This window comes from Allobosea massiliensis, assembly GCF_042655245.1.
Taxonomy (GTDB): domain Bacteria; phylum Pseudomonadota; class Alphaproteobacteria; order Rhizobiales; family Beijerinckiaceae; genus Allobosea; species Allobosea massiliensis.
Genome location: NZ_JBHSLU010000164.1, coordinates 1 through 56,582, shown reverse-complemented (window position 1 = coordinate 56,582; position 56,582 = coordinate 1). Strand labels below are relative to the sequence as shown.

Here is a 56,582-nt window from a genome sequence, read left to right as displayed (position 1 = left end):
AGTCGCCGACTTTTCCGGTTCCTTCGCGGGTCATTCCTGCCGCCATGGCCGGGTTATAGCCCGGCTTCACCCGTGCATCGATAACGACCGACGCACCGTTGCGAGCGGCCTCCACGCCTTTCCTGATCGCATCGATCAACGCGTCGGTGGTCGAGACTGGCCCGATCCCGATAAGTCCCTGGGCCCTGGCCATCGCGGCGATGTCGATGTCGGGATCTCCGATACGCTGCCCGATCCACTTGTTCTCCACAGGCCGATCGCGCGTGCGCGCGACGCGTTCCTGATGGATCTCGTCATTGTAGAAGGAGCGATTATTGGCGACGATGGCCAGGAAAGGCAGCTTGTAGTGCGCGGCGGTCCAGAACGCCGAAACGCCCATCATCGTATCGCCGTCGCCCAGAACAGCTACAGGCAACCGGCCCGTGCCGGCGAGCGCGAGCGCTGCGCCGGCCAGCATGCCGGGCCCCGACCCGATGCCGGCGCCGCCATCGGTGCCGAGATAGTCGAGCGGATGGCGGAAATGCCAGCTTTCACCGGCCCAGCCGAGAGGCAGCCGGACAAGCGACACGACTTCATCGCGCAGCACCGTGCCCATAGCCGCTGCGAGCAAGACGATGTCGAGCTCGCGCGATTCGCCGGGGAGGTCGAATGCCGGCAATGCCGCCATGTCGGCCGGTTCGGAACCGGGACCGACGCCGAGTTCGTCGGCGAGCAGATGGAGCGCCGCGTTGGGATCGCTGCTGAAATGCAGGTCGGCGGGCGGCAGCGCCTGGTGGTCCATGCTCCAGCCGTTGTGAAGCTGATGGTCGAGTTGGATGTTGATGATCTTGGTCGCGACCGAACAGCCGCCCTGCTTTAGGGTGCCGGCGAGATCGACCCAGTCGAGCGCCAGGATGACGTCGGCGTCCGCGATCCGCTTCGCGCCGGCCTCGTCGAGGAAATGCCCGGGCTTGGCGCAATGCAGCCTGTGATCGGTGGGGAAGGCTGCGCCCACCTTGATATCCGTGAGTACCGATGCATTCAGCGCCTCCGCAAGGGCCACGCGACGCGCCCAATCGCGGGTGCTGCGCGAAACCCTGCCGATGAGAAGCATGGGTCGCTCTGCGTTCTTCAGAAGCGTCGCGGCGGCTTTGATGTCCTGGGCCGCCGGGATACCGGGGAAGGGGAGGGCGAAGCGTTTGGGATCGGGCAGCTCCGGCATCTGCTCCAGGCGGCGCTCCTGCATCGAGACATCGATGCAGACATAGGTCGGCGCCGCGGGTGCGGCCCGGGTGATGTTGTTCGCCCGCACAAGAGCTTCCAGCGCAGCTGGGACGGATACCGGCTGATCGTCCCACTTGATATAGGGGCGGATCATCGCGGCCTGGTCCTTGGCGGTGTGCAGCCAGTCGATCCAGGGGCGGCGCTCGGCGGCATCGACGGGACCCGTCGCGCCGAGGATCAGCATCGGCACGCGGTCGCACCAGGCGTTGTAGATCGCCATCGTGCCGTGCATGAGCCCGACATTGCTGTGCAGCACCACTCCCATGGGTCGCTCGGTGACCTTGGCGTAGCCGTGCGCCAGCGCGACCGCATGCTCCTCATGCAGGCAGAGCAGCATCTGCGGCTCCTGGTTGCCCAGGTGGTTGACCAGGCTGTCATGCAGCCCGCGGAAGCTCGAGCCGGGATTGAGCGCGAGATAAGGAATGTCCAGCAGCCGCAGCATCGAGGCAATGGCGTCGCTGCCCCAAATGCCATTGTCTTGCGACGCGACCGGCGTGTCGATGCCGTCGATCGGAGTGCTCATCGTGTATCCTTTGTTTGTCTGGTCGGCATCGGGCCGCCCGAGGGCCACAACGCAGCCGTCTCGCATGTCATTGGATGCCGCGCGGCGCCGGTCAGCCGCCGCGGAGGCTCACATGGACGTTCTTCTCCTGGGTGAATGCAAGGAGCTCGCCCAGGCATTCCTCGCGGCCCAGCCCGGACTGTTTCCAGCCGCCGAAGGGCGCACCGATAAAGTGCTTAGAGACCTCGTTCACCCAGACGAACCCGGCCTCGACGGCAAGCGCCGTACGATGGGCCTTGCGCAGGTCGTTCGTCCAGATGGAGCAGGTCAGGCCATATTCGACCTCGTTGACCTGGCTAAGCATCGTCGTCTCGTCATCCCAGGGGAGGACTGCGAGGACAGGTCCAAAAATCTCCTCGCGCGCAATCCGCATCGCCGGCGTGACATCGGCGAAGATGGTTGGCTCGACGTAGAATCCCTTTGCAAGCGCTGGATTACCGGGCGCCGCACCACCGGTCACAAGCCGTGCTCCCTGTTCCTTGGCCGAGGCGATGTATTCCAGGACTCGCTCATGCTGCTGCCGGCTGATGATGGCGCCCATGGTGGTCCGGTCGTCCGTGGGCAGGCCCGGGACATAATGCCCGGCGAGCGAAGGCAGCCTGGACAGCACATCCTCGTAGATGTCCCTGTGGATGAACGCGCGGCTTGTCGATCCACAGGACTGGCCGCACCAAGTGAAGTTCATTCCGCCGATCATGGCCGAAGCCACGGTCGCGGGGGCGGCGTCGGGGAACGCGATCAATGCGTTCTTGCCGCCGAGTTCCAGCAGAACCGGCTTGATGGTGTCGCTGGCCGCCTTCATCACGGCACGACCGGCGCCAACGCTGCCGATGATCGCGATCTTGTCCACACCGGGGTGGGAGGCGAGGGCCGCGCCGGCCTCGCGCCCACCGGGCAGAACGCTGAAGACGCCCCTCGGGAGGATATCCTGTACGAGTTCGGCCAGGCGCAGCGAGGAGAGCGGCGCCTGCTCGGGCGGCTTGACGATGACCGCGTTCCCCGCTGCCAGCGGGGCGGCGATCTTGCCAGCGCAGAACATGAAGGGATGATTGAAGGCGAGGATGCGCGCGACGACGCCCAGGGGCTGACGGAGCGTCATGTTGATGACGTCCGGTCCCATCGGAATGGTTTCGCCCTTCATCTCGGTCACGAGACCCGCGAAATAGTCGAGCTGCGCAGCGGCGATCGTGGCATCGCCCAACATTTCCCGAACCGGGTTGCCGCAATTGGCTGCGTCGAGCGCTGCGAGTTCGCGCGCATTGGCCCGGACGACGGCAGCGACTTCCTTCAGCAGACGGGCCCTTTCAAGCGGGGCAACGCCGCGCCATGAGAGAAAGGCCTGTCGTGCGGCCTTGACCGCGGCATCGACGTCGCTGACACCAGCCTCCGCGACCTCGGCGATCGGCTCGTCGAGGCCCGGATTGGATGTTGCGGCGTAGCGCCCCGATATCGGATGGCGCCATTCACCCCCGTAGTAGAGGCCGCGGCCGACCGGAGCTGGCTTGTCGAGCATAAGAAGACCCCGATGCGTTTCCAGGGCTCTTGCTCTGGCCCTCCAAGCCCAGTTTGGCGCAGCGCCGCCGGCGCTTCCAAGACTTTATGCCTTGGGCACCCAAGCCGATATGATCGGTCGGGCCGCTATCGAGTTCAACTGCTCGCAGCCGCCATTTCCGCCTCGGTCTCGTCCTGCTCCATGCCGTCGAGCAGCGCGATCTCCTCATTAGAGGCGCCAAGCCTGCGCCAGTCGTCGCTCTTGGGGACGATGCCCTGATAGGAACGCAGCTTCGCTTGCGGGATATGCGGCTCGACGAGGCCGAGCGGGGAAGCGCCGGCGGCGTGCTTCCGCGCTGCATCGATCATCACACGGCGGAACTGCACGATCGCGATGTCGCTCGCGCCGAGGCGCTCGCTGGTCCGGTCGGCGATCGGGCCCATCGACTCCCACATCATGATGTCCTGGTTGGGAATTCCGGGCACGCCGGTGAAATCTCCCAGCTTCATCGCCTTGCGGTCCTGCAGGTAGCTGTTCTCCCGCTTGCGCAGCACCGGCTTGTAGGCCTTGTCGAGATCGATGCCGACCTGCGCTACGCAGAACTTCCGCCAGCTTTCCTGATCGATGCAGTCGTCATTGCCCCATGCGATGAAATGGAAATAGCTCGACACGTCGTCCTTCGGCACGATCACCGTCGCGACGTTATAGGAGGAGTTGGGGGGAATCAGCGCGGCGAAAGGCGCAACGAACACGGTGAGCCTCACATAGTCGTGGGTCTGCGCATTGCTGAGCGGCCGGCGAAGCGCGGCATAGCGAAAGCCGTAATTGGTCAGCTGGACCTGAATGCGTGGGTTCTTGTCGGTCGACGGACGCGTCCAATGCGTCGCGGTCGCGCCGGCGGTCGTCACGCGAGCGGGCTTCATGTCGGAGGAATGCAGGCTCGAGGAATGAGCCGAGTCGATCTGCCCTTCCATGATCTGCGCCCAGTTGCAGGGGAGATCGATCTTGACGATCGAGACTTTGGCCTCGGGCGTGGGCGCCCACGGCGGAGCCTCGAAGTCCGGCATTTGGTCCTTGGGGCCCATGTAGACCCAAATGAAGCCCCCCGCCTCTTGGGTCGGATAGGCCTTGTGCTGCACCTTTTCGGCGAAGCCGCTTTCGGCCGGCTCCGACACCATTTCGAGGACCTTGCCGTCCACGTCGAACTTCCAGCCGTGATACAGGCAGCGAAGGCCACACTCCTCGTTGCGGCCGAAGAACAGCGAAGCCTTGCGATGCGGGCAATACTCGCCGAGCACCCCGATCCGTCCGTCGGTATCGCGGAAGGCAACGAGATCCTCGCCGAACAGGCGCACGCGGACAGGCGCGCCGTCGCTTTCGATGAGTTGCTCCGACAGCAGCGCGGGCACCCAATGACGCCGCATGAATTGCCCCATCGGGGCCTCGCCTTCCACGCGGCAGAGCAACTCGTTCTCTTCGTGGGTCAGCATCGCTTTCGCTCCATCATTGACGGCCGGGCTAGTCAGCCGCAAAATACTTAGGTATCTAAGTCTCACATTATTCGGAATTCAAACGCTTGTCGAGACGGCGGCGCGCGGAGGTTTGGATGAGCGATCAGCAGCAGTGGTTGAAGGCCAGGATCGTAGGGAAGGAGGCGGTCGCCGAAGACATCGTCATGTTCGATCTCCGGCCGCTGGATGAGAGCACGATAGAGCCCTATACGCCCGGGGCTCACTTGGCGGTGAAAGTGCCGAACGGCGAGACGCGGAAATACTCGCTCTGCAACGGTCCAGACGAAGCCGAGGGCTATGTCATCGCCGTCAAGAAGGAACATGGCGGCCGGGGCGGGTCCGTCAGTCTGATCGATCAGACCAATGTCGGCGACGAGATCCTGATCTCGGCGCCGCGCAACGATTTCTCGCTGAAGGACGGCCCGTCGAGCTACATTTTCATTGCAGGCGGTATTGGAATCACGCCGATCCGCTCGATGATCCGCCATCTGATGGCGACGCGGGGCAAGCCCTTCAAGCTGTATTATTTCACGCGCACACCGGCGATGATGGCCTTCCGGGAGGAGTTCTCCGGGCCGGAGTTCCGGGGCAAGGTCGTCATCCACCACGACAATGGCGATCCCGACAAGGCGTTTGACCTGTGGCCGGTCCTCGAAGACCCGAAGGGTGCCCATCTTTATTGCTGCGGCCCGCGGGGCCTGATGGAGGCGGTGCGGGACATGACCGGCCACTGGTCCTCGGCTGCCGTCCATTTCGAGGATTTCGGTGCGGCCAAGGCGAAGCCGGAAGACAACACGCCGTTCACCGTCGAGCTGGCCAAGAGTGGCGAGATTTTCGAGATTCCCGTCGACAAGTCGATCCTCGAGGTGTTGCGCGAGGCGGGAAAGACGCTGCCCAGCTCCTGCGAAAGCGGGACTTGCGGCACCTGCAAGACGCGATTGGTTTCAGGCGAGCCGGATCATCGTGATCTTGCTCTCTCCGAGCAGGAGAAGGCGCGAAACATCATGATCTGCGTCTCCCGCGCCAAATCCGGCGCCCTCGTTCTCGATCTCTAGCGGGGCAGCGGTGAGCGAACCTTTGCGACTGGGAGTGGTCGGACTCGGCCGCGCCTTCATGCTGATGCTGCCGACATTCGCACAGCATCCCCTCGTTCGACTGGTGGCTGCGACCGATCCGCGTCCGGAGGCGCGGTCGCGGTTCGTCGAGGAATTCTCGTCTAGCGGGTTTGCCGCGAAGGCCTATGACACTCTCGACGGTTTGCTGGCAGACGAAGCGGTCGAGGCCGTGTATGTGGCCTCCCCTCACCAGTTCCATGTCGCCCATGTCCGTAGCGCCGCTGCGGCCGGCAAGCACATCCTGGTCGAGAAGCCGATGGCGCTTCGGCTGGAAGACTGTCGCGCCATGATCGATGTGGCTGCCGAGGCCGGTGTCCACTTGGCCGTCGGCCATAGCCATTCCTTTGATCTGCCTTATCTGCGCACCGCTGAGCTGATCCGATCGGGCCGTTTCGGCCGCCCGCGCCTGATCGTTGGAAGCAACTATACGGATTTCCTGTACCGGCCGCGGCGGCCCGAGGAACTGGACACGGCCCGAGGCGGCGGCGTCGTCTTCAGCCAGGCGGCGCACCAGCTCGATGTCGTCCGCCTTCTCGCCGGGGCGGAGATCGAGTCGCTGCGGGCGGTCACCGCGCGCCTCGACCCCGCCCGGCCGACGGAAGGCGCCTATCAGGCCTTCCTGCTGTTCGAGAACGGAGCCAGCGCGACGCTGACATATAGCGGGTATGGTCGGTACGACACCGATGAGCAACTCGGCTGGTTCGGCGAGCTCGGGCATCTTCGCGATCCATCGCAGTACGGCGCCGCGCGTCGGGCCCTCGCGCCGGTCTCGACGCCGGAGGAGGAAGCCGCGCTCAAGGAGAAGCGCGCCTATGGTACGCCCGCGACCGTCGCGGGCCGGACGGCACCCGCCGCTCATAATCACTTCGGCCATTTCCTGGTCTCCTGTGACGAGGCCGACCTGCGCCCCATGGCGGATGGGGTCCGTGTCTATGCCAATGATCGCGAATGGCTCGATCCATTGCCGGCGCCAGCTGTGCCGCGCGCGGAGGTGGTCGACGAGCTGCATGCCGCGGTCAGGTTCGGCGTCCCGCTGCTGCACTCCGGCGAATGGGGTATGGCGACGCTGGCAGCCTGCCTCGCGATCCTCGAATCGGCCGCCACCGGACGAGAGGTTCGGCTCGGCAGCCAAAGCACGGCCTCTGCTCGCGGTTGAGGACAACCCGTTGTTCCACGTCGCGTGCGGATAGGGAAATAGGCATGGCTTGGTTTGCGGGCAGGCTGGGCGAGACCTTCGCGATTCTCTCTGTCCTGGCCTTCGCTTATGGCGGGGTCTCGATCGCAAAGGCGAAGCTCTACGGAAAGGGCGATGGCGGCGCCGTGCTTTCGGTGGTGTTCACGACGCTGCTGTCGGGCCTTGTCTGGGCGGTGGCGGGAACCCCGGCCGGCAGCTTGCCGGACACGCCGGGCCTGATGATCGGGCTTGCCTGGTTCGCCGTCTCCGGCCTGCTCGCCACGGCGCTGGCGCGCATCCTGTACTTCATGTCGGTGCGCGATCTGGGTGCAGTGCGCGGATCGGCCGTGAAGCGTGCCATCCCTTTCTTCGCGGCAGTCTTCGGGATCCTTTTTCTGGGTGAGACGCTGAACTCCAATAAGGTTCTCGGCCTGGCACTGATCGCCGTCAGCATCGTGGTTCTGGTTGCGGTCGACTTGGCTTGTCGCAGCGGCAGCGAGGCGGATTCGGTGGCGTCGATCGGCTACGCATGGGGCACTGCATCGGCACTGTGCTATGCCTCGGCCTATGTGGCTCGCAAGTTGGGCCTCGGCTATGTGCCTGATGGCGCGCTCGGCACCTTTGTCGGCTCCATGGCGGCCGTGGCCTATTACGCATTCGCCGTCTCCTTCAATGCCCGCGCAAGAACGGCGACGTTCGCTGACCTGTCCCTGAAGAACAACTGGGCGGTGGTGGCCGCCCTCTGTTTCTCCATCGGCCAGATCTGCAACTTTTATGCGATCCAGCACACCGCCATCTCGACTGTCGGGGCGATCCAGTCGCTCGAGGTTTTCGTCTCGATGGTGATTGCGACGGTCGTGCTTCGGACGGAACGCGCGCCCGGCCGGACCACGATTGCAGCGGCGGTGGCAGCCACCGTCGGCGTATTGCTTGTTGTCGCCTGAGCAGCCCACCTGCCGCCGCGAGAGCATGGTCGCTGAGACACGCCGCCTTAACCCCGCGCTGGCTCGCGCAGGACACGCTCGAAGAAGCCCGACAGGCGTTCTACCCCGGTGAGCGGCAGCACGTCGGCGACATACTGGTCCGGCCGCACGACGACCATGCAACCCTGCTCGCGGTCGATTTGGCGCAGGTCGAAGATATCGCTGCCCGGGCGCCGGTCCGCGCAGTGCACCTTCTCGTAGTCCTTCAAGCCGTATCGGCCTTTGGCCGGCTGGAGGAAAGGCGGAATGCGCGCCAGATCGACTTCGCGATGGGCCTGCTGCAGCACTGCGATAACCTCGATCACGGCGTCCGCATCCCCGAGCGGCGTGTAGCGCCGCACCGGGGAGGCCGGGTCGAGGTCGAGAAAGCCGACGAGCTCCGACAGGCCCGAACCGCCGTCGAACGGATCGCCGGCTCCAGCGAAGGCGACAATGCGCCAGCGCCCATCGGCCGTGATGCGATGCGAGAGTTCCAGGGGCTTGGCATCCGCGAGCCGGACTACCGGCGCGGAATGAAACCGCATGCCGATCGGGTAGCCCGATGCCAACCCCTGACACGTACCGTCGGCGCAGATCGTGGATGGCTCGTAGCGCACGGCGGTCCCGGCGGTGAAGCGCCCCTGCCTGACGAAATAGCGTTGGAACTCGGCTGGATCCCGGGCTCGTTGGGCGTCGGGTCCCGGGCGGGCTGGACGAGCGCTGAACATTGCCGCGAACTCCCGGTCGAAGTCGATCAGTTCCTGGGCGAGCTTCCGGCGTTCCGCGGAATAGGTGAGCAGGAGCTGCGCAGGGCTTCTGCCTCTTAGGACGGCTGCCAGCTTCCACCCCAGATTGAAGGCATCCGCCATCGAGACGTTCATGCCTTGCCCGGCCTTCGGACTATGCGTGTGGCAGGCATCGCCGGCGATGAAGACGCGCGGAGGCCGTCCGGCGTCCTCGCAGCCGTCGTCAAACCGGTCGCACAGGCGCTGGCCGATCTCGTAGACCGACCACCATGCCACTTCCTGGGCATCGATCCGGTAGGGGTGCGCGATTCGGTTCGCGGCAGCGACAAGGTCCTCGACCTCCAGCGACCGCGAAGCGACGCGCTCGTCTTTCGCCAGCTTGTCGAGCTCGACATAGAACCGCACCAGATAGCCGCCCTCCCGCGGTATCACGAGCATGCTGCCCTGGCTGGCCGATTGGATCGCGGCCTTCATGCGGATGTCTGGGAAATCGGTGACGGCGAGTACGTCCATTACGCCCCAGGCGCTGTTGGCCGAGTCACCGCGCAGCTCGAGTCCGATCGTCTTGCGAACGGCGCTTCGCGCCCCGTCGCATCCGACCACGTAACGCGCTTTGATGACCTCCTCTCGCTCCGAGCCAGCCGGTCCGAGCTGCTTCAGTCGAACCGTGACGGGGTGGCTTTCAGCCTCGGTCGTATCGTCGAGCCCGATGAACTCCACCGCGTAGTCCGGCTCCAGCCTGCTCGCAGAGTTGCGCATGGTCTCCAGCAGGAAATCATGTACCCGCGCCTGATTGAGGATGACGTGCGGGAACTCGGAAAGCCCGTCCTCGGTATCTTGGATGCGGCTATGCCGCGTGATGCGCCGGGGATCGGCGGCGTCGGGCTTCCAGAACGTGGTCTCGTTGACCCAATAGCCTTCTTTCGCGGCCCGTTCGGCGAAGCCGAAGGCCTGAAACATTTCCATGGTTCGGCAGGCTACGCCGTCGGCCTGGCCGATTCGAAGAGGGCCCGGCTTCCGCTCTACGATCCGGACGCGGATGTCAGGAAAGGCGGATAGTTGGGCCGCGAGAGTGAGGCCAGCCGGTCCGCAGCCGACGATCAGCACATCGACGTCCGGCGACCCGCTCGGAGCTTGGGTTGCCGGAACCGGTAGAATGGCAGGATCGCCGGGCAGGAAGCCGTTCAAGTGAAACTGCATTGGGGCGCCTCGCAACTTCCCTTGGCCGTCAGGCCCGTCCCCCGGACCGCCTCTGGCGAGTCTGCTCGAGCCAAAGATCCCACGGTCGCTGGACCTGGCCCTCGACCCGGTCAACGCAGGCCCGGCATTCGTCCTCGGTCAGGTACGTCACTTCGCCCAGTTGGGTGGCCTGCAGCTGATACCGGGCATTGATCTCTGCGTAGACGGCCCGGTAGACTGCGTTCTTCACGGTCGGTCCGGCGACGGTCGATCCATGGCCTCGCATCAGGACGATGTCGCTGTTGCGGAAATGCTCGGCTAGCGCACGCCCGAGTTCGGGGCTGCTGATCAGCAGGTCGGTCGCGTCACCGCCTGTCGCCCGGATCTCGAAGACAGGCGCTTCCTTTCCGATGAAGCCGGCCATATGGAAGAGCGCCCTTAGCCTGGTTCCCTTCACGACGCTTAGCGGAACGATCGAATGGGAGTGGCTGTGAACGATGGATTGGACGTCGGGCCTCGCGCGATAGATCTCGCTGTGAATGAACCGCTCCAGGTAGACGCCGCGGCCGTTCGCGTCCACGGGCTGGCCCGAGAGATCGAACTCCACGATGTCCTCCGCCGTCACACGCCCCGGCGCCATATTGCGCGCCAGCAAGAACCGATCCGGCTGCTTGTCGTGGCGCACGCTCACATGGCCGAACGCGTCCACTACGCCCTGGTCGAACAGGATGTGATTGGCTGCGACGAGTTCGTTTATGAGTTCCCGCGCCGGCGGCGTTCCCGGCGCGGCCCCATCCGGAACAGTGACGGCGGTTGCGTTGTCACACATGCGGATTTCGCCTCCTTGCGACGGTTCGAGGACGCCCGTCTCACTGGCCCGGGGCTCCACTATTCAAGTTCGAGGGCGTGAACTGGAAGACATTTTCGGCTTGTCTTCCAGACCGCAAACCGGGCTTTAACCAGCCCGCGACGCCTGGCGGGGACGGTGGGGCCGCTCAGGCGTAGGGCAGGGGCTCGGGCTCGAACCCGAACATTGATGCGAAGCGCCGACTGAACGCAGGCCACGCCTGAGGGTTGATCACTCGCGGCGGCGCTCGGCCGTTTAAAAGTTCGATCCATTGGTCCGCAGCGGAGGCTGACATCTGCTCCAGCGCTTCCTGTGTAATGCCGGCGGTGTGCGGCGTGGCGATCACGTTGTCGAAGGACAGCAGCGGATGGTCTGGCAGTGGCGGCTCCTTGAGGAAGACATCGATGCCTGCTCCGGCGATGCGGCGTTCGCGAAGCGCTGTCTCGAGCGCCGATTCGTCGTGGATGCCGCCGCGCGCGGTATTGATGAAATAGGCGTTCGGCTTCATCGCGGCGAACTGAGCCTCTCCGAACATGCCCAGTGTCTCCTTGGATCGCGGGCAGTGCACCGAGACGAAGTCCGAGCGCTGCAACAGGTCCACCAAGCTTACGCTGCTGCCGTGCCGCCGTACGATTTCCGCGTCATTGAGATAAGGATCGTAGGCCAGCACCGTCATCCCGAAAAGCCCATGGCAGAGTTCGGCCAGCCGCCCGCCGATGGCGCCGAGCCCGACGATGCCCACCGTCTTGCCACGAATGTCGTTGCCTTGCAGAGCGTAACGGTCGACCAACGCTCCGCGCCGACGCAGCACCTTGTCTGCGAGGCCGATGCGCTTCGACAGCGACAGCATCAAGCCCAGCGCATGTTCGGCTACGGCCTCCGTATTGGTGCCGCCCTGGTTGCAGACCAGAATCCCGGCGGCGGTGCAGGCCTCGACGTCGATATAGTCGTAGCCGGCGCCTGTTGAACTCGCCGCGAGCAGGTTCGGGCAACGGGCGATCAGTGCTTCATCGGGGAACCAAGGCTCGCGCAACTCCGTTCGAGCCTGGACCTGATAGCCATGTGCTCTGGACATCACGTCCCAGTTGTCTGCCTCTACACTCGAGTAGCTCAGTTTCCGCAGGTCGACGTCGTCTCTTCCACCCAGGATGTCTTCGGCGATCGGATCGACCCAGCTCTCGAAGAACACCAGACCTGCCTTTTGTCCTGCCCGGACCGCCATTGCTTCTCCCTTCGACGTCTTTTGAGGGCATCCGCACTCGCAGCGCGCGAGGTTACGGTGAGCCCTTCGTTGCCCCATCATGAATGCGGGCTGAAAGTTGCGCAATCTTAAATTAGTTTCCTAAGTAATTATTATAACAAAGCGAGTGAGGAGGATGACACCAGGGGCGGAAGGTGGATGCTTGCCTTGATGGTCGCGGCCTTGGGATGGGTCTCGGCAAACGCGCAGTAGGTTCGCCGAGCTGAACCGTGTCGATATCGCGACGGCGCGGCAGGCCCGCGACCAACTATCCTAAGGGCGGCGCTGGCGCTGGCGCCGATCGGGAACATCGAACTGGGCATCGCTCAGGCGGTGAAGGATAAGCGTCTGTCGAAGCCGCTGACCCCGGACCAGATCAAGGCGTTCACTGCCAATGTGGGGCGGTTCCTCGCATGAGGCTCAGCGGGAGTTGGGCCAGCCTGGGCCTTCTTGTCGTCGCGGCGGCAGCCCTTGAGGCGTTGTCGCGCGGCGGTTGGGTTTCGACCTTTGTTATGCCGCCGCCATCGGAGACCCTGGCCGCGAGGGGTGTCGCTGGGCGCGTCCGCGTCTCAAATCGCGGACTTCACCCGCTCGCAGCGTAACCCGTCCTTCGCCTGGGACGATATCGAACGGCTGAAGAGGACTTGGCAGGGGCCGCTCTTGGTCAAGGGCATCCTGGCCTCGGCCGATGCCGTCCGCGCGCTTGAGGCCGGGGCAGGCGGGGCGGTGGTTTCGAACCACGGCGGCCGGCAGCTCGATGGTGCCCCTGCGACCATAGACGCACTTCCGGACATCGTCGCTGCAATCGGCGGACGGGGCCGCGTCCTCGTCGATGGAGGGTTCCGGCGTGGCTCGGACATTGTCAAAGCCGTAGCCCTGGGCGCCGATGCGGTCCTGCTCGGGCGATCGACCCTTTTCGGCTGGCCGCTGCCGGCCAAGCCGGCGCCACCAGGGTCCTCGCGATCCTGAGTGACGAGATCGACCGGACTCTGGCGCTTGCCGGAGCCGGCAGCCTCGTCGACCTGCAGCGAATGCAGATCGTGCCGTTGCCGCCATCACAGCTTCGCCACGGCGCGCTCGGCCGCGTCGTCTGACGGTGTGAGCGTCGCGATATCAGCGTCTGTTGGCAGGCTCTTCGGGGGCCGGATTGTTCGCCGTGGACGCCAGAATGGCGATCGTGTCCTGCTCGGCGGCGGCGGCGCTCTTGTAGCGCGGTGCCGTCGTGACCAGGGGCCGTTCAGCGTCTGCAGGATAGTAGATCTCGATCGCGAACCGGCCGGAAGCGGCGTCCTCGACAGGCTCAATCCGGATCAGTGGCATGGTCATTCTCCGTTCGGAGTCGCCTCAAGGCAACCTGCCCGGTTCTTGGACCATCGTGGTTGGTAGGTCCAAAACAAAAGCAGCCTTGCTGCCATTCGGGTTTCCGTTCGAGGACCAGGAAAGCGTCGCCCGTATCCGATAGTTCGGCGTAGGGCAGCGCTGCCGACGGAGCCAGATCGATTCCGTCTTTCAGGTCAATCTCAACGGTTTGCCTAAATAATAGCCAGATACGCGCGAGTGATTGCGATGTTAGAGAGAAGCTTGCTTCTCCAAACGTTTACTCGGTTCTCACAATGCGACCGCTTCGTGGTCGAAGCAAAATTTCGCTGCCTAGAGGCTGCCCGCCACGGGCTTTTGGAAAAGTTCAATGCTCTATTTGCCTAATTTAAGAGCAGTTTTTGCGGGGCGCAGCCAGCAGGGTCGCCCCGGCGCCTTGACACTAGAACGCCCCTAAAGTCGTATTCGTATGATGGTATACCGTTTGACAGCGGTGATACTGCCCATCCGAGGAATGTTTCGTGACCCAGCCCTGTGATCTGACCGCGTCCGAGGCGCGCTTTCTAATCGGCGCGAAGCAACTTTCTCCCGTGGAGCTGCTCGACTCCTGTCTGTCCCGCATCGAGGAGGCGAACGGCGCCGTGAACGGCGTCGTCGCTCTTGATGTCGAAGGTGCGACAGAAGCGGCGAAAACAGCCGAGAAGGCAGTTCTGTCGGGGGAGGCACTGGCACCGCTGCACGGCTTGCCGATTGGCGTGAAAGACCTCAACGATACGGCCGGGCTGCGCACGACCTACGGTTCGAAGCTCTATGAGGAGAATGTTCCGGCCGCGGACGAGCATCTGGTCTCCAATCTCCGCCGCCAGGGCGGCATTGTTTTCGCGAAGACCAACACGCCGGAATGGGGAGCGGGCGGTAACACTTTCAACCCGGTCTACGGGGTCAGTGCGAACCCCTTCGATGTAGCGCTGACGTGCGGCGGCTCCTCGGGCGGCTCCGGTATCGCCCTTTCATTGGGAATGATGCCGCTCGCACACGGCTCGGACAATGCGGGCAGCTTGCGCATCCCGGCGTCATATTGCGGCGTGGTCGGCTTCCGCCCGACGGCGGGCATCGTGGCTTCGGAGAAGCGCCTGATCGGCCTGTCGCATCTGCCGGTGCAGGGGCCGATGGCGCGTAACGTGGCAGATGTCCGGCTGATGCTGAATGCGATGTCGACATCGGCCTCCATCGACGCCCTTGCGACCCCGCTGGCCTTGCGAGATGACCGCCCGATCGATCTTTCGACACTGAAGGTCGCCTTCTCGCAGGATCTCGGCTTCGCCCTCTGCGAGCTTGGGCTGCGGAACGTGTTCGACGAAAGAACAGCCGCGTTCGCCTCGATCTTCCGGTCCACGGCCAAAGCACACCCGGATTTTGGCGACACCCGCCATGTCTACGAGGTGCTGCGCGCCGTGAATTACATCGGCATGTTCGCCGATCGGCAGAAGCAGAAGCCCCGGCAGTGGGGGCCGCTGGTCCAGCAGAACCTCGACCACGCATCGCGCTTCAGCCTCGAGGATGCGTCGCTGGCGTTCATAGAGCACAGCCGTATCTATCAGCGCGTGCAGGCGTTCTTCGAGGAGTACGACCTCCTGATCACGCCGACGGTTGGCGCCTATCCGTGGCCGAAGCACGATATGTATCCAGCCTCGATCGAGGGCAGGGCGATTGCCAACTACTTTGACTGGGTGGGTCTGACCTATGGCATCACGCTGATCAACCATCCCTGCATCTCGATCCCCTGCGGCCTGGACGACCGTGGCCTGCCGTTCGGCCTGCAGATCGTCGGGCGCCGGAACTCGGATCTCCATCTGCTGCGCTGCGCCGAGGCGATCGAGACCGTGCTCGCGCGTTCGCCCGTTCTCGCCAGGCCTTTGCCGGATCTCGCCTATCTTCGCGCGGCCCATGCCGATGATCGGATGCGGCCCGTGGCAGCGGTCGGCTGACAGCCGAGCTGGAGGAAGCCTTTAGCCATGCTACGAACCCTCGCCACGCGGGTCCTGGGAGCCGTACCGGTCGTTCTCCTGGTGGCACTCGGTATCTTCGCTCTCGTCAGGCTCGCGCCCGGTGACGCAGCCAGTACCCTCGCCGCCGAGGATGCGAGCGAGGCGGATATTGCTCGCATGCGCGCACAATGGGGGCTCGACCAGCCGGTCCTGGTGCAATTCTTCTACTTCCTGGGCAATCTCGCGCGCCTCGATATGGGCACGTCCTATCGCTACCATGCGCCCGTTGCCGAGCTGATCGGCCAACGGCTGCCCGCCACTCTCGAACTGGCTCTCACCGCCCTGCTGCTGGCTGCCGTGATCGCGGTGCCGCTCGGCGTCGCGACCGCGCTCAAAAAGGGCAGCTGGCTCGATGGTTTGGGCTCGCTTTTGGCCGTCCTCGGCGTAAGCGCTCCATCCTTCTGGGTCGGTATTCTCCTTGTTCTGCTGGTCTCGGGTCACTTCAATCTCCTGCCGTCCAGCGGCCGGATACCACTCGACGTGCCGATCCGGGAGCTGACAGGCTTTATCCTGCTGGACAGTCTCCTTCAGGGGCAGTTCGACCTGTTCCGTCAGGCGCTGTCGTTCATCGTGCTGCCGGCCGCCACGCTGGCTTTCGGCATGATCGGTATCATCGCGCGGATTTCGCGGTCCGCCGTCATCGATGTCGGGCAGGAAGAGTTCGTGCTCACCGCGGTTGCCAAAGGGTTGAAGCGCCGCGAGGTGGTCTCTCGGCATTTGCTGCCGAACGCGACGGTGCCGATCGTCACGATCATCGGCCTGGAACTTGGCACGCTGATCAGCGGCAGCATCGTGGTCGAGGTGGTGTTCTCTTGGCCGGGGCTGGGCTCGCTGCTCTATGCCGCGGTGACCGCCCGCGACATTCCGCTGACGACGGGTATCGTCATCTCCTACACATTCATCTTCATCTTCATGAACATACTGGTCGATCTGATCTACGTCCTCGTGGATCCGCGGCTGCGCGTCGCGAGGACGTGACGATGCAGGCCTGGCGCTTTCTCGAGATCAAATTCGTCATCGGCACCATCTGCCTGGGGGCGATCGTTCTGCTCGCACTCCTGGGCGGCCTTGTCGCTGGACATGATCCCAACGAGCAGAACCTCATGTTTGCGCTCGAGCCGCCATTCGGCATCGAGAGCGGCTATTATCTAGGGACGGACCATCTTGGCCGCGATCTGTTGGCACGGATGACCTCTGGCGCGCGCATTTCCCTGGCGATCGCCGGTTCGGTCGTCCTGCTGTCGGGGGTTGTGGGTGTACTGATCGGAGCGCTGTCGGGCTATCTGGCCGGTGCGCGCGACGCGGTCATCCAGAAGGTCGTCGAGACGTTCTGGGCGTTTCCGCCAATCCTGCTGGCGATCGCGATCCTCGCGTTCTTCGGGCCGAGCCTGGGCAACGTTATCATCGCGCTCACGATCCAGCGCTGGATCCCCTATTGCCGGATCGCCCGCGCACAGGCGCTCATGCTCCGCTCCCGGGAATACATCTCGGCAGCAAAGATCATGGGCGGCGGCACCTGCTGGATCCTGCGTCACCATGTGCTGCCGAACCTCCTCGCTTCCGCGATCATCATCGCCACCTTCACCATGGCCACCGCAATCTTGGCGGAATCGAGCCTGAGCTTCCTGGGTTTGGGCGTGCCTCCGAACGTCCCGACTTGGGGCGGCATGCTCGCGGAGGGCCGCTCCTACATCACGCGCGCATGGTGGTTGGCCGTCCTGCCCGGCCTCGGCATCTTCTTCACCGTGCTTGGCCTCAACCTGCTTGGAGACTGGCTGCGCGATCAGCTCGATCCCAAGTCCGCTCTAAACCTGTCGTGACAAATGCCATGCAAGCGCCCCCTCCACGCATGAACGGTTCAACGTCAACACCGGTGCTGCAGGCCGAGGACCTCTCGCTGTTTCTGCGAACGCATCAGGGCGGACATCTGAAGATCGTCGACGGCGTGACGTTCACGATTGGCAAGGGCGATTTCTACGCCGTCGTCGGAGAAAGCGGCTCGGGCAAGACTGTGCTTGGACGCTCGATCATGAGGCTGTTTCCGCCGGCGATGCTGCGCATGGAGGGGAAGCTGTCCCTGAATGGCGTGGACCTCGTGTCGGCGCCTTCGGCACAGGTCCAGACGATGCGCGGTCGTGTGGTCAGCATGATCTTCCAGGAGCCGATGACCTCGCTCAACCCGTTGATGACGGTCGAGCGGCAGATCGCCGAGGCCCTCGCCGTCGCGGGCGGAGGCAGCAGACGCGAGCGCAGCGAGCGGGTCCTTGACCTGCTTGCGAGCGTCCAGTTCGCAGATCCGAAGAGCGTGCGCTCCATGTATCCCCATGAGCTCAGCGGCGGCATGCGTCAGCGCGCGATGATCGCCATAGCGCTGGCTAACAATCCCGCCCTGCTCATCGCGGACGAGCCGACAACGGCGCTCGACGTTACGATCCAGCAGGAGATCATGCAGCTATTGTTGCGCCTGCGCGATCAGCATGCGCTCTCGATCCTGTTCATCTCCCATGATCTTTCTCTGGTGCGTCGTTACGCGGATCGCATCGGCGTGCTCTATGGCGGCGTTCTGATGGAGAGCGGCCCCGCGGACCAGTTGATCGACCATCCGACACATCCCTATTCGCGCGCGCTCGTCGATTGCATCCCGCGTCGGCGCGAAGGCGGGCGGCGCCAGGCCGGCATCGAGGGCCAAGTGCCGGGGGTGGCCAACTGGTTCGAGGGCTGCCGCTTCGCTCCGCGTTGCCCTCGCGTCCAGGACGATTGCCGCCGCGGCGAGATTGCGTTGCGGACAACCAAGACTGCGCAGGCGGCCAGATGCCTTTATCCACAATGACCCTCGACCATCCGGTGCTGCGTGCCGAGGGTCTCAGCAAGACCTATGCAGGGCGCGGCGGCCTGTTCAGCAGCAAACCCGGCGTGACGGCTCTGACCGACGTCTCTTTCGAGGTCCCGCGGGGCGAGATCCTGGGCATCGTCGGGGAATCCGGCTGCGGAAAATCAACCCTCGCGCGGATCATCGTCGGACTCGAGCAGGCGAGTGGCGGGCGCCTGGCCTCGGAGGACCGGCCCTTGGTGGACGTCGCTGCGGGTATTTCGCTGCCTGCCGCCTCCCGTCAGATCCAGATGGTGTTTCAGGATCCATACTCGTCTCTCAATCCGCGAATGACCGTCGCGGACGTGATCAGTGAAGGGCTGCGTATCGCAGGCGAGCGAAACAAACGGGTACTGGCGGAGCGCGTCCGCGAGATGCTGCAGCTGGTCGGGCTGCCAGGCGAAGCCGGATCACGCTATCCATTCCAGTTCAGCGGTGGACAGAGACAGCGCATCGGCATCGCTCGTGCGCTGATTACCGACCCGCGACTGCTGATCGCAGACGAAGCGGTGTCGGCGCTCGACGTGTCCGTGCAGATGCAGATCCTCAATCTTCTGCTCGACATCCGCGACAGGCTCGGCCTGACGATCCTGTTCATCAGCCACGACATCGGCGTGATCGACTATCTCTGCGACAAGGTCATCGTTCTCGCGCACGGGCGCGTGGTCGAATCCGGCGCAGCGAGCGCCGTCATTTCCAACCCTGAACATGCTTACACGCGAAGGCTGATCCAAGCCGTCCCAAGAATGGCTGGGTGAGCCGACGTACACGGGTCAGCAGCCCATAACGCCCGGAGGAGCCAGGATGTCACATAAGAGCAGCCCCGTTCTCGCAGCGAGCTTGATCGCTGCCGCCCTTGCTATCGCAGCGCCCGCCTCAGCCCAGACTGCGCAACGGCCGGCCAACGAGACGCTCGTCGTCACGACTGCGGATACGCTGGTGACGCGACACCCCTACGCCGAGAGCAGCGCCCAGATGTACTCGATCTGGTGTCAGGTCTACGGCTGCCTCGGCCGGTACGACTATGCGCAGCGCAAGTTTGTGGGCCAGCTGGCGGAACGCTGGGAGCAGCGCGATGACGTCACCTGGCGCTTCCATCTGCGTAAGGATCTCGTCCGGCACGATGGCGGTCCCGGCCCCACCGTTGCCGACGTCCTGCATTCCTACAACCAGGTCATGACCGATCCGCAAAGCCAGGGGCGGTTCTATCTTTCGAGCGTGAAGGAAATCCGGCGCGTCGACGACCATACCTTCGACGTTGTGACGAAAGAGCCGGCGTCGTCGCTGCTGGGGCAGCTGTTCGACAAGTTCACCATCACCAGCGAAGAGATCTTCGAGACGCAGGGAGGCGTCGCCAGCTACAACACGGCGCCGATCGGATGGGGTCCCTATAAGCTCACGAACTTCGCCATCAGTGACCGGATCGCGCTCGAACGGCATGATGCCTATCCTGCCAAGGTCGAAACCTCTCCGCGCAAAGTGCTGTTCCGGCGTATCCCCGAGCCGGATCAGCGCGTCACGGCCCTGCTGAACGGCGAGGTTCAGATCGCGCGGCTGATCCCTCCGCAATTGGTCGGCAGGCTGGAGAACGTGCCTTCCGTCGAGATCCGGCGCGCGCCCTCGAACGAGCCGATGTTCATCGGCTTCAGCGTCAAGACCAAGCCTTGGGACGACCCGCGCGTGCGGAGGGCCGCTGCGATGGCGATCAACAAGGATGTGATCATCCAGCGTATTCTGTTTGGGATGGCGGACCGTCTCGATGGCCCGGTTGGAGCGCGGCAGATCTGCTACACGACTCCGATCGATCAAAAGACGCCGTATGACCTCGCGGGAGCAAGGAAGCTTCTTGCCGAGGCCGGCTATGCGGGTGGTGGGCCCGTCGTCGACTTCTTCACCGCCACCGGCCGCTACATCTCCGATCGACAGATCGCCGAGGCGATCACCCAGATGTTGAACCAGGCCGGTTTCAAGGCAACGCTCCACACGCCGGAGTTCGCCGGGCTCTGGGCCAATGTCAGGGCGGGCAAAGCGCCCATGTACTACATGGGGCGCGGCCTGGCACTCGAACCGTCCGAATGGCTGTCGCAGTATTTCGAGACCGGCGTCACGCCGCGCATCGGCTACGACAATCCTAAGCTGAACGAGCTGTTCGAACGCGACCGTAAGACCTTCGACATGACCGAACGCTGCAAGATCATCCGTGAGATCAGCCAGCTGATCGAGACCGAGGCACCAGGCATCTTCCTGTGGAATCACCAGTACGTCAGCGGCGTCCGCAAGGGGTTGCGCTACGTGCCGGATGCTTCGGGCGAGATCTGGCTGCCCGACGTCCGCCTCTGACGATATCCACTATCCCGTTACAAACGAAGGCGATTCAGCCATGATCAAACCGACCAAGCGCGGCCCGTCGAGGCGCACCATCATGGGTGCGGCCGCGGCCGCACTGATGCCGCTGCCGCTGATCCCGACCGCTGCCTCCGCGCAGGGCAAGGCGATCACGATCACGACGACGGGCATCCTGAACAACGTGAATCCCTACGCCCACTCGAGTATCCATCTCTACTATATCTGGAGCCAGATCTACGGCAGCCTCGGCCGGTACAACTACGCCGCCAAGGCCTATGAGGGCGTGCTGGTAGAGAGCTGGGAAACCGTCGAACCGACACGCTGGCGGTTCAAGCTAAGAAGCGATCTCAAGCGTCACGACGGCGGTCCGGGCCCCACATCAACTGACGTCGTGCACTCCTGGCGGCGCATCCTGAGCGACCCTGCGAGCCAGCAGGCGTTCTTCCTCACCGAGGTCGACAAGTTCGAGCGCGTCGACGACCGGACTTTCGACATCGTCACGAAGCGCCCGGTGGCGCAGCTGCTGTCGATCCTGTTCGACCGCTTCGTGGTGACGAGTGCTGATCTTCACAAGAAGCACGGCGCAAACACCGACAAGGCTGCCGCCTTCGGCTGGGGCCCTTATCAGCTCGACCGTTTCGACATCGATCGCAGCGTGATCGTCGCCCGCAATCCGTCATGGCCGGGCATGCCGGCCTCGGCTCCGGAGACGGTGATCTATCGCCAGATTCTGGAAGCGGAGCAGCGCGTCACGGCTCTCCTCAACAACGAGGCGCAGATCGCGCGCCTCATCCCGCCACAACTGGTTGATCGCCTCAAGTCTAACCCGGCAGTGAAAGAGGTCGAGACGGGCTCGCTCGAGTGGATGTTCCTCGGCATGAACGCCAAGATCAAGCCCTTCGACGATCCGCGAGTGCGCCGGGCGGTGGCGCATGCGATCAATGCCGATCTGATCGTGAAGCGGCTGCTCTTCGGGCTGGCGGATCCTATGCAGGGGGCCATCGGCAAGCATCAGGATTGCTTTGCTCCGAGCGCTGCCCGGCCCGAATATGATCCCAAGAAGGCCAAGGCGCTGCTCGCGGAGGCGGGCTTCCCCGATGGTTTCGACGTCGAGTTCGCGACGGCGAACGGGCGTTATGTCTCGGATCGGCAGGTCGGCGAAGCCTTGGCTCAGATGCTCCGGCAGGTGGGTATCAGGGCCAAGCTCAGCACGCCTGATTACGCCAACTTTACCAATGACATCCGTCAGGGAAAGCTGCCGCTCTACTATACCGGCCGGTCAGCGGCCAACGACCAGCTCGAAGCTCTCGCACAGTATTTCGAGACAGGCGGCTCGCGGCGAACGAACTATTCGGATCCCGAGGCGGACAGGCTGTTCCGTGAAGTTAGAGCGGCGTTCGACACCAAGGTCCAGTGCGATCTCCAGCGGTCCTTGAGTGATAAGCTTTCGCAGGATTCGCCAGTGGTCTTTCTCTGGACGCATCGTTTGGTGAACGGCGTTCGTTCGAACATCAACTGGCCGGCGGATGCTACCGGCGAGCCTTGGCTCACGGACATTACGGTATCCTGAGTTCTGCACCGGCGAGGTCGAGCGACCGGGCCGGTGTAATGCTCCGCGAAGTCGGCGCTCGTGACTTTCGTGCGCTCTGAAACGGTATTGGATTGAGACGATGACGGTACGCGAACAGGTCCTTCACCGCGCACGCGGGTATATCGACGATGGCAGCTTCCTGCGGCAGCTCGCGGATCTGGTGGCCTATCAGACCGAGAGCCATCCTCCCGGTAGAAAGAAGGAACTGGAACGCTACTGCGCCGACGGCCTGGCACCGATCGTCTCGAAACTCGGCTTCTCGGTCGAAATCCTGCCAAATCCGTTGGAGGAACACGGGCCCGTCCTCATCGCGACGCGGCATGAGGGCGATGGCTTGCCAACCATCCTGATCTACGGCCATGGCGACGTCGTCCGGGCCATGCCGGAGCGTTGGCGTGCGGATCTCGATCCATGGAAGCTGAAGGTCGAGGGCGACCGGGTGTATGGCCGCGGTGTCGTCGACAACAAGGGCCAACACCTGCTGGCGATCGAGGCGCTGCGCGCAATCCTGGAAGAAAAGGGATCACTCGGTTTCAACGCCAAGATCTTCGTCGAAACCGGAGAGGAGGCTGGCTCGCCGGGTCTGAAGGCGTTCCTGGAGCGCCATCGCGAACGCTGCGCCGCCGATGTATTCATCGCGCTCGATGGCCCGCGTCAGAGCATGCAGGTTCCCGACATAACGCTCGGCACGCGGGGAGGGCTGGCGGTCGATCTGATCGTCGATCTACGCGAGGGATCGCATCATTCTGGCCACTGGGGTGGCCTGCTGAAGGACCCCGCCGTGATCCTGGCACATGCGATCTCGACGATTGTCTCGCGCGATGGCCGGATCCTCGTTCCAGGATGGACGCCGCAGTCGGTGCCGGAATCTGTCACACGGGCCAGCCGCGCCGTCGTGATCGATGATGCGCCCGGCGCTCTGAAGCCTGACGAGGGCTGGGGGGAACCTGGTCTCTCTCGCACCGAGAAGATCTATGCCTGGAGCAGCGCGATCGTGCTCGCCTCCGTCAGCGGTCAGCCGGAGGCGCCGGTGCCGGCGGTTTCAGGGTTTGCCAAGGCGCGCATTCAGCTCAGGCACACGGTCGATGTCGACGCTGCCGAAGTCGCGCCGGCGTTGAAGCGACATCTGGCGGAGCAGGGCTTCACCGAGGTCGAGGTGCGGCCGGTGGTGGAGCGCGACATGTTTCCCCCCTCGCGTACGGATCCCGATGATCTCTGGGTACGCCGTGTGGCGGAATCGATGGAGACGACCGTCGGGCGCCCGCCGAACCTTATCCCCAACATCGGGGCCTCGGGACCGTCGGAGTTCTTCAAGCAGACGCTTGGCGTGCCGATTCTCTGGATCCCGCAGTCCTATGGAGGCTGTGGTCAGCATGGCCCGGATGAACATGGGCTGATCTCGCTGTTCCAGGACGGGCTAGGGATCATGGCTGGTGTCTTCTGGGACATCGGGGCTGAAACGAGCGCGAAGTCCGCAGGCAAGCCCGGCTAATTGCCGCGAAGCCGTAATCTGTCTACGAGGGGCGGCGTGACCGCTAGGGGGCGGTGCCACGCCGATCCACTCGAAACAGATATTATCGCCATGAATGACGTGCCCTCACTGCGCGTAGTCCAGGATAAGGTCAGCTTGCGAGACCGCACCACGGCAGTGCTTCGAAATGCCATCCTTACGATGCGCTTCAAGCCTGGTGAACGCCTCGTCGAGCGGCAGCTTTGCCTTGAGACCGGCGTAAGCCGGACCTGCATTCGCGAGTCGATGCGTCACCTCGAGGCAGAGGGCCTGGTCCGCCGCGAGCACAATAAAGGCGTCGTCGTTTCAAGCATAACCGCAACTGAGGCGTCCGAGATCTACGAGGTGCGGCGGATTCTCGAAGCCAAGATGCTGGACAAAATGATCCGGCGGCTCGATGCCGACATTGTCGGGCGGCTTGAGGCTGCGCTCCTGCGCGCCGAAGAGTGCATAGGGCGCCCGATCGAGTATGTGAGTGCAATTGGCGATCTCATCGAGGTGCTTTGGAGCGGGTATAACAACGACACCGCTCGCAACCTGCTGCGATCCATTTTTGATCGCATATCCTACATCCGGATTATCCTCAGCGTTTCCACTGGTGTTGACGAGAAGCGCACGACCGTCGCCATCCTCCATGGCGTTCTCGATGCTATCAAACAACGAGACGTCATTGCCGCTCAGGAGCGTTACGACCACTATCTCACGCGTGCACACGATACCGTGGTTAAGATCATCACATCGAATTCCGCCTCAAATGACCGCCTTGTGACCCAGGTGGCGATCGGTTGAACTGCGGAGGTTGTGGGTTTCGCCGCGATCCCGTGCTGTCGGCACGGCCCGAAACCTTGGATGCAGCCGACATTCTGAAACTGTCGATTGGAGCGATGCGGCCGGCGGAGGTGAGAGAGCGCTTTAGGAACGGAGCCAGAGCCGGTCTGGCGGCGAGAGAAACCGAGAAACCGAATATTTTGTTCTCCTGCTGATGCGCGGCCAGATCGGCAAGCCCGGCGCAGGGATCTGCCCCCTGCGCGGCCACAGCAATGTGCAGGGCGACCGGACCGTCGGCATCACGGAGATTCCGACCGAAGCCTTCCTGCAGAGACTGGACAAGGCCTTCGGCCTGACCGCGCCGCGCATGCACGGGCATAATGCCGTCGAGGCCGTGGCCGCCATGGAGGAGGGGACCGCGCGGGCCTTCATCGGTCTCGGTGGCAATCTCGCTGTCGCTATGCCTGATCCGGATGCGTGCTTCGCGGCGTTCCGCAAGCTGGATCTCTCCGTGCAGATCATCACCAAGCTCAACCGTACGGCCCTGCTCACGACGCCGCACAGCTACATCCTGCCCTGCCTGGGCCGGACCGAGCGCGACGAGCAGCATGGCGTGCCCCAGTCGATCACCGTCGAGGACTCGATGTCGATGGTGCATGCCTCCCGTGGTGGCCTGAAGCCGGCTTCCGAGCTGCTGCTGTCCGAGCCCGCCATCATCGCCGGCCTGGCGCGCGCGACCCTGCCCGACAGCGCCATCGACTGGGAGGGAATGGTCGCCGACTACGACCGCATCCGCGACAAGATCGAAGAGGTCTTCCCGGACTTTCACGATTTCAACAACCGTGTCCGCCAACCCGGCGGCTTCAGGCTGACCGTGGCAGCCTCGGACCGTGTCTGGGCGACGCCGGACGGGAAGGCGCATTTCCTGCTGTTTGCCGGCGTCGACGAGGATGACGATCGCGACCAGGACACGCTGGTGCTGACGACGATCCGCAGCCACGACCAATACAACACCACAATCTACGGCATGAATGACCGCTATCGCGGCATCACCGGCCGGCGCGACGTGGTTTTCGTCAATGAGCGGGATCTCGCAGATCTCGGCCTGTCGCATGGCGACCGGGTCGATGTCGTCGCGGGGCCGGACCGTGTGCTCGCGGGCCAGACCGCGGTCGCCTATTCGATCGCTAAGGGATCGGTCGCGGCTTATTATCCGGAGGCCAATCTCCTGCTGGGTCTGCACGATTATGACCGGAGCAGCGGCACACCCAGCTACAAGTCGATCCCGGTGACGTTGCGCGCGGCCTGCTGAGACCGGTCGCGGACCTTCAGAACACGATGCGCTGGGGATTGCAGAAGACGTCGAAGCCATCGGCGCGGGCGGTGGCGACCATGGTGATGCCCGCCTCTTGCGCCGCCTCTATCGCAAGCGAGGTTGGCGCCGAGACCGCCGCGATGACCGGCGCGCCCATCATCGCCGCCTTCTGCACTAGTTCGACGGAGATACGGCTTGTCAGGAGCAACACGCCGAATGCCGTCGTGTTTTTCTGACGTACGAAAGCGCCTGCGAGCTTGTCGAGCGCGTTGTGCCTGCCGACGTCTTCCCGGATCGCGCGGAGGCCGCCGATGGGCTGCCACCATGCCGCTGCATGTACCGCGCGCGTCCGCTGGTTGAGGATCTGGAGTGAACCGAGTTCGTCCATTGCCGTCATCAGATCTTCGGCGGCAACACGGCCATCCACGCAGACGTTCGGCAGCGTCGGCGCGGCAGCCGCCAGACTCTCGACCCCGCATAGCCCACAGCCGGCGGGACCAACCATGGCGCGTCGCCTCGAACGCACAAGTTCAGACCGCTCTTCAACGAGCCAGATCTGCAGATCGATGCCCTTCGCATCCTGCTGCAGCTCGATGCTGCGAATATCCCCCATATCCGCGATCAGCCCCTCGTTCAGGGAAAAGCCGATCGCGAAATCGGTGAGGTCGAGTGGCGTCGCCATCATCACCGCATGGGTCGATCCGTTGTAGCTCAGGGCAACGGCCGTCTCGGTCGCCACCGTCCGCAGGTCATGGCGCAGCACGCCGTTCCGCCAGGAGACGCGGTGGCGGTCTCTGATGGGATCACTGTGGATCATGGGGTTTCGCCATTGGTCTCGCGGTCGTGGGGAAAGGTTCTGCTGACAATACCCGAGCCGGGCCGACTTTCGGCACGAACGCCGCCAAGACGCAGCACAGGACGGCCATCCCCGCCGCGGCTGAGAACGCGTCGATATAGGCCAGGACCGCCGCCTGCTGACCGACGGCCGTCGCCAGCAGTTTCAGTTCGATCGCGGCCGTTTGGGATGTGGCGGCGAAATGCTGCGCGACCCCTCGCCCATACTCAGCAAGCCTGTGGGCGGTGTCTGCTGCCTGCCCCTGCACATGAAGTCCGATCAGGTTGGAGTGGACCTGCTCGCGGACCCGCACAAAGGTCTGCATGAAGGCGGTTCCGGCTTCGCCGCCGAGAAGCCTGCTGGTCTGCATGAAGGCTCCGACGGTCACGGCCTGCTCGGGCTTAACCGTCCTCGCAACGAGCGCGACGAGGCTGGTCAGAGCCAGCGACTGGCCGACGGCCTGCAGAATCTGGGAAGGCAGGAAATCGCCCGTCGCCCAAAGACCGGTCAGACGGGTCAGCATAAGACAGGCGATCGCGATCACTCCTGCTCCTGCCAGCAATGTCCAACGCGGATCGAGTCGCTTGATCAGGATGGCCAGCGGCACGACCAGGAAGATCTGAGGCGCTGCGATCCAGATGAGCACCGCGCCGATGTCCAGCGAGCGATAGTTCTGCAGCGTCTGGAGGTAGGCGGGGATCACGTAGGCCGTGGACAGGATGATGAACCGAAAACCGGCGAGCAGTGTGAACAGCACGAGGAGTCCGGGAACAGCTAGCAGGCTTAGGTTCAGCGCAGGCCGCTTGGCGGTCATCTCCCTGGTTGCAAAGGCGACGAGAGAAAGAGCGCCGACAACAAGCAGGCCGTTGATCAGGCCGCTGCCCAGCCAGTCCAGTCGGTTGCCTTGATCGAGCGCGATGTAGAACGCCCCCAGGCCGAGCCAGGCATAGATCAGCCCGCTGCCATCAAGATTCTTCAGCGGGTCGCGGATGGGCGTGTCCTTGGGCATCCCGATCCAGACGCATAAGCCCATCACAGGCAGCACGAGGCAATACTGCCAGGAAATCCAGCGCCACGACCAATGGTCGAGATAGAATCCTTCCAGCGACGCCGCCACATTCAGCGAGATTTCCAGATTCATCGCGTAGATCGCGATGCCGTAGGGCAGCAGCGGCTTGGGCAGATGGCGCTTGATGAAGATGATCGTCAGCGGAATGAAGGTCCCCGTTCCCAAGCCGGCGAGGAACTGCGCGACGATGTAGCCGTTCAGCGTGTGGGAGACGGGTGCGACCAGGAAGGCGACGAAGGCGACGACGATGCCGCCGAGCAGCAGCCGTCGCCCGCCCAGAATCGACGCGACATAGGCGCATGAGATTCCCGATATGAGCTGGCCGAGGCCGAGCGCCGTCGTGATCCAGGCGCCTTCATCGAAACCGACGCTCAGGCTGCCGCGCAGGTCCGCCAGACCGAAAGTGCTCACGCGCGTTCCCAGCGTCGCGACCATCGAGCCCAGCATGACGCCGCCCAGCCCGATGTAAGGCTGCCACGCCGGAGCAGTGGCGACCGGCGGCACGGCGAGCGGGCGGACGACGTCGGTCGTCATGGCGCTGTTCCTTGGGCGGAGGTTTCCTGGCCGCTCAGCGAGGATGATCTGGTATCAATCGTCGCGACGACGGACATCCCGGGTCGGATCAGGGCTCCGAGATCGGGGTTTGGATCGAGCGTGAGCTTGACCGGAATGCGCTGGACGACCTTGGTGAAATTGCCAGTCGCGTTGTCCGGCGGCAGCAGGGCAAAGACGCTGCCGGTCCCCGGAGACCAGCTCGCGACCCGTCCTGTGAGCACGGTCCCTGGGAAGGCGTCGACCGTGACTGTCGCCCTGTCTCCAACCCGGACATTGGTCATTTGGGTTTCCTTCAGATTGGCGACGACCCAGAGCGTCGACATCGGTATGACGGTGATGATCGGGCTGCCGGTCGAGACGAATTGTCCGGCCCGGACCTGCCGCGCTCCGGTCAGGCCGTCGACCGGCGCGGTGATCCGCGTATAACCGAGATTATCCTCGGCGAGCTTCAATCTGGCTTGGGAGGCGGCCAGCTGAGCTGCCAGCTCGCGCTCCGTCGCATCGAGCGAGGCGAGGACGGCCTCCTGCTGAAACCGCTGAGCGCGTGACAGGGCAAGCGAGCCGGCCGCCTTGGCGGCCGCCGCATCGGCCTGCTCAACCAGTTGCTCGGTCCCGGCAAGGCCCTTGCGCAACAGCTCACGTTGCCGCGCGGCCTCGGCATCGGCTCTCACGACCTCCGCCTCGGCGATCGTGACGGTGGCCTTGGCCTGATCGATCAGCGTGCGCTGGATGGCGCGCTTGTCGGAGACGGACGCCAACGTCGCACGCGCTGCGGCGAGGTCGGCCTCGGCGAGGTTGCGCTGCGCCAGATAGTCGGCGGGGTCGATCTCGGCGATCAGGTCCCCGGCTCTGACGACCTGGTAGTCATCGACGGTCACCGACCTGACGAGGCCGGCGATCTGGGACGAGAGCGGCGTCGTGTCGCCGGATATGAAGGCATTGTCGGTGGCCTGATAACGCGCGGCGCCCCTCCAGCGGTCCCAATGCGCCGCGATGGTCCAGCCGATGGCGACGATCGCGGCGACGATCCCGGCGTGGAACAGCGGATGGGCCAAAGCCGCGATCCCACGACGGCGCCAGGACGGCGGGCTACCGTCCTGCCCCGCAACGTCGGCGGTTTCGGTGTTGGCGACGGTTGAGGTCATCATCGTTCATCCCAGGATTCAAGGACGAGGGTGCGGGCAGGCGTCAGCGCATCGTCGCGCCGGCAGGGGCGATAGCGCGCCGTCTCCGGCGTTCGGCGATCCGGCTTGCGGCCTGCAGCGCGACGGCGGCCGCCCCGAACGCGATCCCGAGCGCGACGACGCCGGGCCAGCCGGCCGCCTGCCAGGCATAGGTCCCCGTCGCCGAACCGAAGGCGCCGCCGAGGAACATCGCTCCCATCAGGATGGTGTTGAGCCGCGCCCGGGCTTCCGGCCGCAGGGCGAAGACGATGTGCTGATTGGAGACCAGAGCCGACTGCACGCCGAAGTCGAGCAGCATGACACCCACGACGAGTCCGACGAGGGACGTCCAGAGCCCGAAGACAAGCCATGACGCCAGGGTCACGATGGCACCGAGCGCGACCACAGGCGCGGCGCCTCTCGAATCCGCAATCCGGCCGGCAAGCGGCGCCGCGAGAATCCCGACCGCGCCGACGATGCCGAACAACCCCGCCACATCGGCGCCCAGACCGAAGGGCGGCGCCTGCAGCCGGAAGGCCAGGACCGTCCAGAAAGCCGTGAAGGCGGCGAAGAGGAGCGCCTGCGTCGCGGCTGCAAGGCGCAACTGCGGAAAGTCACGCCACAGATGCAGCATCGAATGCAGCAGCCGGCCATAGCCGAGCCGGGAATCCGGCCGGCTGTGAGGGAGTTTCAGGATCATCAGGATTCCGGCCCCCAGTGCCATCGGCACGCCGAGCCAGAACATCTCGCGCCAGCCGCCATGCGTCGCGACGAACCCCGCGAGCGTCCGGCTCAGCAGGATGCCGGTCAGGATCCCGGCGAGGATCGTGCCGACCGTGGCGCCGCGCCGTTCCGGTGCGGAAAGATGAGCAGCCAGGGGCACGATCTGCTGGGCGACCGTCGCCGCGAGCCCGACGAGCAGCGAGGCGAATACGAGCCAAGCCGCGCCCGGTGCCAGCGCCGCCAGGACGAGGGCCATGGCCAGCACGCCGAACTGGCCGACGATGAGGCGCCTGCGCTCGACGATGTCTCCTAGCGGCACGAGCAGGAACAGTCCCGCGGCGTATCCGAGCTGCGTCGCGGTGGGGATCAATCCCGTCAGCGCGCCGGGCAGCTCGTCCTCGATCAGCCCGAGCATCGGCTGGTTGTAGTAGATGTTGGCGACCGCGATGCCGGCGGTCGCCGCCATGGCATAGGTCAGCGCCCGGCCGATGTGCTTATGGTTGGGATCGGGTTCGACAGGCGTGTCCATGGGGCATTGCTCCGCTGTCGGGCTGGCGCGCCATGGTCGGCGGTTTTCAACCCAGCCCTGATCTCGCCAACGCTACAGGGCCGTCCGCACGCTTTCTCTAGCGCTTGCGGATGCACGGCTCACACCTGCGTATGATTGCCGGATCGGCCCGCCGCATCGTCTCAATGCGAGGAGGAGGCCGGGATGCGACAGCGCATCAGGGCTCTCCGACAGCAGCGAGGGCACGCCATGAAACCGCTTCGCATCAGCATCATCGGCGGATCGCTCGCAGGCCTTTTCGCCGGCGTCCTGTTGAAGCGGGATGGCCACGACGTCACGGTCCATGAGCGCTCCCGGCACGGGCTGGCAGGCCGCGGCTCGGGGCTCGTCCCGCAGCACGAGGTCTTCCAGATCCTGCGCGCGATCGGCATCGAGCACCTCGCCCATCTCGGTGTCGTCGCAAGGGAGCGGATCTATCTCGACCGGTCTGGCGATATCGTCCAGACGATTGGCGAGCCGCAGACCCAGCTGTCCTGGGATGTCATTTACGAACAGGTCGCCGCGCGCATTGCGCCCACCGACTACCGGCTCGGCAGCCAGCTCGCGACGGTCGAGGAGGACGGCAACGGGCCCGTCACGCTCAGCTTCGCCGACGGCTCGCACGAGAAGGCCGATCTCGTGATTGGCGCAGACGGGATCGGCTCGGTCGTGCGCCAGACGATCGCCCCTGATCAGGCCGCGAACCGCTATGCCGGCTATGTCGCCTGGCGCGGGCTGATCCCGGAAACGGCGCTGTCGGGGCCGTCATCGCTCCTGCTGGAGCGCTTCGCCTTCTATGTCGCGCCCGGCGACCATGCGCTGGGCTATCTGGTTCCAGGCCCGAACGGTGAGATCGCGAGAGGGCAACGCCGGTACAATTGGGTCTGGTACCGGCGGGTGCCGGAAGCGCAGCTGCGCGATCTCTTCACCGATTGCGACGGCCAGAGCCATGCGGTTTCGCTGCCGCGCGGAGGCCTCTCGTTCGAGCGGCGCGAGGCGCTGCGCAAGGATGCCCTGCTGCATCTGCCGCCGCCTTTCGCACTGGCCGTCGCGGCCGAAGATACGCCCTCGATCCAGGGTATCTTCGACTACGAGACGCCGGCCATGGTGGGCGATCGCATGGCCCTGATCGGCGACGCCGCCTTCGTCGTCCGGCCCCATACCGCGATGGGGGTGGGCAAGGCGGCTGGCGACGTCATGGCCGTGCGGAGACATCTGGCCGCCGAAAGCGACCTGCGGACCGCACTCGCACGCTTCGAGAGCGAGCGTCTGCCGGTCGGGCGCGAGATCGCCGCCTTCGGCCAGCGGCTCGGTGCAAACGCACTGTAAATCCGGTCGCCAACATCCATTCAAACAGCAGGAGGGCAAGCTCATGTCGATACGCAATGTCGCAAATCTGATCGTCGAGACGCTGGACCAAGCGGGTGTTGAGCGCATCTACGGGGTCGTCGGCGACAGCCTGAACGGCCTGACCGAGGCCTTGCGGCAGACCGGCAAGATCAAGTGGGTCCATGTCCGCCATGAGGAGGTCGCGGCATTCGCGGCGGCGGGAGAAGCCCAGATCACCGGCACGCTTGCCGTCTGCGCCGGCTCATGCGGGCCGGGCAATTTGCATCTGATCAACGGCCTCTACGACGCCCAGCGCAGTCGCACCCCGGTGCTCGCCATCGCGGCCCAGATCCCCTCGGCGGAAATCGGCGGCGGCTACTTCCAGGAGACCCATCCGCAGAACCTCTTCCGCGATTGCAGCGTCTATTGCGAGCTGGTCTCGGACCCGAGCCAGATGCCCTATGTGCTGGAAAACGCCATCCGGGCGGCCGTCGGCGAGCGCGGCGTCGCCGTCATCGTCATTCCCGGCGATGTGGCGCTGAAGCCTGCGCCCGAGCGCGCCGCCACACCGGTTGCCGGGCTCCTTCCGCCCGCTCCGGTCGTGATCCCCGCCGATGCGCAGATCGCGGCGCTGGCCGATCTGCTCAATGGCGCCGAGCGCGTCACGCTGTTCTGCGGCCGTGGCTGTGCTGGCGCGCATGCACAACTGATGACGCTCGCCGAGACGCTGAAAAGCCCGATCGTCCATGCGCTCGGCGGCAAGGAGCATGTCGAATACGACAATCCCTACGATGTCGGCATGACCGGCTTCATCGGCTTCGCCTCCGGCTATGAGGCGATGCATGCCTGCGATCTTCTGCTGATGCTGGGCACGGATTTTCCCTACAAGCAGTTCCTGCCCGAAGGCATCAAGATCGCCCAGGTCGATATCCGCGCGTCCCAGCTCGGGCGGCGCTGCAAGCTCGATCTCGGCATCGTCGGCGATGTCGCCGCGACGATCGATGCATTGCTCCCGCATCTCTCAACGAAGCAGGATCGGCTGCATCTCGACACCAGCCTCGTCCGCTATGAAAAATCCCGCGACGGGCTCGATGCGCTCGCCCGCGGCACGCCCGGCCGCAAGCCGATCCACCCGCAATATCTGGCAAAGGTGGTCAGCGACGTCGCGGCCGAGGATGCCGCATTCACCTTCGACGTCGGTACGCCGACGATCTGGGCGGCGCGCTATCTGAAGATGAACGGCAAGCGCCGGCTGGTCGGCTCGCTGGTGCATGGCTCCATGGCCAATGCCATGCCGCAGGCCATCGGCATCCAGGCGGCGCAGCCCGATCGGCAGGTGGTCTCGCTGTCCGGCGATGGCGGCTTCACCATGCTGATGGGGGACCTGATCACGCTCAAGCAAGAGAATCTTCCGGTCAAGATCGTGATCTTCAACAATGGCGTGCTCGGCTTCGTGGCGCTGGAGATGAAGGCGTCCGGCTTCGTCGAGCTTGGGACGGAACTTCAGAACCCCGATTTTGCCGCCATGGCCCGCGCCATGGGCATTCACGCCCTGAGGGTCGAGGATCCCGGCGATCTGCCCGGCGCCGTCGCCGACGTGCTGGCGCATGACGGGCCGGCAGTGCTCGATGTGGTCACGGCGAAGCAGGAACTGTCCATGCCGCCGACCATCGGCGCCGAGCAGGTCAAGGGCTTCAGCCTCTGGCTCCTGCGCGCCGTGATGAGCGGGCGGGGCGACGAGGTGATCGACCTCGTCAAACAGAACCTGCTGCCCCGCTGACCTGAATCACACCGATCGACGACTCGCCCGCCGGGACCTGCAGGGGTCCCGGCACCCGCACCCTCATGCCGGAACCGCGCCATGGACCTGACCCCGCTGCTGCTGTCGCGCATCCAGTTCGCCCTCACGATCTCCTTCCACATCATCTTTCCGGCCTTCACCGTCGGACTGGCGGCCTGGCTGACGTTCCTGGAAGGCTGCAGTCTGGTCACAGGCCAACCCATCTACCGGCGGCTGTCAGATTTCTGGCTGAAGGTCTTCGCCGTCGCCTTCGGGCTCGGCGTGGTCTCGGGCATCGTCATGGCGTTCCAGTTCGGCACCAACTGGAGCGAGCTGTCGCGACGGACCGGGCCGATCCAAGGTCCGCTGCTGGGATATGAGAGCTTCACCGCCTTCGCGCTCGAGGCGTCCTTCTTCGGCGTGCTGATGTTCGGCCGCGATCGCGTGCCGCGCTGGGTCTATTTCATCGCCTGCCTGATGGTCGCGGCCGGCACGACGCTGTCGTCCTTCTGGATCATGGTCAACAACAGCTGGATGCAGTTCCCGACGGGCTTTGCCCTGCGGCCGGACGGCGTCTTCGTGCCGACGGACTGGTCGGCGATCATCTTCAACCGGGCCGTCTGGACGCGCTTCCCGCATATGATGCTGGCGGCCTATGTCACCTCGGCCTTCTGCGTCGCGGCGACCGGCGCCTGGTATGTCCTGCGTGGTCGCTCCATCCAGGAGGGGCGCGCCATGCTGGCAATGGGATTGCGGCTCGCCGCGATCCTGGTGCCGATCCAGATCGGCTTCGGACATCTCGTCGGTGACTTTGTCCATGACGCGCAGCCAGCGAAGTTCGCGGCGATCGAGGGGCGCTGGAACGACCAGCAGCCGGCCTCGGAGATCTTGATCGCCTGGCCGGACGAGATGGCCGAGACCAACCGTTTCGAGATCGCCATCCCCTATCTCGGCAGCCTGATCGGCTCGATGAGCCTGACTTCGAAGGAAATCGGGCTCAAGAGCTTCCCGTCCGACCAGCGTCCACCGGTGGCGATCCCCTTCTTTGCCTTCCGGATCATGGTCGGCTGCGGTGTCGTCATGCTGGCGTTGGCATGGCTCGGCTCGTGGCTGAGCCTGAGCGAACGCATCCTGCGGGCGCGCGTCTTCCTCTGGGCGACGTTCCTGTCCTTTCCGCTCGGCTTCATCGCGACGCTCACCGGCTGGTTCACGGCCGAGGTCGGACGCCAGCCCTGGGTCGTCTACGGCCTCTTGCGAACCACCGATGCGGCGACGCCCCTTCTTACTACGCCACAGGTCGCGACGAGCCTGACCGTCTTCGCTCTGGTCTATTCGCTGATCTTCAGCTTCGGCTCGCTCTACATCTACCGGCTGCTGCGCGACGGGCCGTTCCCGCCCACCGATCTGCCGTCAGCCGGCACCAACCCCAAGCGTCCGCTCTCCATCCCCGGCGACAGCCCGGGCGTGTCCGCCCCGTGAAAGGAGCATGATCATGGTCGAGTTCTGGGCCGCCGCCCTGGCGCTTTCGATTCTTCTCTATGTGCTGCTCGACGGGTTCGACCTCGGCGTCGGCATGCTGTTCCCCTTCGCCCCAGACGAGAGCGGGAGGCGCGCCCTGCTGGCCGCGATCTCTCCGGTCTGGGATGGCAACGAAACCTGGCTCGTCATCTCGGCCGCCACGCTGTTTGGTGCCTTCCCGATGGTGTTTTCGATCCTGCTGCCGGCCTTCTACCTGCCCATGTTCCTGATGCTGGCGGGGCTTGTCCTGCGCGGTGTCGCCTTCGAATTCCGCCACAAGACAGAGCGTCTCCGCTGGCTCTGGGATTGCGGTTTCGTTGCGGGCTCCTATGTCGCCGCCTTCGTCCAGGGAACCGCCGTCGGCGCGATCGTCCTAGGTTTGCCGATCGAAAACGGCCTCTATGTCGGCGGCGTCTTCGGCTGGGCCTCTCCCTTCGCCCTGCTCTGCGGCGTGGGTTTGTGCATCGGCTATGCGATGATCGGCGCCTGCTGGATCGTGGGCAAGGGTGGAGGCCTGCTGCGCGACTTCGGATTCCGTGTCCTTCCGGTATTGATCGCGGCGCTGCTGGTCTTTCTGATCGTGGTCTTCGCGCACGCGCTGGCCATCGAGCTCCCCGTCCTACATCGCTGGATCGAGCGGCCGATCCTGATGATCTTTCCGCTGATCGGGCTTGCGGCCTTTCTGGTTCTGATCCGTGGCGTGCGGCGGCGGGATGAACGCCATCTGTTCCTGGCGGGCGCGACGATCTTCCTGGCGGCGTTCTGCACGCTCGCGGGTTCGTTCCTGCCCTACATCCTGCCGTTCACTCTGACGATCGAGGAGGCGGCGGCGCCGCACGCCTCGCTCGCCTTCCTGTTTTGGGGCGCCGGCCTCTTCGTCCTGCCGCTCACCCTGGCCTATACGGCGGCGGTCTACTTCGTGTTTCGCGGGAGGCTCCGTTCGGACGGCGAATACCACTGACGTCAAGGTCCATTCCGCGACTGCCGGGTCATCTTCGTCGCCGCGATGGACGTTTTGGGGGCTGGGTTGCATGGCGCAACCCAGCCTTTTTCGTGCGCCGGTTCCAGGATCAGGGCTCCCCGAGGTGCCTGGTCTCTCGCGTTCGGGGCAGGGCCCGTCCCTTGGGCGGCGTGATCGGAGACGAGCTCATCGCGCGCGGGTGAGATGCCAGAGAAGCGCGAACGCAGGCACGGCACGCGAGACATTCGGCCGCCATGCTACTGGCCGGGGGGCGATCCGAGGTTCAGCTATCAGGCTTGGCCTCGCGGTTCCGGCGCCCAAGCCTGTCGTCGATGCCGCGGGACCATTGGGATGCGCCGGTGCCGCACCTGCGGCAGGATGGCTCTGTAGAAGGCGACTGCGGCTGCAGGCGCCGATGTACCGGGCGCCAAGGATACAGGCGCCAAGGATCCGGCGCGTGCAAGATGCGTGTCGTGGACCGCTCGCGGCATCACTGGTGAGCCGGCGTCACGCCAAACGAAAGGGAGGGCGGAGATGATCCGCCCTCCCTCAATAATGGCGCTCGTGGGTTGCGCGTCAGCCCTTCACGAAGGCCAGGAGGTCGGGATTGATGACCTCGGCATGGGTGGTGAGCATGCCGTGCGGGAAGCCCTTGTAGATCTTGAGTGTGCCGTTCTTGAGCAGCTTGGCCTGAAGCATCGATGCGTCGGTATAGGGCACGATCTGGTCGTCATCGCCCTGCATCGCCAGCGTCGGGACGGTGATCGCCTTGATATCCTCGGTCTGGTCGGTCTCGGAGAAGGCCTTGATGCCTTCGTAATGGGCCAGCGCCCCGCCAATCATGCCCTGGCGCCACCAGTTCTGGATCACGCCCTGCGAAACCGAGGCGCCCTCGCGGTTGAAACCATAGAACGGGCCCGAGGCGACATCGAGATAGAACTGCGCGCGATTGGCGGCGAGCGCCTTGCGGAAGCCATCGAAGACCGCGATCGGCGTTCCGCCGGGGTTTTTCTCCGTCTTGAGCATCAGCGGGGGCACCGAACTCACCAGCACCGCCTTGGCGACACGGCCATGGGGCTGGCCGAACTTCGCGACATAGCGGGCGACTTCGCCGCCGCCGGTCGAGTGGCCGATATGGACCACGTTCCTGAGGTCAAGATGCTCGACGACGGCAAACGCATCGGCGGCGTAGTGATCCATGTCGTTGCCGGTATCGACCTGGCTCGAGCGGCCATGGCCGCGGCGGTCATGGGCGACGACACGGTAGCCGTTCGCGAGGAAGAACAGCATCTGCGCGTCCCAGTCGTCGGACGACAAAGGCCACCCGTGGTGGAACATGATCGGCTGGGCGCTCTTGGGGCCCCAGTCCTTGAAGAAGATCTCGACGCCGTCCTTGGTCTTGACGTACCCGCTGCTCATTTTCGTGGATCCTTGTGCGTTCTGGGGGGGTCGCGAGGGCTGGGCGAAAGCTGCCGCAGGCATCAGGCTCACTGCCGAGACGGCAGCCATGCTGGCGAGAGCGGCTCGCCGGGTGATGATGGGATGGTCGTTGGACATGGCCTTGTCTCCGCATTGGGTGGCTGACGGGGACAGGCTAGGTGGCGAGAGCGGGGGCCGGAATCCTACGCTCGGATCAGCACCTCATACGAAGGTGTAGGGTCGCCGCTCAGGTGCGGCCATGCGCTAACGCCGCAGCCAGGTGATGCGCGATCGTGTCGGGCTCGGCCGGCTTGTCGAGGAAAGCGCAGGCCCCCGCCGCCATCACGCGCTCGCGCACGGGAGCCGTGGGAAAGGCTGTCATGAAGATCATCGGGAAGCGCCGACCCGCCGCGACCAAGACGGCCTGGAGCTCGTCGCCGCTCATTTCGGGCATCTGGATATCGGCGATCATGCAGTCGGGATCACCCTTCTCGCGATCGGCCAGGAACTGCGGTGCCGAGCCGTAGCTGCGGGCCTCGTAGCCCAGCGAGCGGATCAGGCTGGCAAGGGAGTTGCGAACGCCGTCGTCGTCGTCGACGATCGCGACTGTCGATATGTGCTGCATGTCCACGCGTCTTCGTGCCAATGGTCGCACAAAAGGGAAGCTCCGGTGCGCGGCCTAGCCCCGTTATGACCGATCGTATGTCGTGCGGCCATCATACGCAGGTTTGCACCAGCGAAGCTCACGGCTTGTGAACGCCCAGAGCTTCGGCCGCGCGGACCAGGTCGGCCAGTGTGCGCACGCCCATTTTCTTCATGACGTTGCCACGATGGATCTTCACCGTGATCTCGCTAAGGCCGAGGACGCCGGCGACCTGCTTGTTCATCAGCCCGGCGACGACATGCGTCATCACTTCACGCTCCCTTGGCGTCAGCGTCGCGTGGGCGGAGCGCAGATCGTCCAACACAGCCGTCGCGCTTCGGCGTTGCCGGTCGCGCTCGATCGCCGCCGTCACCGCGTCGAGCATCTCTTGGTCGCGGAACGGCTTCGCCAGGAAATCGACCGCACCCGCCTTCATTGCCCGCACGGTCATGGGTATGTCCCCATGTCCGGTCATGAAGACAATTGGCAGCGCGATCCCCTGCCGGGCGAGCTGGTCCTGGAAGTCGAGGCCGCTGATGCCGGGCAGGCGCACGTCGAGGACGATACAGCCCAGCACGTCGGGCAGGTCTCCCTGTAACAATTCTGCTGGCGCGCCGAAAAGGCGCGTCGCCAGCCCGATCGACCGGATCAGGCTGTCGAGTGATTCACGCACCGCCTGATCGTCGTCCACGATCACGACGAGCGGCAGGCTCGGGGCAGCCGGGGCCGGCTTGACGGAGGTCTGCCTGATCATGCCGGGGCACCGTGATGTGGGACGGGGAAGGTTACGCGAAAGGTCGCCCCGCCGCCGGGCGGGCTCTCGACCGAGAGTTTCCCGCCATGAGCTTCAGCGGTCGTGCGGCAGATCGCAAGACCCATGCCCATCCCGTCCGGCTTGGTCGTGAAGAAGGGATCGAACAGGCGCTCGAGGTTCTGAGGCGAGATGCCCGGACCTGTGTCATGCAGCGCGATCTCCACACAAGCGCCTGATGGTTGGCCCGCCACTTGGCCGGGCGTCTGACCGGCGGTGATCGTCAGCAGGCGCAGGCCATAGTGCTCTGCCATCGCTTGGCCAGCATTGACGATCAGGTTGACGAGCACCTGCTGAAGCTGGATCCGGTCGCCTATGACAGGCGGCAGGTCCGTCTCGACGTCGATACGCAATTCGACCTCGGCGCGCGCGAGTTCGCGTTGCACAAGCTGCGCAGCCTCCTCGATCAGCGTCGCGACGTCGAGCGCGTTCGATCGGGTCGGAGTCTTGGTCAGGAAGGCGCGGATACGTTTGACGATCTCGCTGGCGCGACGGCCTTCCGAGACGACTCGTCCAACGGCGCTGTCGACCTCCTGCAGGTCTGGCTTGTCGCGGCGCAGCCAGCGCAGAGCTGCCTCGCCATTGGTCACGACCGCCATCAGCGGCTGGTTGACCTCATGGGCGATCGAGGCTGTGAGCTCGCCTAGTGTCGCGACACGCGCGGCATGGGCGAGCTCCGCCTGAGCCTGCAGCACCGCATCCTGCGCCTGCCGCCGTTCTGTGATGTCGACGACGAAGACGAGCACATTGCCGTCGCCGTCATCGGCCGTCGGGAAGGTGATCGCGAAGATGACCGGAACGCGGCGGCCATCCGTCCTGACGATCTCCGTCTCGCCCTCGTGGAAGCTGTCGCCCCGTGCGAAAGCGGCCAGGGCCGGACCGAACGTTGGGTCGGTCTCGCTCAGCACATCGTCGACCGTCTCGTGAAAATGCGAGGAGCTTCCGGCGCCGATCATCGCAAGAAAAGCCGGATTGACGTCGACGATCTTCGTCAGCCTGCGTATCCGTGCACTCCACTCGGGATGGCTCGCCATATAGTTCGAGAGCGAGGCTGCGTGAGCGAGCCCGAGAGCTGCGAGTTCAGTCCGCACGGCGCTCCAGTCCTCCTGGACGACACCGATCCGGCTCGCGTCGAACATGCGCCGGTAGCGCCTTTCACTGTGGACCAGCGCCGCATGGGCGGCCTTGCGTTCGGTCACATCCGTATTGGTCTCGAACACGCCGACGACGCGTCCCTGGGCATCGTGTTGCAGGGCCCAGCGGCTTTCCACGGTGATCCAGCCACCGGCCTTGTTGCGATGCTCCAGCGTGCCGTCCCACCGCCCGGTCTCGCGCAGGACGCGGTCCACCTCGTCGCGCGGCAGCGCGTACCGCGGCTCAAGCAGTTCGTCGGCGATGCGGCCGGTCGCCTCAGCAGCCGACCAGCCATAGGTTTCTTCCGCGGCGCGGTTCCAGAAAGTGATGTGCCCGAAAGGGTCTCGCACGAAAATCATGTCATGCGACAGGTTGAGCAGTTGCGCCTGTGCCGCCAGCGTTGCGGTCGCAGCCTGATTCTTCAGGGCCAGCAGCGTCGCGATCGTCGTCGCAGCCAGGCTGACCAGCGCCCGCAGTGTCGGTGCACCGGCTTGCTTCAGACCATGCGTATCGACATAGGCGGCTATCGTCAGGAGCAAGCTCGCCGCCGCCGCGACGAGGATATCGCCACGGCGGTCGGTGCCCGCAGCCAACAGCACCACCAGCACGTAAAGAACCGCGACCGCACCCTCCAAAGGCGAGAGCGTGTCGAATAGGAAGATGCCGAGCGCCAGACAGGCTGCAGCAAGACGAAACGCCATCATCGGGGCTGCTTGAGACCGGGAAGAAGCCGGGGGGATGACGACGCCCTGCGACATGATGCGAGAGAGGTTGGCTCGATCGGTCGAGAATCGGAAAGACATGAACGGCAGCCAACCTCGGTCGCGAGCCCGAATGATGGGGCAAGATAGCGCATCGGTGTGGTCTCCGATTGGATATTGTCGTCATCGGCATGCACTTCCCGGTATGCTTGGGAGTGTCACCTCCGTCGCGACGCCTTCAGCAGCGCATGGCGGTTCCCAGATCGACCATGCGCGGGACGTGCGGGCCCAGCAGTGGCAAGGCGACCGAGAAGACCGAGCCTTCGTGCTCGACCGACCGCACCGAAATCGGATGATCCAGCATCTCCGCCGTCTGCCGAACGATCGTCAGACCGAGTCCGAGGCCGTCATCCGTTTGGGCAGAGCGGCCGCGCTCGAAGGCGTCGAAGATGCGGGCGAGACAGGCAACCGGGATGCCATCGCCGTCATCCTTGACATCGATGAAAAGCGTGTCCGCCTGGCGGCGGCAGGAGACGACGACACGGCCGCGCGGGCCGCTGTGGCGGATGGCGTTGCCGACGAGGTTGCGCAGGATCGTCTTCAGCATCGCCGGGTCGGTGTCGACACGGGCACGCGCGGATGGGATCTCGAGAGCGGTGCCGCAGGCATCGGCATAGGCGCGCCAGTCGCGCTCGACCTCGGACAGCACATCGTCGAGATAGACCGCTCGCCGATTTGGCCGCAGTCCCTCATCGCGCTGGGACAGGCGCGCGATATCGTCCAGCTCCGTCCCCAGCCGCTTCATGGCCTCGATCGCGAGCGTCAACCGCCTGGCGGCTGGCGGGGACACACCTTCGCCGACCGCTCGCGCGATCGACAGCATCGCCACCTGGATCGGCTGCCGGAGATCGTGTCCGGCCACCGCCATCAGCCGCGCCATCGCAGAGCGCGCGGACTCCGCTGCGCGCCGGGCCTCCTCGGCCTGTCCGGATAAAGCGATCTGTACCTTCATGTCAGCCCCCGTGATGGACGCGGATGCGTTGATCCGCACCATCACTTTCGCGAAAGCGGCGGGCATTGAAATCATACAGGAGTTTAGATCGGGTTGGTCTCCGGGAGCCCTCACAAACCTAGGTATGAGGCCGACATGCCTTCGTCCGATTCAGGCGATGGCGGCCGAGACCTAGGGTCGGGATGTCGAGGAGAGAGGCTCCTCGCACTCATCCCGGAGAACTGCCATGAACGACCTGTCCCTCCATGCCAAGCGCGGGGCCGCGCTGCGCACCCCGACCGATCTTGGCGTCAACGCCACCACCGACATCGCCGCCGCGCTGACCGGCGTTCTGGCCGACATGTTCGCGCTCTATCTCAAGACCAAGAATTTCCACTGGCACATGTCGGGGCCGCATTTCCGCGACTACCATCTGATGCTCGACGAGCAGGGCGAGCAGATCTTCGCAAAGACCGATGCGCTGGCCGAGCGGGTCCGCAAGGTCGGCGGCACGACGCTGCGCTCGGTCGGCCATATCGGCCGGATCCAGCGCTTGCTGGACAACGACGCCGAATACGTCACGCCGCAGGACATGCTGGCCGAGCTCGCAGACGACAACCGCAGCCTGACCGGTTTCCTGCGCGCCGCCCACGGCGTCTGCGAAACCCATAACGACGTCGCGTCGACCAGCCTGATCGAGGTCTGGATCGACGAAGCCGAACGCCGGAGCTGGTTTCTCTACGAGACGACGCGGCAAGCGCGCTGAGCGCGCCCCTCCGCCCGATCGCAGGAGAACGATCATGTCCGATATCGTTTCAACGTCGGCCCTGCCTGTTGGCAGGGTCGCCCCGGCCTTCACGCTGCCGGCGACCCCTGACCAGACCGTTTCACTCGACGATCTGCGCGGAAAGCCGGTGATCCTCGCCTTCTATCCCGCGGACTGGAGCCCGGTCTGCGGCGACCAGATGGCGCTCTACAACGAGATTCTGCCCGCGTTCCACCAGGCCGGCGCGCAACTCGTCGGCATCTCGGTGGACGGGGTCTGGTGTCACGCTGCCTTCGCCGCCGACCGCAAGTTGCATTTCCCGTTGCTGGCCGATTTCGAACCGAAAGGCGCGGTCGCGCGCAGCTTCGGCGTCTATCGCGAAAAGGAGGGGACCAGCGAACGCGCCCTCTTCGTCATCGACGGGGCCGGCATCATTTGCTGGAGCTTCGTTTCGCCGGTCGGCATCAACCCGGGCGCGGACGGCATTCTCGACGCGCTCGACACACTCGGCGCCGCGGCGCTCAAGCAAGGAACCCCGTCATGAACCGCCTCGCGATTCCGGTTGGCAGCCAGGACCATGTCCAGGGCCAGGCGCAGGCTGCCGTCACACTCGTCGAGTACGGCGACTATGAATGCCCGTATTGCGGCGAGGCCTATCCTGTCCTCAAGGCGGTACAGCGCGCCATGGGCGACAAGTTGCGCTTCGTCTTTCGCAACTTTCCTCTCGCCGAAATGCATCCCCATGCGGTGCGCGCGGCGGAATTCGCGGAGGCTGCCGCAGGGCTTGGCAAGTTCTGGCAGGCCCATGACCTGCTCTACGAGAACCAGGCCGCACTGCGCGACGCAGATCTCTACGCTTATGGCCTGCGCCTCGGCCTCGATTCCCAGGTCGTTGCGGAAGGCTTCAGTGGCCGCTTCGACCGCAAGATCAAGGAGGATTTCGCGGGCGGCATCCGCAGCGGCGTGAACGGCACGCCGAGCTTGTTCATCAACGGGTTTCGCTATGATGGCGAGCGGGACGTTGACAGCCTTGTCTCCGCCCTGAGGCAGGCCGCTCGCGATGCGATCCGCCCGCGCGCCGGTTCACATCGCTAGGCTCGCGTCGCTAGGCTCGCGTCGACGACGGCCTGGATCGTTTAGGACATTCGCGGCGGGAGACTAAAAATGAGCCCGATCGAGGGACGTGGTCATCAGATGTTCCCGGTGCTTAGTGCCGAGCAGATCGCCACCTTCAGGCGGTTTGCAAGCGGCCCTGCGCGCCAGTTCCGACCGAATGAACCGATGTTCGACGTTGGCGATCACGACGCGCCGGTGTGGATGATACTGGACGGCGCGATCGACGTCGTGCGCCGTGACGGACTCGGGCGCGAGAATCCCATCACGGTTCACGGCAGCGGACAATTCACCGGCGAGATCAGCCAGCTTGCAGGCCGTGGCTCGCTCGCCGCCGGCAAGGCGGGAGCGGAAGGTTGTCTGGCGATTCCCCTGGATGCCGCACATTTGCGGGCGCTGATCATCGGTTCGGCCGATCTTGGCGAAATCGTCATGCGCGCGCTGATCCTGCGCCGAGTGGCGCTTCTCGAGGGGGATTCGGCGGGATCGGTGCTGATTGGGCGGACGGGAGAGAGCGAGCTAGTGCGTCTTCAGGGATTCCTGTCCCGCAACGGCTATCCCCATACGACGATCGATGCGGCAGTATCAGGAGAAGGGCGCGAAATCATTGAGCGGTTGGGGCTGCAACCCGATGATCTGCCCCTGATGATCTGTCCCGTCGGCACCGTTCTGAAGCATCCGAGCAATGCGGAAGCGAGCGTCTGCCTCGGAATGACGCCCCAGCTCGATCCGTCCAAGATCTACGATACCGCCATCGTGGGCGCTGGCCCTGCTGGTTTGGCCGCGGCTGTCTACGCGGCATCGGAGGGGCTGAGCGTGCTCGTCCTCGATCAGCGGGCCTTTGGCGGCCAAGCGGGTGCCTCGGCGCGGATCGAGAACTATCTCGGCTTTCCCACCGGGATATCAGGGCAGGCGCTTGCCGGGCGCGCTTACAATCAAGCTCAGAAATTTGGCGCGGAGATTGCGATCCCCCTGGCGGTGACTGCGCTCGATTGCCGCGATAGCGAGATCAAACGCCTGACGCTCACAAATGGAGCGAGCATTCAGGCCAGGACGGTTGTGATCGCCGCGGGCGCTCGCTATCGCCGCCCGGAGATCGCGGATCTCGAACTGTTCGAAGGCAACGGCGTCTCCTATTGGGCCTCTCCCGTCGAAGCCCGCCTCTGCGAAGGAGAAGAGGTCGCGCTGGTGGGCGGCGGCAATTCCGCCGGGCAGGCCGTCGTGTTCCTCGCCCCAAAGGTGAAGCGACTGCACCTCATCATACGCCGCAGGGATCTTACAGCGACGATGTCGCGATATCTGATCGACCGCATCGCGGCGTTGCCGAATGTCGAGATCCACGCGGAAACGGAGGTCGTCGCGCTTGAGGGGGACAAGTCGAGCGGGCTTACGGGGGCTATGTTCAGCAACCGTACGAACGGGACCAGGCATCACCGCGCGCTGCGGCACCTGTTCCTATTCATCGGAGCCGAACCGAACGCGGACTGGCTGGCCAACTGCGTCGCCGTCGACAAAGCCGGCTTCGTGAAGACGGGACTGTCGTTGACGTCATGCGGGAACAATCCCGGCGAGGTTCTCCGAACACTGGAGACCAATCAGGCGGGCGTCTTTGCAATCGGCGACATCAGAGCAGGGTCTACCAAACGCGTCGCTGCCGCCGTTGGCGATGGCGCTGCCGTCGTTGCGCAGGTTCACAGCTATCTGGCGGATGACGCCCGGTCGAGCAGGAGCGAGTGCCATCGCTTTGCAGACTCCGACAGCCCTGGCGCTCACCAACTCCCGGTGCCCACGACACCTATGGATTGATATCCGGGCACAGCCGGGCGCGATCAGGCCTCGTGCCGAACCAGACCGCCACGAGGCCGATCGCCGAAGTCGCGGCTCCAGCCAGCGCCACCATCGGATAGCCCCAACCGGCGGCGATGACACCGCCGCCGAGCGCGGCACCGAAGGCGTTGCCGAGGTTGAACGCGCCGATATTGACGGCAGAGGCCAGGTTCGGTGCTTCCGACGCCGCCGACATCACCCGCACCTGCAGCGGCGGCACCAGCGCGAAGCTCGCTATGCCCCACAGAAAGATCAGCACGGCGCTCGCGGTTGCGTGGCCCATTAGCATCGCGAAGGCGACAAGGACGGCCGTGAGCGACGCCAGCGTCACGATCAGCGTCCGGTCGACCGAGCGATCGGCGAAGCGGCCACCCAGCCAGTTGCCGATCGTGAGGCCGACTCCATAGGTAAACAGCATCGCCGTGATGAAGGCGGACGAGGCACGCGTCGCCTCCCGCAGGATCGGCGCGATATAAGTGAAAACGGTGAACATCGCGCTGGATCCGATGACCGTGATCGCCAGCGCTCCCAGCACGTCGCCCCGCGTCAGCGCGCGTAATTCCGCCATCACCTTGGCGCCCTTCGGCGCCGGCAGCGGCGGCAGGGTCAGCCGCAGGGCCGCCATGGTCACCAGGCCCAGCGCCGCGATGCCCCAGAAGGCGGCGCGCCAGCCGAGATGCTCGCCCGCCCAGGCCGCCAGCGGCACGCCCACGACATTGGCGATGGTCAGGCCCATGAACATGGCCGCGACCGCGCCCGCCTGCCGCTGGGGCGGGACGAGGCTTGCCGCGACGATGGAGCCAACGCCGAAGAAGGCGCCGTGATTGAGGGAGGTGAGCAGGCGCGCAGCCAACAGCATGCCATAGCTGTCGGACACGGCCGCGAGCAGATTGCCGGCGGTGAAGATGCCGGCGAGCGCGATCAGGAGTGTGCGCCGCGGCACGCGGCCCGTCGTCAGGGTCATCAGCGGGGCGCCGAGCATCACGCCCAGCGCATAGGCGCTGATCAGCAGCCCCGCGCTGGGGATCGAGACGCCGAGATCCGCTGCGATGATGGGCAGCAGGCCCATCGGGGCGAACTCAGTGACGCCGATGCCGAAGGCGCCGATCGAGAGCGCGATCAATCCGGGATTGAGTTTCATGGCGAGACCTCAGATGACGCGCGGAGCCAGGCGGGCGAAGCCCTCCTGCTGCCGATAGGGCGTGTGGGGATAGGGCGGCAGCACCTCGCTCGCAGCATCCAGCGCGGCGATTTGCTCGGCCGTCAGAGACCAGCCGATGGCGCCGAGATTCTGACGCAACTGCTCCTCGTTACGTGCGCCGATGATCACCGAGGAGACCGTCGGGCGCCGAAGCAGCCAGTTGAGCGCGATCTGGGGCACGGTGCGGCCGGTCTCGGCGGCGACGGCTTCGATCGCGTCGATGACGCGGTAGAAATGCTCGCTCTCGACGGGCGGCGCGAACTGTTCGGTCTCGTGCAGGCGGCTGCCATCTGGCACGGGCCTGTCGCGGGCGATCCTGCCGGTCAAGCGCCCCCAGCCGAGCGGGCTCCAAACCAGCGCGCCGATGCCCTGGTCGAGGCCGAGCGGCATCAGTTCCGTTTCATAGGCACGGCCGATCAGCGAGTAGTAGACCTGATGCGCGACAAACCGTGCCCAGCCATGGCGATCGGCCACCGCCTGCGCCTTCATCAGCTGCCAGCCGGGATAGTTAGAGACGCCGGCATAGCGCAGCTTGCCCTGTGCAATCAGCCCGTCGAGCGTCCCCATCAACTCCTCGACCGGGGTCGACGCGTCGTAGGCATGGAGCTGGAGCAGATCGATATGGTCGGCGCCGAGGCGCTTCAGCGCGGCATCGACCGCGCCGATGAGCCGCGAACGCGACACGCCCCAATCCTGCGGACCATCGCCCAAGGGCAGGCCGGTCTTGGTCGAGATCAGGACGTCGCCACGACGACCGCGCAAGGCCTCGCCGAGGATTTCCTCCGAAGCTCCATTCGAATAGACGTCCGCCGTATCAAACAGCGTCACGCCGGCTTCCAAACAGATGTCGATCATGCGCCGCGCCTCGCGCGCATCGCTTTGTCCCCAGGCGCTGAAAAGCGGCCCCTGGCCGCCGAACGTGCCGGTGCCGAAGCTCAGGGCCGGAACGCGCAGGCCCGACGATCCCAGTTGACGATATTCCATTGGCTTGCTCTTCCGTTGATAGGCTGCTGCATAGATAGCGACGGCTTCTCCCGGGGATTATCCGGCCTGTCCGGCGAGGATATTTGCGATGGACGCAAAGATGCTGTTGGGCGCCGACCGGGCCCATTCGCTTTCGATGTTCGCCGCCGTGGTCGAACAGGGCAGCTTTTCGGCGGCCGGGCGCCTGCTGGGCCTGAGCCCGTCCGCGGTGAGCCGCACGATCGATCGTATCGAGGCGAGGCTGGGCGTGCGGCTCCTGCTGCGCTCGACACGGGCGCTCTCGATCACCGCGGAGGGGCAGGCCTATCTGCAGGCGGCGCGCCGCATCCTCGCCGATCTCTACGATGCCGAGCAGCAGATCGCCGATCAGGGCGCGCCGCGCGGGCGCCTTCGGGTCAGCGCCGCGTTGTCGCATGGGCGGCTCTGCATCGTGCCGCTGCTGAGGGACTTTGCGGCGCTCTATCCGCATATTCTCGTCGACATCGCGCTCACCGACACGGTGATCGACGTCGCCGCCGGGCAGGCCGATGTCGCGGTGCGTTTCGGCATCCTCGCCGACAGCACGTTGACCGCCCGCAAGCTCGGCGAGACGCGGCGCCTGATCGTTGCCTCGCCCGATTATCTCGCCCGCTTCGGTGCGCCGCAGACCCCCGAGGACCTGCACCGACACAACTGCCTCAACTTCAACTTCCGCCGTGCCGAGCCGGTCTGGCCGTTCCTGCGCGATGGTCGCGAATTCGCCCTGACCGTGAAGGGGAACATCGAAGCAAACAATGGCGAGACGCTCGGCCAGCTTGCAGCGATCGGCGTCGGCATCGCCCGTGTCGGCGCCTTCAGCGTCGCGCAGGAGATCGCCGAAGGAAGGCTCGTGCCGATCTTGGAAGCGTTCAATCCCGGCGATGTCGAGATCATCCACGCCGTCTTCGTCGGCGGCGCCACGACGCCCGCGCGCATCCGCGTCTTCGTCGATTTCCTTGCGGCCCGATTATCGCGATCCATGCCTGAGCCGGCGACATAGCTGAACGTGCACTTCTACCGCTCCGCCATAGTTTGTCGGCCGCTAAAGGCCAAAGTGCATCGGTAGAAGGGAGTTCTCCGCACCGGATGAATGTCTGTTTCCGGGCCCTGCGCCAAGTTTAGCTCTTGGCGCGTTTCTTCCGGGCCGGGGAGGGCGCTATGGGTGCGTTTGATATCCGCCGCGACGATTGGTACCGCGGCTACCGGAGCAACAAGGGGCCATACTCCCGAGTCCGGATTTACCACCTACCATATCGTTATGAGATGCAGCGATGTCATGGGTCATGCCGCCCGCTCAGCAGCATATGCGGCCTCGACTGCGCGCAGTACCTGCTACAACAGTCCGGACGCCTCTAGTTCCGCCCTGATCAAGTGGAACGGGAATCCGACTCTTCGTCACATGGAAGGGTTTGGATCTGAGGCGCCTTGGGAAGGCGAGCCCCCTTGACGAAGGTCCACCGAACAGGTCCACTCGGGTAGCGCGAAGACAGGAAAAGCGATCAAAATTCGGGCTAAATCGCAAATTTAGACCGGTTTTTCTGATTTTTGAAAATGTCTCAGAGTCCTAGTCCCCCAGCCAAGTTCCTGAAAAGCGGGATTTGGCAACAGTTTAGGCGAGACCCCTCTCCTGGGGCGCGAAATCGGTCCACATTGGTGGACCACATGCGGCACGGACATTACCTCCAACGGCGCGGCGACAGGTATCGGTTTCGAGCCCGTATTCCGAAGGGCATTGTCGAATTCGAACTTCCGGGTGAGCTTATCGTCAACCTCAGGACGAATTCGCGCACGCTCGCCATCTCGCGAGCGCGCGCCGTCCGCGTTGCGATGGAGAGCCTGTTGACCGACCTTGCCACCACCATGAGCCGCAGCGAGGCCGAGCAGCGCGTCCGCATCTGGGTGGACGTCTGCTCGGAGCGCTTCGAGGCCGACCTGTCGGCATCCGGCGGCTACGCCTACTTCAGCAAGGCCGAAGCCGATCAGATGGGATCGGTCCCGACCCGCGAATTGGACGACTTGTTCCGCATCATCGGCGATACCGTGGTGCGCCCCCGGGAAAAGCAGGCGATCTCTGCGGCTTTGTCGGGGCGTGATCCCGAGGCCGCGAGCAGCATGGAGCCGATTATCGGCGGCATGATGAAGGTGATCGCCCCTGCCACTGACCGTGCGTCGCCTGATGGACAGCTTCTGGCCCGCACCATGCTGCGCGGACTGGCCGCCATCGCCGAGGAACGTTCGCGGATCGCGGCAGGCGAGATCGCGCCAATCCCGCCGAAGGCGTCAGGGCCATGGATGCCGAAAAAAGCGAAGCCGATGCCGGCTGCACCGTTCCTTAGCCACTGGAATGACTTCGAGGCATCGAAGCTCTCTAACGGCCTCTGGAAGGCCGATACCGCTTCCAATGGCCGATCCTCCCGGAAGCTGTTTCAGGAACTGGTCGGGAACAAGCCGGCAGCTGATATAGACCGAGCGCAGGTCTCGGAGTTTCGCAGGCTGCTGTTCGCCCTCCCCAAGTTCTACGACAAGGCGAAGTGCTGGCGCGGCATGCCGTTGAGAGAGGTCATTCAGGACGCCAAGGTCATCGACGACACCCGACCGCCCAAGGCGGCCATGATCCCCAGATTGAAGGTCAAGACCGTCGACAAGCACACGGGCAATTTGATCGAGTACTGGAATTGGTGCCAGATCAATGGTCGGCTGCCGAAGGAGGCGGAGAGCCCGTTCACGGGCTTCATCCAGCCGAAACCCAAGGGCAAGCAAGCGCGTCATGAGCGGAAGGCATGGCCGCCCGCGATGGTGGAGACGCTGTTCACCTCGCCGGTCTGGACCGGGAGCAAGAGCTTTCATCGCCGTGCCACCGCCGGCACGATGATCTTCAAGGACGCGCGGTTCTGGGTGCCGCTGCTCGGACGGCATACCGGCGCTCGCGAGGATGAAATCTGCTCACTCAAGGTAGGCGACATCATCATGATCGACGGTATCGCTTGCCTGAGCATCAGGGATAGCAAGACCCCGGAATCGGATCGCGATCTCCCGATCCCGGAGGCGCTTCTGCGTATGGGGTTCCTCGAATACCGGTATTGGGGCCGGGCAGCAGACGAACCGCTGTTCCCCGAGTTGATTCCTCAGGGCGTAGGAAGCCGTAGGTCGGCAGCCTTCAGCGGTTGGTTCACGGAGTATCGTCGGGGTATCGACTGCTACGTTTTGTTGGTCGATTTCCATAGCTTCCGACACAACGTTTCGACCGATCTGCAGAACATGCCAGGGCTCAATCTCGGCTGGGCAGACGAGATCACCGGCCATGACAGTGGCGTCCGTTCGAGCGAGAGGTCGCGCTATTCGAAGGGCGTGTTCATGAAACATCTCAAGACAACCCTCGATGCCATCTCTATCGGCGTAGACCTCGATCATCTCAACTACCACGGAGCGCGCGGTGAGCCCGCTCCCGGTGCTGCTGAGGATCGGGCGATGTTTGTAGCCGTCGCCGAGCGCGACATGAAGGCGAAGGCTGGCCGCCGCCGCGCCGGAGCCCCCCATGCTTGATGCCGGCCTACTCGCGCTTTTCGAAGACGACTTGCCCGACGAGTTGCTGAACGCTCGCCCGGAGAACCGTCAAGATGTGCCCGAGAAGCGTCCTCCGCTGACACCAGACGAACGGCATGCGTTCGACGAGCAGACCGCCCAGCGGCTGCTTCGCCTCGGTCGCGAGCCGTTCCGATCAGATCGCCGGGTCTTTCAGGACGTGGAAGTCGAACCGGGACGCCTGTTCGAGCCGCCGGCCTATCGCGAGCGCTTGGCCTTCGCCCGCATACTCGGGAAGCGCGCTGCGCGTACCAGCGCCGAATTCGACCTCTTCAAGGAGGGCCGCGATCTCTCCAATACCCGCCATTTCCTACTACGGCCCAGACCGGCCAAGGCGGCTCCGGGTAAAGCCCAGGCGGCCAAGGCTGCCATCGGAGAACTCGCGGCTGAGTTGGAGCGCTTCGCCGACAAATACAACACGTTCACGAAGCGGCTGGTGTCCGAAGGTTTGCTGCGCCCGCTACTCACCGTGGTGCATATCCGTTTCGATTTGAAGATGGGTAGGTGGGATGTCCATGCCCATTGCCTTTGGGATGTTGCAATCGGCGACCTCGATACTGTTCGCCAGCGCATCGGAACCAAATTTTCGACGCCATGGAGCGGCGAAAAGCCGCTGATAAACCCTGCCTCCGTGGTCAATTACATGACGCAGTGGGTCGTAGACCATCGTGAAATGCAGCGCTGGCCTGACGATGCCCTTTTAGAGCTGTGGGACCTGGACCGGCCACGGCTGGTCCGTCCCGCCGGCGAGTTCGCCGTCTTCCGTCGCCAGATCGCGGACCACCAACTTGAACGCAGCGGAAGCACTGTGACCGTCCTGCCCAAGAAACCGCGCCAAATGCGCCGGGAGGCACTCTGGAGGGGGGCTGGCAGCGACGGCGTCGTTGGATACGTCCGGCTCCGCTTGGACGGCTGTAGAAGGCTCTGCGCCGTCCTGGCGCCGGACCCTAGGAGCGTCCCCGCGCCTCACACGGGTAGCGGCGAGCCTGCCACGACGCCCGAGGCCACCTCGCGGGGGTATTCTACAACGAATCTCGGGCTAACTCTCCCCTCGACTGGACATCCCGTTCCCAGCGTCACCCCATCGTCCATCGAGGTCGACCGCGATACCCATGCCTTCATGCCCAAGCGCATACCGTATCGAATGCGATGGATGTGGCAAGCATGGCCATACGGCGGCAAGCGTCCGCTCAGCCGTCGAGAAGGCAACGGGAAGCCCGCCAGACCCATTCAACGACGCATTCGGCGCTTCCTTGAGGATCAGGCGCGAAGAGCGTTGGAGAAGCCTCCTGACGGATGATGTGGGCGGTCATCTCAGGCCGATCAGTCAGCATCAGCGCGCCGTCTCAATCGGGTATACCCTAGCGGGTCAATCTCATGAGACAAGAAAGCCGTCTCTTTAGGGTTGTTCAATGCGTTCTGAGACGGCAAGCTGGCTATCTCTAGACCCAAACGAGACAAGGTGTTTCATGTCGCAGCCCGATGCCCGCCTATACGGTTATGCCCGTGTATCGACCACCGACCAGCATCTGACCGTCCAGCGCGAGGCTCTGATCCGCGCCGGCTGCACGACGATCCGCGAGGAGAAGATCACCGGGACAACGACGGAGGGGCGCAAGGAGTTGCGCATCCTCATGGACTTCGTGCGGTCCGGCGACACTCTTGTCGTAACCCGGATCGACCGGCTCGCCCGCTCGGTTGGCGACCTGCAGGACATTGTCCGCGAGTTGAAGGCCAAGGGCGTTGCGCTGAAGGCGACCGAGCAGCCTATCGACACCAGCACCGCCGCCGGCAAGGCCTTCCTCGACATGCTAGCGGTCTTCGCCGAATTCGAGACGAGCCTTCGGCAGGAGCGGCAGTTGGAGGGCATCGCCAAGGCGAAAGCGGCGGGAGTCTACCGGGGGCGAAAGCCGTCCATCGATGCCGGCGAGATCGCTCGGCTTCGCCAGGATGGCCTAGGGCCATCGGAGATTGCCAAGAAACTGGGGATCGCCAGGGCAAGCGTCTATCGGGCATTGGCCGCCGACGATGGGCCAGCTGCCGCTTGATCTCATGTCGCTGGCAGCCCGCACGGTCGTAGGAGCGCGGCACAGCGTCCCAGCAGGCTTTCGACGCAGTGGAAGCCACCCGCCCCACCCCGGCGGCGCAACCCGGCCAGCTCTGCCGGTGCGGGGCTGATCGTCACGGCGATGCAGGCCGTGACGCCTACTGCCGGGAGAAGGTGGGGCGCAGAGCGGGTCCACCGCCACCCTCCGGCTCGTCGGCATCGATCTCGGCTAGGATCGCATCGGCATCGAACTGGGATGCAGGGCGATCCAGGCCATATGCCGGCATGAAGGGCAGATCGGCATCGAGGTCTTCCAGTCGCGGCAGCGGATCGCCGGCTGCTACGGAGACGGCAGCCACGCACCAGGCCAGGACGAGGAAGTCGCGCATCCCGATCTCCATGTGCTCGACGAATGCCGCCACCGCTTGGCTGTCGGAACTGGCTACGAACAGTCTGGACAGCAATTCAACCCGCTGGGACATCGGCGCTGCGGTGGGCGCGGCACCTCGCACTACGAGCAGACTGAAATCCCTCAGGAGGCGGCCTATTGCCCTCTGCTCTTCCCGGCTGGTGCGCAGCGCGAAGAGGCGGCGCAGTGCCGCCCGCCGCTCCGGCGGATCAAGTTCGCTGCGAGCCAAAATCCTGCCACAGGCGGCGATCGTCAGCCTGACGAATGCCTCGGCGTCTCCGTCCCAGACAACGGTTTCCGTCGTTGGAGAGAACACGGAAGGAGCGGGCGTGTATTCTGGATTCCAAGTCATGTGCAGCCCCGTAGGTTGGCGGTCGCACAATTGTCTGGTTAACGCGAATCTAACGCAACGGTATTACCGGCGGGGGCGGTTGCGGGAGGAAACGAATCGGTTACGGACGCGCAAGAAACGCCGCACGGATTCCGAATCGAGTACTACCATTGACCCTTTCGAGAGCGCGCATAATCATCAGGTAGCCTTTGAAAGCCAGCAGTGCGCGGTAGTACGCGCAGACTGGCCAAGGGGGCAAGCCCCCTGTGGAACCCCCGAGGCAAGTCATGGCCGTCGTCCATCGTCCGCTCTCCTACAAGCTGCGCCCCGACGAGCTTGCCGCGCTTCGCGAGGCGGCAACGGCGGCAGGCATCGGGACCTCCACCTATGCCGCCGAGGCTGTGCGCCGCGCCATCGGGACGACCCGCCGCCGCCCGATGCCTCGCCAGCAAACCGAGCTGACCGTCGCACTACGAGAGGCCACGGTCGCGGTCAGCAGGGTCGGTGGGCTCGCAAATCAGCTCTGCCGGCATGCGCATACTGGCGGGCGCGTCGATGCCGACGCGCTTGATCGCCTTCGCGCGCAACTGGCCCTGATCGATGCACGCTTGGAGGCGTCGGCCCGGTGATCATAGCGCATGCCCGACACGGTCGGACACGACGCGATGCCCGAAATCTCGCCAAGCACCTCATGAAGCCGGATGCCGGAATTCCTCCACGGGTGCATTCCATGGTCGGCCTCGCCGCTATGGGTGTCGAAGCGGCGCTTAACGCCATGCGCCGTCTCGCGCCACCAGGCGCAGCGGCCTTCCATCACATCTCACTTTCTCCGTCAGCGGAATGGGCCGCAGGTGATCTCGTAGTGGCCGCAGCGTCCGTCGTTCGGGAACTGGGCGGCGATCCGGCGACCCATCCTCACGTCATCGTCCTGCATCACAAGCCAGGCGCAGCCGGACGCGGGTCGCTGCACGCTCATGTGGTCGTATCGCACTGGCTCGGCCCCAGTCAGCGCCTTGACGATGCCTGGTCACATCTGCGGCTTGAGCGCCTGGCGAGGGAACTGGAATGGTCCCATCGCGAACCCCTGACACGTGGCCGGCATGACAAGGCCGTCGCCAAGGCGCTTCGTGCGCGGGGCCTTCCCGAGATCGCCGATGCGCTGCTGACGACCGAGTGCGTTGAACCGGTCCCGCGATCCGTCGTGACGGCCTCTGCAAGGCAAGCCCTGACCCGTCAAGGCATTGATGATGTCGCGGCGCGCTCAGTCGTGACCGCCGCATGGTCGCAGGGCGACACACCGGCATCCTTCCGCGCCGCCTTGGCCGAGGCTGGCCTGCTCGTCGTGCCGGGTCAGAAGCAGGGTGTCTGGGTCGTGCAATCGTCAGGCGGCGTCGTCATCGGCGCTCTGGACCGGATTGTCAGGCAGAAGCGCGGCGATGTCGTCGCCCGAATGGAGGTAACCGATGAGCACTACAATGCCGCCCCTCGAACAGGAGCTTTTGATCCGCACCCGGAAGGTCGACAGCAAGACCGAGACCTTGCTCCGCCTACTCGATTTGCTGGAGGATCGGGAGGGGCCGACACCGTTGGATCTGATCCGCGAGGCCCTAACGGACATCCTGGTGGAGCAGCGGAGCATCCGCGGCAGCCTGCACCGCATCGAGCAGGTGATCCTGCCTCGGCCCGTCGCCGTGTCCGGGATCGTGCCGCAGCGACAGCGCTAGCTTCCGCGATCTCGATGCCTGAGATCAAGGCCGAGGTCGAGCGCCGCTATCTGCAACGCCGGCTCGATGAACTCCGGGAAGTTCATGACGCTGCTCGCGAAAAGCTCGCCCTTGCGAGAGTCCCCTTGCCGATGCCGGACAGCCTGATCCAGGCACGGCTCCGCGCCGACCGCGCGCGGCAGGCGAGCAGGGCGACGCGGGATGCGATGCACGCGGCCAGTGCGCGCCTCGACGCGATCAACGCCGCCGAACCAAGAGGCTTCGCAGTTCTAGCAGCATGGATCGGCGGGCGGGCACGCAGGCTTCGCCAGGAAGCCGCTGAGGCGGCTGAGGATGATCGCCGCGCCAGAGAGCGCCATGAGGACGCCAACCGCCTCTCAGGCGTCTTCCAGGCGGCTTTAGAGGCAGAGGCCGAGCGCGTTTCAGCCAAGCGGGTTCAGGCGGTTGCGGTCGTGTCCCTGCTGGTGGTGTAGCTTCGCAGAGCCACCGCGTGCCGGCTTTGGTCGGGCTGGTCAGGCGGCCACGGCTGGCAGGCTGACGATGGGA

General features: G+C 64.7%; 47 protein-coding genes and 3 pseudogenes (1 of these 50 running past the window's edge). 30 read left to right on the top strand and 20 right to left on the bottom strand.

Translation table 11 applies throughout. From position 1 onward, the window contains the following. From ACFPN9_RS29860 to ACFPN9_RS29850, 3 genes are all read right to left on the bottom strand, one after another. Positions 1 to 1,786, bottom strand: the 5' portion of a protein-coding gene (locus ACFPN9_RS29860) for a thiamine pyrophosphate-binding protein (protein WP_377818147.1). The gene continues 2 nt to the left of window position 1, outside the view; the window shows 1,786 of its 1,788 coding nt (coding positions 1–1,786); the start codon lies at positions 1,784 to 1,786; its stop codon straddles the left edge of the window (only 1 of its three bases is visible, at position 1). A gap of 91 nt (positions 1,787 to 1,877) precedes the next feature. After that, entirely contained in the window at positions 1,878 to 3,338 is a 1,461-nt protein-coding gene (locus ACFPN9_RS29855) for an aldehyde dehydrogenase family protein (RefSeq protein ID WP_377818146.1), read from the bottom strand. 134 nt (positions 3,339 to 3,472) lie between these two features. Further along, on the bottom strand, positions 3,473 to 4,807 hold the full coding sequence (locus ACFPN9_RS29850; RefSeq protein WP_377818145.1) for a Rieske 2Fe-2S domain-containing protein: 1,335 nt from the start codon (positions 4,805 to 4,807) through the stop codon (positions 3,473 to 3,475). A gap of 116 nt (positions 4,808 to 4,923) precedes the next feature. Between ACFPN9_RS29850 and ACFPN9_RS29845 the strand changes: the two genes are divergently transcribed. From ACFPN9_RS29845 to ACFPN9_RS29835, 3 genes are read left to right on the top strand one after another with little or no spacing between them, the layout of a single operon-like run. Beyond that, positions 4,924 to 5,883 (top strand): PDR/VanB family oxidoreductase, encoded by a 960-nt coding sequence (locus ACFPN9_RS29845; protein ID WP_377818144.1) that lies wholly within the window; start codon positions 4,924 to 4,926, stop codon positions 5,881 to 5,883. Positions 5,884 to 5,893: 10 nt separating this feature from the next. Continuing rightward, positions 5,894 to 7,099: a Gfo/Idh/MocA family oxidoreductase gene (locus tag ACFPN9_RS29840; RefSeq protein ID WP_377818143.1), complete on the top strand. Its 1,206-nt coding sequence runs from the start codon at positions 5,894 to 5,896 to the stop codon at positions 7,097 to 7,099. Positions 7,100 to 7,143: 44 nt separating this feature from the next. Continuing rightward, on the top strand, positions 7,144 to 8,061 hold the full coding sequence (locus ACFPN9_RS29835) for an EamA family transporter (RefSeq protein WP_377818142.1): 918 nt from the start codon (positions 7,144 to 7,146) through the stop codon (positions 8,059 to 8,061). 47 nt (positions 8,062 to 8,108) lie between these two features. Here the strand turns inward: ACFPN9_RS29835 and ACFPN9_RS29830 are convergent, their stop codons facing one another. The 3 genes from ACFPN9_RS29830 to ACFPN9_RS29820 form a co-directional block, all read right to left on the bottom strand. After that, positions 8,109 to 10,025 (bottom strand): FAD-binding monooxygenase, encoded by a 1,917-nt coding sequence (locus ACFPN9_RS29830; RefSeq protein ID WP_377818141.1) that lies wholly within the window; start codon positions 10,023 to 10,025, stop codon positions 8,109 to 8,111. Between the two features lie 28 nt (positions 10,026 to 10,053). Next, on the bottom strand, positions 10,054 to 10,833 hold the full coding sequence (locus ACFPN9_RS29825) for a class II aldolase/adducin family protein (RefSeq protein ID WP_377818140.1): 780 nt from the start codon (positions 10,831 to 10,833) through the stop codon (positions 10,054 to 10,056). 166 nt (positions 10,834 to 10,999) lie between these two features. Continuing rightward, entirely contained in the window at positions 11,000 to 12,073 is a 1,074-nt protein-coding gene (locus ACFPN9_RS29820; protein ID WP_377818139.1) for a hydroxyacid dehydrogenase, read from the bottom strand. A gap of 564 nt (positions 12,074 to 12,637) precedes the next feature. Between ACFPN9_RS29820 and ACFPN9_RS29815 the strand changes: the two are divergent. After that, positions 12,638 to 13,185 (top strand): annotated as a pseudogene (locus tag ACFPN9_RS29815) (alpha-hydroxy acid oxidase). 19 nt (positions 13,186 to 13,204) lie between these two features. Here ACFPN9_RS29815 and ACFPN9_RS29810 read toward each other — a convergent pair. Next, complete coding sequence (locus ACFPN9_RS29810; RefSeq protein WP_377818138.1) at positions 13,205 to 13,411, bottom strand: hypothetical protein; 207 nt, start codon at positions 13,409 to 13,411, stop codon at positions 13,205 to 13,207. A 518-nt stretch (positions 13,412 to 13,929) separates the two neighbouring features. Here ACFPN9_RS29810 and ACFPN9_RS29805 point away from each other — a divergent pair. The 10 genes and pseudogenes from ACFPN9_RS29805 to ACFPN9_RS29760 form a co-directional block, all read left to right on the top strand. Next, positions 13,930 to 15,396, top strand: a complete 1,467-nt coding sequence (locus ACFPN9_RS29805) for an amidase (RefSeq protein WP_377818137.1) — start codon at positions 13,930 to 13,932, stop codon at positions 15,394 to 15,396. Between the two features lie 27 nt (positions 15,397 to 15,423). Further along, entirely contained in the window at positions 15,424 to 16,434 is a 1,011-nt protein-coding gene (locus ACFPN9_RS29800) for an ABC transporter permease (protein ID WP_377818136.1), read from the top strand. Between the two features lie 2 nt (positions 16,435 to 16,436). Next, a complete protein-coding gene (locus tag ACFPN9_RS29795; RefSeq protein WP_377818135.1) occupies positions 16,437 to 17,276 on the top strand; it encodes an ABC transporter permease in 840 nt (279 codons plus the stop codon). A 29-nt stretch (positions 17,277 to 17,305) separates the two neighbouring features. Beyond that, positions 17,306 to 18,286 carry an ABC transporter ATP-binding protein gene (locus ACFPN9_RS29790; RefSeq protein ID WP_377818134.1) on the top strand — a complete coding sequence of 327 codons (981 nt, stop codon included), beginning with the start codon at positions 17,306 to 17,308 and terminating at the stop codon, positions 18,284 to 18,286. Next, entirely contained in the window at positions 18,283 to 19,083 is an 801-nt protein-coding gene (locus tag ACFPN9_RS29785; protein WP_377818133.1) for an ATP-binding cassette domain-containing protein, read from the top strand. Before ACFPN9_RS29790 ends, ACFPN9_RS29785 begins: the two co-directional genes overlap by 4 nt. A 46-nt stretch (positions 19,084 to 19,129) precedes the next feature. Beyond that, positions 19,130 to 20,665 (top strand): ABC transporter substrate-binding protein, encoded by a 1,536-nt coding sequence (locus ACFPN9_RS29780; protein WP_377818132.1) that lies wholly within the window; start codon positions 19,130 to 19,132, stop codon positions 20,663 to 20,665. A gap of 106 nt (positions 20,666 to 20,771) precedes the next feature. Next, entirely contained in the window at positions 20,772 to 22,241 is a 1,470-nt protein-coding gene (locus ACFPN9_RS29775) for an ABC transporter substrate-binding protein (RefSeq protein ID WP_377818131.1), read from the top strand. Positions 22,242 to 22,341: 100 nt separating this feature from the next. After that, on the top strand, positions 22,342 to 23,754 hold the full coding sequence (locus ACFPN9_RS29770; protein WP_377818130.1) for a M20/M25/M40 family metallo-hydrolase: 1,413 nt from the start codon (positions 22,342 to 22,344) through the stop codon (positions 23,752 to 23,754). A 90-nt stretch (positions 23,755 to 23,844) separates the two neighbouring features. Then, positions 23,845 to 24,561: a GntR family transcriptional regulator gene (locus ACFPN9_RS29765; RefSeq protein ID WP_377818129.1), complete on the top strand. Its 717-nt coding sequence runs from the start codon at positions 23,845 to 23,847 to the stop codon at positions 24,559 to 24,561. A gap of 187 nt (positions 24,562 to 24,748) precedes the next feature. Continuing rightward, a pseudogene (locus ACFPN9_RS29760) lies at positions 24,749 to 25,852 on the top strand (molybdopterin dinucleotide binding domain-containing protein); the annotation flags it as partial. Positions 25,853 to 25,868: 16 nt separating this feature from the next. Here the strand turns inward: ACFPN9_RS29760 and fdhD are convergent. Genes fdhD through ACFPN9_RS29740 form a run of 4 tightly spaced genes read right to left on the bottom strand, consistent with a single transcriptional unit; the run spans position 25,869 to position 30,729 of the window. Beyond that, complete coding sequence (gene fdhD / locus ACFPN9_RS29755) at positions 25,869 to 26,672, bottom strand: formate dehydrogenase accessory sulfurtransferase FdhD (RefSeq protein WP_377818128.1); 804 nt, start codon at positions 26,670 to 26,672, stop codon at positions 25,869 to 25,871. Next, complete coding sequence (locus ACFPN9_RS29750; RefSeq protein WP_377818127.1) at positions 26,659 to 28,293, bottom strand: MFS transporter; 1,635 nt, start codon at positions 28,291 to 28,293, stop codon at positions 26,659 to 26,661. Before ACFPN9_RS29750 ends, fdhD begins: the two co-directional genes overlap by 14 nt. Further along, positions 28,290 to 29,462, bottom strand: coding sequence for an HlyD family secretion protein (locus ACFPN9_RS29745; protein ID WP_377818126.1), 1,173 nt, complete (start codon positions 29,460 to 29,462; stop codon positions 28,290 to 28,292). Before ACFPN9_RS29745 ends, ACFPN9_RS29750 begins: the two co-directional genes overlap by 4 nt. Before the next feature lie 40 nt (positions 29,463 to 29,502). Further along, positions 29,503 to 30,729, bottom strand: a complete 1,227-nt coding sequence (locus ACFPN9_RS29740; protein WP_377818125.1) for an MFS transporter — start codon at positions 30,727 to 30,729, stop codon at positions 29,503 to 29,505. 228 nt (positions 30,730 to 30,957) lie between these two features. Between ACFPN9_RS29740 and ACFPN9_RS29735 the strand changes: the two genes are divergently transcribed. The 4 genes from ACFPN9_RS29735 to cydB all read left to right on the top strand — a co-directional run bounded on the left by ACFPN9_RS29735 (position 30,958) and on the right by cydB (position 36,335). After that, positions 30,958 to 32,076: an FAD binding domain-containing protein gene (locus tag ACFPN9_RS29735; RefSeq protein ID WP_377818124.1), complete on the top strand. Its 1,119-nt coding sequence runs from the start codon at positions 30,958 to 30,960 to the stop codon at positions 32,074 to 32,076. 43 nt (positions 32,077 to 32,119) lie between these two features. After that, positions 32,120 to 33,856, top strand: a complete 1,737-nt coding sequence (poxB, locus tag ACFPN9_RS29730; RefSeq protein WP_377818123.1) for a ubiquinone-dependent pyruvate dehydrogenase — start codon at positions 32,120 to 32,122, stop codon at positions 33,854 to 33,856. An 81-nt stretch (positions 33,857 to 33,937) separates the two neighbouring features. Next, positions 33,938 to 35,335 carry a cytochrome ubiquinol oxidase subunit I gene (locus ACFPN9_RS29725; protein WP_377818122.1) on the top strand — a complete coding sequence of 466 codons (1,398 nt, stop codon included), beginning with the start codon at positions 33,938 to 33,940 and terminating at the stop codon, positions 35,333 to 35,335. Positions 35,336 to 35,348: 13 nt separating this feature from the next. Then, positions 35,349 to 36,335 carry a cytochrome d ubiquinol oxidase subunit II gene (gene cydB / locus ACFPN9_RS29720; protein WP_377818121.1) on the top strand — a complete coding sequence of 329 codons (987 nt, stop codon included), beginning with the start codon at positions 35,349 to 35,351 and terminating at the stop codon, positions 36,333 to 36,335. 576 nt (positions 36,336 to 36,911) lie between these two features. Here cydB and ACFPN9_RS29715 read toward each other — a convergent pair. The 5 genes from ACFPN9_RS29715 to ACFPN9_RS29695 all read right to left on the bottom strand — a co-directional run bounded on the left by ACFPN9_RS29715 (position 36,912) and on the right by ACFPN9_RS29695 (position 42,055). Continuing rightward, positions 36,912 to 37,754, bottom strand: a complete 843-nt coding sequence (locus ACFPN9_RS29715; RefSeq protein WP_377818120.1) for an alpha/beta fold hydrolase — start codon at positions 37,752 to 37,754, stop codon at positions 36,912 to 36,914. A gap of 247 nt (positions 37,755 to 38,001) precedes the next feature. Further along, positions 38,002 to 38,379 carry a response regulator transcription factor gene (locus ACFPN9_RS29710; protein ID WP_377818119.1) on the bottom strand — a complete coding sequence of 126 codons (378 nt, stop codon included), beginning with the start codon at positions 38,377 to 38,379 and terminating at the stop codon, positions 38,002 to 38,004. A 118-nt stretch (positions 38,380 to 38,497) separates the two neighbouring features. Then, a complete protein-coding gene (locus ACFPN9_RS29705; RefSeq protein ID WP_377818118.1) occupies positions 38,498 to 39,151 on the bottom strand; it encodes a response regulator transcription factor in 654 nt (217 codons plus the stop codon). After that, the gene (locus ACFPN9_RS29700; protein ID WP_377818117.1) at positions 39,148 to 41,043 is read right to left on the bottom strand and encodes a PAS domain-containing sensor histidine kinase; all 1,896 of its coding nucleotides are present in this window, start codon (positions 41,041 to 41,043) and stop codon (positions 39,148 to 39,150) included. Before ACFPN9_RS29700 ends, ACFPN9_RS29705 begins: the two co-directional genes overlap by 4 nt. A 238-nt stretch (positions 41,044 to 41,281) precedes the next feature. Continuing rightward, positions 41,282 to 42,055, bottom strand: a complete 774-nt coding sequence (locus ACFPN9_RS29695) for a sensor histidine kinase (protein ID WP_377818116.1) — start codon at positions 42,053 to 42,055, stop codon at positions 41,282 to 41,284. A gap of 226 nt (positions 42,056 to 42,281) precedes the next feature. Here ACFPN9_RS29695 and ACFPN9_RS29690 point away from each other — a divergent pair, with 226 nt between their 5' ends. From ACFPN9_RS29690 to ACFPN9_RS29675, 4 genes are all read left to right on the top strand, one after another. Then, entirely contained in the window at positions 42,282 to 42,800 is a 519-nt protein-coding gene (locus ACFPN9_RS29690; protein ID WP_377818115.1) for a Dps family protein, read from the top strand. A gap of 34 nt (positions 42,801 to 42,834) precedes the next feature. Then, complete coding sequence (locus ACFPN9_RS29685; RefSeq protein WP_377818114.1) at positions 42,835 to 43,344, top strand: redoxin domain-containing protein; 510 nt, start codon at positions 42,835 to 42,837, stop codon at positions 43,342 to 43,344. Continuing rightward, positions 43,341 to 43,895: a DsbA family protein gene (locus tag ACFPN9_RS29680; protein ID WP_377818113.1), complete on the top strand. Its 555-nt coding sequence runs from the start codon at positions 43,341 to 43,343 to the stop codon at positions 43,893 to 43,895. Before ACFPN9_RS29685 ends, ACFPN9_RS29680 begins: the two co-directional genes overlap by 4 nt. A 69-nt stretch (positions 43,896 to 43,964) precedes the next feature. After that, positions 43,965 to 45,719, top strand: coding sequence for an FAD-dependent oxidoreductase (locus ACFPN9_RS29675; protein ID WP_377818112.1), 1,755 nt, complete (start codon positions 43,965 to 43,967; stop codon positions 45,717 to 45,719). Here the strand turns inward: ACFPN9_RS29675 and ACFPN9_RS29670 are convergent. Beyond that, entirely contained in the window at positions 45,709 to 46,881 is a 1,173-nt protein-coding gene (locus ACFPN9_RS29670; RefSeq protein WP_377818111.1) for an MFS transporter, read from the bottom strand. The two genes, ACFPN9_RS29675 and ACFPN9_RS29670, sit on opposite strands and share 11 nt — an antisense overlap. Positions 46,882 to 46,890: 9 nt before the next feature. After that, on the bottom strand, positions 46,891 to 47,925 hold the full coding sequence (locus ACFPN9_RS29665; RefSeq protein ID WP_377818110.1) for an aldo/keto reductase: 1,035 nt from the start codon (positions 47,923 to 47,925) through the stop codon (positions 46,891 to 46,893). Positions 47,926 to 48,013: 88 nt separating this feature from the next. On the opposite strand from ACFPN9_RS29665, the gene ACFPN9_RS29660 reads away from it, so the two are divergent. From ACFPN9_RS29660 to ACFPN9_RS29645, 5 genes and pseudogenes are all read left to right on the top strand, one after another. Next, entirely contained in the window at positions 48,014 to 48,943 is a 930-nt protein-coding gene (locus ACFPN9_RS29660) for a LysR family transcriptional regulator (protein ID WP_377818109.1), read from the top strand. A 551-nt stretch (positions 48,944 to 49,494) separates the two neighbouring features. Continuing rightward, positions 49,495 to 49,782, top strand: a pseudogene (locus ACFPN9_RS30345) (DUF6538 domain-containing protein); the annotation flags it as partial. After that, on the top strand, positions 49,783 to 51,486 hold the full coding sequence (locus ACFPN9_RS29655) for a site-specific integrase (protein WP_197432834.1): 1,704 nt from the start codon (positions 49,783 to 49,785) through the stop codon (positions 51,484 to 51,486). Continuing rightward, entirely contained in the window at positions 51,479 to 52,825 is a 1,347-nt protein-coding gene (locus ACFPN9_RS29650; RefSeq protein WP_066735479.1) for a hypothetical protein, read from the top strand. Before ACFPN9_RS29655 ends, ACFPN9_RS29650 begins: the two co-directional genes overlap by 8 nt. Positions 52,826 to 52,994: 169 nt before the next feature. After that, the gene (locus tag ACFPN9_RS29645; protein WP_066735476.1) at positions 52,995 to 53,573 is read left to right on the top strand and encodes a recombinase family protein; all 579 of its coding nucleotides are present in this window, start codon (positions 52,995 to 52,997) and stop codon (positions 53,571 to 53,573) included. Positions 53,574 to 53,730: 157 nt separating this feature from the next. Here the strand turns inward: ACFPN9_RS29645 and ACFPN9_RS29640 are convergent, their stop codons facing one another. After that, complete coding sequence (locus ACFPN9_RS29640; RefSeq protein ID WP_156449786.1) at positions 53,731 to 54,333, bottom strand: hypothetical protein; 603 nt, start codon at positions 54,331 to 54,333, stop codon at positions 53,731 to 53,733. Between the two features lie 266 nt (positions 54,334 to 54,599). Here ACFPN9_RS29640 and ACFPN9_RS29635 point away from each other — a divergent pair, with 266 nt between their 5' ends. Further along, positions 54,600 to 54,941 carry a hypothetical protein gene (locus ACFPN9_RS29635; RefSeq protein ID WP_066735469.1) on the top strand — a complete coding sequence of 114 codons (342 nt, stop codon included), beginning with the start codon at positions 54,600 to 54,602 and terminating at the stop codon, positions 54,939 to 54,941. 203 nt (positions 54,942 to 55,144) lie between these two features. Here ACFPN9_RS29635 and ACFPN9_RS29630 read toward each other — a convergent pair whose 3' ends face one another. Then, the gene (locus ACFPN9_RS29630) at positions 55,145 to 55,288 is read right to left on the bottom strand and encodes a hypothetical protein (RefSeq protein WP_156449787.1); all 144 of its coding nucleotides are present in this window, start codon (positions 55,286 to 55,288) and stop codon (positions 55,145 to 55,147) included. Positions 55,289 to 55,787: 499 nt separating this feature from the next. On the opposite strand from ACFPN9_RS29630, the gene ACFPN9_RS29625 reads away from it, so the two are divergent. Continuing rightward, positions 55,788 to 56,036, top strand: coding sequence for a hypothetical protein (locus tag ACFPN9_RS29625; protein ID WP_066735468.1), 249 nt, complete (start codon positions 55,788 to 55,790; stop codon positions 56,034 to 56,036). A 14-nt stretch (positions 56,037 to 56,050) separates the two neighbouring features. Then, a complete protein-coding gene (locus tag ACFPN9_RS29620) occupies positions 56,051 to 56,509 on the top strand; it encodes a hypothetical protein (RefSeq protein ID WP_377818108.1) in 459 nt (152 codons plus the stop codon). Positions 56,510 to 56,582 lie beyond the last annotated feature (73 nt).

What these genes read in the sequence shown, in the direction of transcription:
- ACFPN9_RS29700 (WP_377818117.1), bottom strand. Translation starts at nt 41,043, where the DNA reads ATGGCGTTTCGTCTTGCTGCAGCCTGTCTGGCGCTCGGCATCTTCCTA.
- ACFPN9_RS29775 (WP_377818131.1), top strand. Translation starts at nt 20,772, where the DNA reads ATGCCGCTGCCGCTGATCCCGACCGCTGCCTCCGCGCAGGGCAAGGCG.
- ACFPN9_RS29620 (WP_377818108.1), top strand. Translation starts at nt 56,051, where the DNA reads ATGCCTGAGATCAAGGCCGAGGTCGAGCGCCGCTATCTGCAACGCCGG.
- ACFPN9_RS29660 (WP_377818109.1), top strand. Translation starts at nt 48,014, where the DNA reads ATGGACGCAAAGATGCTGTTGGGCGCCGACCGGGCCCATTCGCTTTCG.
- ACFPN9_RS29675 (WP_377818112.1), top strand. Translation starts at nt 43,965, where the DNA reads ATGAGCCCGATCGAGGGACGTGGTCATCAGATGTTCCCGGTGCTTAGT.
- ACFPN9_RS29770 (WP_377818130.1), top strand. Translation starts at nt 22,342, where the DNA reads ATGACGGTACGCGAACAGGTCCTTCACCGCGCACGCGGGTATATCGAC.
- ACFPN9_RS29845 (WP_377818144.1), top strand. Translation starts at nt 4,924, where the DNA reads ATGAGCGATCAGCAGCAGTGGTTGAAGGCCAGGATCGTAGGGAAGGAG.
- ACFPN9_RS29825 (WP_377818140.1), bottom strand. Translation starts at nt 10,833, where the DNA reads ATGTGTGACAACGCAACCGCCGTCACTGTTCCGGATGGGGCCGCGCCG.
- ACFPN9_RS29650 (WP_066735479.1), top strand. Translation starts at nt 51,479, where the DNA reads ATGCTTGATGCCGGCCTACTCGCGCTTTTCGAAGACGACTTGCCCGAC.
- ACFPN9_RS29625 (WP_066735468.1), top strand. Translation starts at nt 55,788, where the DNA reads ATGCCGCCCCTCGAACAGGAGCTTTTGATCCGCACCCGGAAGGTCGAC.
- ACFPN9_RS29810 (WP_377818138.1), bottom strand. Translation starts at nt 13,411, where the DNA reads ATGCCACTGATCCGGATTGAGCCTGTCGAGGACGCCGCTTCCGGCCGG.
- ACFPN9_RS29790 (WP_377818134.1), top strand. Translation starts at nt 17,306, where the DNA reads ATGAACGGTTCAACGTCAACACCGGTGCTGCAGGCCGAGGACCTCTCG.
- ACFPN9_RS29685 (WP_377818114.1), top strand. Translation starts at nt 42,835, where the DNA reads ATGTCCGATATCGTTTCAACGTCGGCCCTGCCTGTTGGCAGGGTCGCC.
- ACFPN9_RS29835 (WP_377818142.1), top strand. Translation starts at nt 7,144, where the DNA reads ATGGCTTGGTTTGCGGGCAGGCTGGGCGAGACCTTCGCGATTCTCTCT.
- fdhD (WP_377818128.1), bottom strand. Translation starts at nt 26,672, where the DNA reads ATGATCCACAGTGATCCCATCAGAGACCGCCACCGCGTCTCCTGGCGG.
- ACFPN9_RS29740 (WP_377818125.1), bottom strand. Translation starts at nt 30,729, where the DNA reads ATGGACACGCCTGTCGAACCCGATCCCAACCATAAGCACATCGGCCGG.
- ACFPN9_RS29785 (WP_377818133.1), top strand. Translation starts at nt 18,283, where the DNA reads ATGACCCTCGACCATCCGGTGCTGCGTGCCGAGGGTCTCAGCAAGACC.
- ACFPN9_RS29820 (WP_377818139.1), bottom strand. Translation starts at nt 12,073, where the DNA reads ATGGCGGTCCGGGCAGGACAAAAGGCAGGTCTGGTGTTCTTCGAGAGC.
- ACFPN9_RS29680 (WP_377818113.1), top strand. Translation starts at nt 43,341, where the DNA reads ATGAACCGCCTCGCGATTCCGGTTGGCAGCCAGGACCATGTCCAGGGC.
- ACFPN9_RS29745 (WP_377818126.1), bottom strand. Translation starts at nt 29,462, where the DNA reads ATGATGACCTCAACCGTCGCCAACACCGAAACCGCCGACGTTGCGGGG.
- ACFPN9_RS29750 (WP_377818127.1), bottom strand. Translation starts at nt 28,293, where the DNA reads ATGACGACCGACGTCGTCCGCCCGCTCGCCGTGCCGCCGGTCGCCACT.
- ACFPN9_RS29640 (WP_156449786.1), bottom strand. Translation starts at nt 54,333, where the DNA reads ATGACTTGGAATCCAGAATACACGCCCGCTCCTTCCGTGTTCTCTCCA.
- ACFPN9_RS29765 (WP_377818129.1), top strand. Translation starts at nt 23,845, where the DNA reads ATGAATGACGTGCCCTCACTGCGCGTAGTCCAGGATAAGGTCAGCTTG.
- ACFPN9_RS29645 (WP_066735476.1), top strand. Translation starts at nt 52,995, where the DNA reads ATGTCGCAGCCCGATGCCCGCCTATACGGTTATGCCCGTGTATCGACC.
- ACFPN9_RS29665 (WP_377818110.1), bottom strand. Translation starts at nt 47,925, where the DNA reads ATGGAATATCGTCAACTGGGATCGTCGGGCCTGCGCGTTCCGGCCCTG.
- ACFPN9_RS29710 (WP_377818119.1), bottom strand. Translation starts at nt 38,379, where the DNA reads ATGCAGCACATATCGACAGTCGCGATCGTCGACGACGACGACGGCGTT.
- ACFPN9_RS29630 (WP_156449787.1), bottom strand. Translation starts at nt 55,288, where the DNA reads ATGAGCGTGCAGCGACCCGCGTCCGGCTGCGCCTGGCTTGTGATGCAG.
- cydB (WP_377818121.1), top strand. Translation starts at nt 35,349, where the DNA reads ATGGTCGAGTTCTGGGCCGCCGCCCTGGCGCTTTCGATTCTTCTCTAT.
- ACFPN9_RS29695 (WP_377818116.1), bottom strand. Translation starts at nt 42,055, where the DNA reads ATGAAGGTACAGATCGCTTTATCCGGACAGGCCGAGGAGGCCCGGCGC.
- ACFPN9_RS29795 (WP_377818135.1), top strand. Translation starts at nt 16,437, where the DNA reads ATGCAGGCCTGGCGCTTTCTCGAGATCAAATTCGTCATCGGCACCATC.
- poxB (WP_377818123.1), top strand. Translation starts at nt 32,120, where the DNA reads ATGTCGATACGCAATGTCGCAAATCTGATCGTCGAGACGCTGGACCAA.
- ACFPN9_RS29715 (WP_377818120.1), bottom strand. Translation starts at nt 37,754, where the DNA reads ATGAGCAGCGGGTACGTCAAGACCAAGGACGGCGTCGAGATCTTCTTC.
- ACFPN9_RS29635 (WP_066735469.1), top strand. Translation starts at nt 54,600, where the DNA reads ATGGCCGTCGTCCATCGTCCGCTCTCCTACAAGCTGCGCCCCGACGAG.
- ACFPN9_RS29855 (WP_377818146.1), bottom strand. Translation starts at nt 3,338, where the DNA reads ATGCTCGACAAGCCAGCTCCGGTCGGCCGCGGCCTCTACTACGGGGGT.
- ACFPN9_RS29690 (WP_377818115.1), top strand. Translation starts at nt 42,282, where the DNA reads ATGAACGACCTGTCCCTCCATGCCAAGCGCGGGGCCGCGCTGCGCACC.
- ACFPN9_RS29705 (WP_377818118.1), bottom strand. Translation starts at nt 39,151, where the DNA reads ATGATCAGGCAGACCTCCGTCAAGCCGGCCCCGGCTGCCCCGAGCCTG.
- ACFPN9_RS29670 (WP_377818111.1), bottom strand. Translation starts at nt 46,881, where the DNA reads ATGAAACTCAATCCCGGATTGATCGCGCTCTCGATCGGCGCCTTCGGC.
- ACFPN9_RS29830 (WP_377818141.1), bottom strand. Translation starts at nt 10,025, where the DNA reads ATGCAGTTTCACTTGAACGGCTTCCTGCCCGGCGATCCTGCCATTCTA.
- ACFPN9_RS29735 (WP_377818124.1), top strand. Translation starts at nt 30,958, where the DNA reads ATGAAACCGCTTCGCATCAGCATCATCGGCGGATCGCTCGCAGGCCTT.
- ACFPN9_RS29725 (WP_377818122.1), top strand. Translation starts at nt 33,938, where the DNA reads ATGGACCTGACCCCGCTGCTGCTGTCGCGCATCCAGTTCGCCCTCACG.
- ACFPN9_RS29780 (WP_377818132.1), top strand. Translation starts at nt 19,130, where the DNA reads ATGTCACATAAGAGCAGCCCCGTTCTCGCAGCGAGCTTGATCGCTGCC.
- ACFPN9_RS29800 (WP_377818136.1), top strand. Translation starts at nt 15,424, where the DNA reads ATGCTACGAACCCTCGCCACGCGGGTCCTGGGAGCCGTACCGGTCGTT.
- ACFPN9_RS29850 (WP_377818145.1), bottom strand. Translation starts at nt 4,807, where the DNA reads ATGCTGACCCACGAAGAGAACGAGTTGCTCTGCCGCGTGGAAGGCGAG.